This window comes from Bacillus sp. CIS52 (assembly GCF_053545315.1).
Genome location: NZ_JBIUFR010000001.1, coordinates 1734769 through 1792081, shown reverse-complemented (window position 1 = coordinate 1792081; position 57313 = coordinate 1734769). Strand labels below are relative to the sequence as shown.

The window sequence follows — 57313 nt, the reverse complement described above, 5'->3', positions numbered from 1 at the left end:
CTCGGTTTCATCAGGCGCGCCAATGAACGTAAAAGCGTCGATTTTCCGCAGCCGTTGCTTCCGATCAATACAGTGATTTCGCCTTTTGGAATTGCTACATCCAACTCGTCAATGATAACAGTCTCTCCGTACCCTAAGCTCAGCGTCTCTGTAGAAATTGCACTCATACCGCAAACCGCTCCTTTTTTGTATTTCCCAACACTATGTATATAAACAAATTGCCTGAACATTCAACGTGAGATCATGATTATATTGTAACAGAAATTAATGACTCTGAATATCATTATCAATTAGTTTTGGGCAAAAAAACAGCGGACAGCGGTTATTTCTTGATTTCCGTCATTTCTCCGTCGCTTTTTTTCAGTTTCAAATAAAAATGGTCATAATGGCTGTCTAAATTAAAAGCAGAGAGCACCTGCCTGACAACTTCGCCTTCTTGCATCCCGCTGTTTACGGCAAGTTCTCCGAGGATCATCTTCATTTCATCAAGCGCTTCCTCGCCCTCTCTGTGAACTCCTGAAAGCTTGTCCTGGATGTCCGCCTTTTCACGACCGCCTTTTCTTTCATACAAACCTTCATAGCGGTTATGCTCTCCGGCTCCGTAGTTGACGCGAAGGGAAAAGCTGCTGTAAGGAACCGGCTTCGCGGATGATACGGGCGTGCTGTCTTGTTCCGCATCCCGTTTTTCTTCATTCAATCGGCAGCCGGCAATCAGCATCAGCGCCAGACATAAAACACCCGCCGTCCTGATCCATTTCATGCGATTCACTCCCATTCCATTCCGATCGTTTTTAGGTATTTCCAAGGGAGGCGGCTGTCATTCATCGAACAAAAAAGAACCGGAGCTGTTTATCGCTCCGGCCGGTTCCTCTCTATATCATCATTCAGTCAGCTCTAAAAATTCCTGTACATCCCGTACCGCAAGGCGGACCGCGTCCTCCCAAAACGATCGTTCCGTCAGATCCGCTCCAAGGTGCTTCATCGCCAAATCCTCAACGGTCATCGAAGCCGTGTCACACAAAAGCGCGATATATTTTTCTTCAAAATCCGCGTTCTCCCGAAGAGCTCTTGCGTATATTCCAAGCGAAAATAAATAACCGAACGTATACGGAAAATTGTAGAACGGCACTCCCGTAATATGAAAATGAAGTTTTGACGCCCAGAAATGCGGGTGGTATTCCCCTAATGAATCGCAAAACGCTTCTTTCTGCGCCGCTTCCATCAGTTCATTCAATTTATCAGCCGGAACGACGCCATGCTTCCGCTCTTCATAAAACCGCGTTTCAAATAAAAATCTCGCATGAATATTCATAAACATGGCTACGCTTCTTTGAATTTTATCTTCAAGCAGGAACAGCTTTTCTTCTTTTGTCTCCGCTTGTTTCAAAGCGGCGTCGGCGACGATCATTTCCGCAAAAGTCGAGGCTGTTTCAGCGACATTCATGGCGTAGGCTCTGTTCAGCTGCCGCACTTGAAGCATGGCCTCCTGATGAAACGCGTGTCCAAGCTCATGCGCAAGCGTTGATACATTTGAAGCGCTTCCTGAAAACGTCATGAAAATACGGGATTCTCCGCTGTCGGGAAAGCTGGTGCAAAAACCGCCGACCCGTTTGCCGCTGCGGTCTTCCACTTCAATCCACCGATCGCGGAACGCTTTTTCCGTAAATGCGGACAGTTTTTTGCCAAATGTGGAAAATTGGGTGACGATCAGATTGGCCGCTTCATCATATGTGTATTTTTTCGGCGCCTCGCCGATCGGCGCATTCACATCATACCAATTCAGGCGCTCAAGCCCTAAAAGAGACGCCTTTCGATTCAGGTATTCGGCAAAGGGTTTTTTATGATCGGTGATGACCTGCCACATGACATCCAGTGTTTCTTTTTTCATCCGGTTGATCGCAAGCGGCTCTTCCAAGGCGCTTTCCCAGCCCCGCGCTTTATACATTTCCGTTCGGAAGCCGGCCAGATGATTCAGCGTGCTGCCAAACAGCTCCTCTTCTCCCTTCCAGGCTTCGTTAAGCTCTTTAAATACTTGCCGCCTGGTGCCGCGGTCCGGATGCGCCATCATGTTTTCCGCTTGGCCGACTGACAGCTCTTTATCCTCAAACGGAATCTTCATTCTTCCGACAGCCGCATTATACAGGTCGCCCCATGCATGATAGCCGTCAACGGCCAGACCTTCAATCAGTCTCTCTTCATGTGCGCTGAGCTTTTCTCTGATCCGGTCTCTTCTTTCATTTAAAACGTATGTGAGGTCCTGAAGTTCCGGTTTTTGCAGCAGTTCCGCCCACACCCGCTCGTCAATCCGGGCAAGTGTATCATCAAGCGTGATCAGAGCGGATTTAAAATCACTGCTCAGCTGATTGATCCGCGCCCTCCACTCATTCGCTTTCTGGTCATCAGTGTTCTGAGCCTGAAGACAGCCGACGAACGCTCCCGCCTGTCTGATCATGATCGCCGACCGTTCAAACCGATCAATCAGATTGACCAGCTCCCCGCCTTCATCAGCATGCGACGGAACTGTAAACGCCTCTGCCTCTTTTTGAAAAGCGCTGAGCTGCTGTTTAAGCTCTTGTATGTATTGCTTAAAATCTTCCGATCTGCTCCCGCCCTCAAAAATGGAGTTTAAATCCCATGTTTCCTTCAATCCCTCTAATGCCATCTTTTTCATTACCCCTTTCTGTCCGAAGCTGATTCCATTATAAAATAATTCTGACATATTTCCGAACGATTTCTCCTTCTCACCGCTAAATGTTATACACTAACATATAAGAACAAACGGGGAGGAATATGAGTTGAACAGAAGAATTGCCATTGTAACCGGCGCGACAAGCGGATTCGGTCTGCTGACAGCGCTGAAGCTCGCCCGGTCTTATCATGTCATCGCAACAGCGAGACAGCCGGAGAAAGCTGAAACATTGAAAGAGGCGGCCGCCCAAGCGGGTGTATCCGGTCATATTACGATCGCTTCTTTAGATGTTACAAATGAGCAGTCGGTGTCTGACTTCGGCAACACCATCAGCGGTTTCGGACCGGTTGATGTGCTTGTGAACAACGCCGGCACTGCGTATGGGGGATTTATTGCAGATGTACCGATGGAACATTACAGACAGCAGTTTGACACGAATGTATTCGGCCTGATTCATGTCACAAAAACCGTGCTCCCTTATATGAGAAAACACGGCGGAGCGAAAATCATCAACATCAGCAGCATCAGCGGACTGACCGCCTTTCCTGCTCTTTCTCCGTACACTTCTTCCAAATTCGCGATTGAAGGGTTTACAGAGTGTCTGCGTCTTGAGCTTCTGCCTTTAGGAATCGATGCCGCTTTAATAGAACCGGGCTCCTATAAAACGTCTATTCGGGAGACGTCTCTCTCCAATCATCTTACGGCACCCGGCAAAGATTCGCCCTATTACCGCTATTATCAGCAAATTGAAGCTTACGTCAAAGCGAGCGCATCCAAAAGCGGCGATCCCAATGACGTGGCGGAGCTGATTTATCAATTGGCACAGACGAAACGCCTGAAGAAACTGCGGTATCCGATCGGCAGGGGCATTAAGCTGACATTGGCTTGCCGCTCCCTCTTCTCTTGGCCCGTCTGGGAATCGATCATAAAGAAAAAGCTGTTCAAAGAAACCTAAATTATAATTATTATAATTTAGTATTGATTTTTATTTGATACGTGATATAATTAAATTAACAGATCACAGGGAGGACGATAAATATGAATACACAAAACGCGAAAAAAACTGAAAATCTAGTTGAGAAATCAATGAACACCCAATTATCAAACTGGTTTATCCTTTACTCTAAACTGCACCGCTTCCATTGGTATGTAAAAGGCCCTCATTTCTTTACGCTGCATGAAAAGTTTGAAGAACTGTATAACGAAGCGGCGGAAACGGCTGATGCCATCGCAGAGCGTCTTCTGGCCATCGGCGGACAGCCCGCGGCGACTTTTCACAGCTACCTTGAACAAGCTTCCATTACGGATGAAGGACAGGAAAAGACGGCTTCTGAAATGGTAGAATCACTCGTTCAAGACTACAAACAGATCAGCCGCGAATCAAAATTTGTCATCGGCATCGCCGAGGAACAAAATGACCCGTCAACAGCCGATTTGTTTGTCGGATTAGTTGAAGAAGCGGACAAGCATGTGTGGATGCTGTCAGCCTACTTAGGAGAATGACGAAAAAAGCTGAACCTCAGGCGGAGGTTCAGCTTTTTTTATGCGTTCAGCTTGCGCTTTCAGTTTGTTTCGTTAATGTGATGTTCAGCGTCTTTTTGCTGCCGCCTCTGAGAACTTGAACAGTCGTTTTATCGCCGATTTTCAGCTGGTTATACAGAATCTGTCTGATATCGGCGCTGCTGCCGACATCTTTGCCGTTCAATTTTACGATGACGTCATTTGATTTGATGCCCGCTTTCGCAGCCGGTGAGCCGGACTGCACTTCTTTTACGTAAACGCCCTTAGACAGCTGGTCGCCGAACAATCCGAGTGTGTTTTCCTGATAGGTTTCCGGCACTTGCGACATATCAATCATCTGCACGCCTAAAAACGGACGCTCGACTTTTCCTTTTGCAAGCAGCTGGTCGACAATCGGTTCCACATCGTTGCTCGGAATGGCGAAGCCGAGTGATTCCACGCCGTTTTCACTGACTTTCATGCTGTTGATTCCGATGACCTGGCCGCTGGAGTTGATTAACGGCCCTCCGCTGTTACCGGGATTAATCGCCGCATCCGTCTGAATCACGTTCATTTCCACCGTGCCTTGGGAAGTGTCGGCGTCTACCGTTCTGTTCAATCCGCTGATCACACCTTGTGTGACGGTGCCGGAAAACTGCTGGCCGAGCGGGTTGCCGATGGCGATTACCTTATCGGCAATGCGCAGCTGTGAAGAATCGCCGAAGCTGGCCGCTTTTTTGACATTGGACGAGCTGATTTCCAGTACGGCCAGGTCACTGATGGCATCCTTTCCGACAAGCTTTGCCGTTTCGGTTTTCCCGTTATAAAGAGTGACCGACAGCTTGTTTGCTCCTTCTACGACATGGTTGTTTGTGATGATGTACGCTTTTTGGCCGTCTTTTTTAAAAATGACGCCTGACCCCGTGCCGCTCTCCGTTTCAGAGCTTGAACCGCCGTCAAGTCCGAATTGGCCGCTTTGCGACGCTTGATAGTTGGACACTCCGACAATCGCAGGCTCCAAATCTTCTACCATATCCGCCACACTTGAGGTATTTTTCAAAGGCGTTGACGTAAAATTCGCAGACTGAACTTGTTTCGCCGTATCAGAAACAGATTCTGCCTTATGCTGCTCACCCGGCAGATTCGGCACAATGCCAAGCACGAGGCCGCCGCCGATAATGCCGCCTAAAATCGGGCTCAGCCAAGCGGCTCTCCGTTTTTTTTCTTTTTTCACGGCAGCCGTTTTTTCAAATTCCGTACCGGCGGCCGCCTCTTTTTCCGCTTCTTTCGAGACGGGGCCGTCAAGCAGCTCAGGTTCCTGATGGCTGATCCGCTGCTGTTCATTGCCGTTTTGCTCCGTATGTGAAAGATCTGACTGATCGCGGCTGATGCCGTCATCTCGCTGATCGTTCATATTCACGCACACTCCTTCAGTATGTTCTCATTCTATTCATTACATATTCATCGCATGTACAAGTTCTATTGTCCCAATAATAAGGAGAAAAGCAAAGCTCCAAAACAAAATGTGTTTGAACATGTTATCTTCCCCGCTTTTTTTCTTCCTTTCTTCCCTTATACACATCATAAACAAACATTGTGGGATAAAAATGAAAAGAATATGTGAAATTATGAAAATGCGGCCTGAGTGTGTTAAAACTAGTATAATGACGTTGAAAGGATGTGAAATGCCTTGTCATACACCATTTACCTAGTTGAAGATGAGGATAATCTGAATGAACTGCTCACAAAATATTTAGAGAATGAAGGCTGGAACATTACATCTTTCACAAAAGGCGAAGAAGCCAGAAAGCAGATGCAGCCGTCTCCACACCTGTGGATTCTTGACATCATGCTGCCGGATACGGACGGCTATACATTAATAAAAGAAATAAAAGAAAAAGATCCCGATGTGCCGGTCATTTTCATTTCCGCCCGGGATGCCGATATTGACAGAGTTCTCGGGTTAGAGCTTGGAAGCAATGATTATATCGCCAAGCCTTTTTTGCCGAGAGAGCTCATTATACGGGTTCAAAAACTGCTGGAGCTTGTGTATAAAGAACAGCCCGCTCCCAAAAAAACCGGCCTCACCGTTTCCTCCTACAATGTGATCGAAGATGCCAGAGAGGTTTATGATGAAACCGGCAGCCTGGTCAATTTGACGTCTAAGGAATTTGATCTGCTGCTTTTATTTCTTCACCATAAAGGACACCCCTTTTCCAGGGAAGATATTCTGCTGAAAATATGGGGCCATGACTATTTCGGCACTGACCGGGTGGTCGATGATCTTGTGCGGAGGCTGCGGAAAAAAATGCCCGGCTTAAAGGTTGAAACCATTTACGGATTCGGCTACAGGATGATGACGTCATGAAAAATAAGCCGCTTGCTTTTCAAATATGGGTGGTCATCTCAGGCATCCTTTTAGCCATCTCGATTCTGCTGCTTGTGCTGTTCTCAAATACGCTGCGGGATTTTTTCACGGATGAAACGTACACGACCATTGAAAATGAACAGCATGTGCTGACAGAGTACCGGCTGCCCGGGTCGATCGAGCGGGGATATTACAGTGAGGACGCGACCGCTCCGACGACTTTCCGATCCGTTCAGCACGTTCTTTTACCGGAGCGCGAAGAATCGGCGAGCGACAAAGATTTAAACTACTTTTCTTCTTCCTTTATCCATAAGGTGTACAAGCTCGCGGGCCGCCAGCACAGCGTCACGAAACGATACAGCGCGGACATCGGCGGGGAAAAAGTGTTTTTCGTCATTAAAAAAGGCCTCACCATTAACGGTCAGGATGCGATGATGCTGTCATATGCGCTTGATTCTTACCGTGATGATCTGTCATACACCCTGTTTAAGCAGCTGCTCTTTATCATTGCCGGCGTCATTTTGTTAAGCTGGATTCCGGCGATTTGGCTTGCCAAATATCTCTCGCGTCCGCTCGTCTCCTTAGAGAAGCATGTCAAACGGATTTCCGAACAGGACTGGGATGATCCGGTCATCGTCGACAGAAAAGATGAAATCGGAAAATTAGGCCACACCATTGAAGACATGCGGAGCAAGCTGGTGCAAAAGGATGAAACGGAAAGAACGCTCCTGCAAAATATCTCTCATGATTTAAAAACGCCTGTCATGGTGATAAGGGGCTATACTCAATCAATAAAGGACGGGATTTTTCCTAAGGGGGACCTGAAAAACACAATTGATGTCATTGAAGGCGAAGCAGAAAAGCTTGAGAAGAAAATTAAGGATTTATTATATTTAACGAAGCTTGATTATTTAATGAAGCAGCGGGTGCACCATGAGACATTTGACCTTGTGAAGGTCACGGAAGAAGTCATTGAGCGGCTCAAATGGGCCCGGAAGGAATTATCGTGGACCGTTGAAACAGAAGATGTATTGATGATGCCCGGTGATCCGGAACAATGGGGCAAGCTCCTCGAAAACATTCTTGAAAATCAAATCCGCTATGCAGAAACGGCGATTCACATTCGGATCAGCCAAAATCAGCAGCAGATTGTCATGACGGTTAAAAATGACGGGCCTCCGATTGAGGATGAGATGCTATCCAGCTTGTACGAGCCTTTTAATAAAGGGAAGAAAGGCGAGTTCGGCATAGGACTCAGCATCGTAAAACGGATTTTAACCCTGCATAAAGCATCAATTTCAATTGAAAATGACCAATCGGGTGTAATCTATCGGATTATCATACCAAAGTAGACTGTAGTGTTTCATTGCAGTCTTTTTTTATGTGAAGGAGTAGCCGTTAAAATCTCTGTAGTTTGTTTTCAGCGGTTTTTGGCATTGATGAACCCATTTCTTTTCACAAATCGTCTTTTTCGGGTATTTCACCTTTTCGACTTTAATTCCTCTGTTTCGCAAGCGGCTGATCATTTCATCTAATTCTTTCATTTTCAGATTCACCCTTTCGCCAGAACTTTGACCATTCGGTCAGCTCACTTTATAATATAAATAAAACAAAACAAAAAAACAAGTTACAATCAGGTTAAATTTACAGAATATCAATATGACCATATAGTCACACACGTGAAGCACAAGCCAGCCTCCTGGCTCCGAAAGGGTGGAACCATTGAAGGAAAAAGAAAAGCTGATTATTGAAGCAGCAATTAAACTGTTTGCCCGAAAAGGGTACAAATCAACATCGGTTCAGGAAATCGCCGATGAATGCAAAATCTCAAAAGGCGCTTTTTATCTTCACTTTCCTTCCAAAGAAGCACTGCTTCTGTCCATGCTGAATTACTACTATGATAAAACGTTTACCCGAATCACGACGATCCAAACGGAGGGTGACAGCCCGAGAGCCGCTTATCAAAAACAGCTTGCGGTGTTTTATGAATCGATTCTCGCCCATAAAGATTTTATTACCGTGCAGATGAAAGACGGTTCACTTCCTTATACCGAAGAAGTGGCCCAGTGCGGAAAGAGAATCCGCCGGTCGATCCTGCAGTTTCATATCGACAGTCTTCTTGCTATTTACGGAGAAAAAGCCGAACCATACACCGCCGAGCTTTGTTTTTTAATAGAAGGAATCAGTCAGATGTATCTTGAATATCTCATTCTGACCGGCCGGTCTGTACAGCCTGCGCTTCTCGCAAATACCGTGATTCACAGAATTGATGACATCGTAAACGGAATGGCGGACAGACATGATGAAGCGTTTATTTCTCTTGATGAGGCAAGCTCACTGTTTGGGCCCCTTCATAACGGGAAGCCCGATCCTTTAAGCCAATCAATCTTGCAGACCCTCCGTGCGCACATCAGCACGATGGACAAGCCGCAAGCATCTGAATACACCGAGAGCTTGGATATTCTTGAAGCGGAAATGAAGAAAAAGTCGCCGAAACCGGCAATCATCAAAGGAATGATTCTGAATTTGAAGGAGTCCGACCTGCTGGCTGAAGATGCAGAACAGCTCAGATTTTTACTGAAACAGCAGTTTATTTAGAAGAACGGCCGCAATGACTGCAGCCGTTCTTTCTGTTTATGCTTTCGGGTGCACCATATCTTCCGGACGCACCATTTCATTAAATTGTTCTTCCGTCAGAAGGTTCAGCTGTAATGCCGCTTCTTTCAGCGTCAGGCCTTCTTTATGGGCAAGCTTGGCGATTTTTGCGGCGTTTTCATAACCGATGTGCGGGTTAAGCGCCGTAACAAGCATTAATGAGTTAGAAAGGTTTTCCTGAATGGTTTCCTGGTTCGGCTCAATACCGACAGCGCATTTGTCATGGAAGGAATTCATTCCGTCACTGAGAAGCTGCACTGTCTGCAGGAAGTTATAAATGATAACCGGCTTGAAGACGTTCAGCTCGAAGTTTCCTTGGCTGGCCGCAAATCCGATTGTCGCGTCATTTCCCATCACTTGCGCGGCGATCATTGCCAGCGCCTCACTTTGCGTCGGATTGACTTTGCCCGGCATGATAGAGCTTCCCGGCTCATTTTCAGGAATGACGATTTCGCCGATTCCGCAGCGCGGGCCGCTTGCCAGCCATCTGACATCGTTGGCAATCTTCATCAGGTCGGCAGCCAATGCTTTTAAGGCGCCGTGAACGTGAGTGATTTCATCATGGCTTGTCAGCGCATGGAATTTGTTAGGCGAGCTTTTGAACGTCTGCCCCGTTACTTTTGTGATTTCTTCCGCGACGAATTCACCGAACTGCGGGTGGGCGTTGATTCCCGTACCGACTGCCGTGCCGCCGATAGCAAGCGCGCGGATTTTTTCCGTTGACTCAAGAATCATTTCTTTAGAACGGTCAAGCATGTATACCCAGCCGCTGATTTCCTGTCCGAGTGTCAGCGGAGTCGCGTCCTGCAAATGCGTGCGTCCGATTTTCACAATGTCTTGATACGCTTTCGCTTTTTCGTCAAGTGTCTCGCGCAGCTGATCAAGGGCCGGAACGAGCTGCTCATATACGGCAAGGACCGCCGCAACGTGCATCGCCGTCGGGAATGTATCGTTTGAGCTTTGGCTGCGGTTGACGTCATCATTCGGATGAATCTTCAGATCAGAATTTTTTTCTTTCAATAAAGCAGTCGCGCGGTTGGCCACCACTTCGTTCATATTCATGTTGCTTTGTGTGCCGCTTCCCGTCTGCCAGACAACGAGCGGAAAGTTATCGTCGTATTTGCCGTTTAATACGTCATCACATACAGCGGCAATCGCCTGTGCTTTTTCAGACTCTAAATTGCCGAGGCGTTCGTTAGCGATCGCCGTGCTTCTTTTTAAAATTGCAAACGCCTTCACAACACGCTGAGGCATTTTTTCTGAACCGATTTTGAAGTTCTCTTTGCTGCGCTGTGTCTGAGCGCCCCAAAATTTATCTGCCGGAACTTTAACTTCTCCCATGGTGTCTTTTTCAATTCTGTAGTCCATTTATGTATCCCTCCATAACAGTTGCTTCACCCTGAGTATTATTCGCCAGTAACCGATGAAACCCTTTTTATTTTTCGGTCTTGGCCGTTTTTAATTTCAGCTCAAGATAGACGCGCGAATCCTTAGAGTATTTGTACTTCGGATTTGTTTTTCGGTATTCCTTCGACGTGTAAGCCACTTCGTAATGCGCTTCAAATGATTTGATGAGCTGTTCTATTTCTTCGGCATTTCCTGCCAGTCTGACTTGTGCCACATCTCTCCTCCGCTTTCATAAAAAAACTTGTACCACTAATTACTTTATCATAGTATATCATTTTTTTAACAGGAAAAGATAACCTCAATTAAGGAATGGAAGGCGGGTGACAGTTGATGGCGCAATCGGAATTCAAGGAATACATACACATAAACCTGGCTATGGTGCTGCCCCACCTAGAGCCGAACGATGACCTGGTTCAAAATAAAAAGATGCTTCCGAACGGGCTTGTTTTTTATTATATGTATCTGAGTGAAATGAACGATGAAGACAAAATAAAAGAAGCGATTGAAACGCTGCTGCAGGGAGAAGACACCCTGACGCTGGAGGCAGTGACGAAGCGTCTTGATCAGATTGACGCCCGTCCCGTCACTGCGGCGAAAGAAGCCGTCACTTCCATTCTGCGGGGGAAATGCGCCGTATTTATTAACGGCCTTGATAACGTATACATTCTTTCCACGGGAAAAAGAGAAAAAAGAAGCGTGACAGAGCCTACCTCCGAAAAGGTTGTAAGAGGGCCTAAGGTCGCTTTCATCGAGGATTCTGATACAAACGTCGCCATGATCAGGCAGCGGACGAACCATCCGAAGCTGAAAACGAAAAAGGTTCCGCTCGGAGAAAGCAAGTTAAAATACGCCACTGTCATGTACATAGATGATGAGGCTGACCCGTCTGTTGTCAGCGATGTTTTAAAACGCCTCAGCGAAGTGAAGCTGGACGACATTCAGGATTCCGGGACGCTTGAAGAGCTTATTGAGGATAATAAGTATTCGCCGTTTCCGCAAATACAAAATACGGAACGGCCTGATAAAGTCTCCTCCGCCTTGTTTAACGGCCGCGTCGCCATCCTTGTCGACAACTCACCGTTTGCGCTGGTGGTTCCGGCTTCTTTAGGAATGTTAATGCAGTCTCCCGACGATTATTATGAACGGTGGATTTCCGCCTCGCTCATTCGGGCGCTGCGGTTTACGTCTATTTTTATCACACTGTTTTTTTCAGCCATTTATATCGCCCTCGTCTCGTTTCACCAAGGGCTTCTGCCGACGCCGCTTGCAGTCACTATCTCGGCGAACAGAGAAAACGTTCCCTTTCCGCCCATCATTGAAGCAATGGTGATGGAAATTACGATAGAACTGCTGAGAGAAGCGGGTTTGAGGCTCCCTAACCCGCTCGGCCAGACGATCGGATTGGTGGGCGGAGTCGTCATCGGCCAGGCGGCCGTTGAAGCGAATATTGTCAGCTCCATCATGGTCATCGTGGTCAGCATTGTCGCGCTCGCTTCATTCACGGTGCCGCAGTACGGAATGGGGCTTTCATTCCGTGTGCTCCGTTTCATTTCAATGTTTGCTGCGGCAGCATTCGGGCTGTACGGCATGATTTTATTTATGCTGGCAATATACACCCATTTATCGAGACAGCGAAGCTTCGGTTCTCCATATTTCTCGCCGAATGGGTTTTTCAGCTTAAAAAACGCAAGCGATTCCATTCTCCGTCTCCCTATTAAAAATCAACCAAAAGAGGCGAAAAACGTAAATGAGCCAGAAAACAACTCACAATAAACTTACAAGCTATCAAGGGACGGCATTGATTGCCAACACGATGCTCGGGGCGGGGCTCCTCACCATGCCGCGGTCGCTGTCAGCGAGGGCAAATTCGCCGGACGGCTGGATCGCATTATGTCTGGAAGGCGTCATCTTTATCTTTTTGATTTATCTCAATACGCTCATTATGAAAAAGCATCAATACGGATCGTTTTTCGATTATATGAATGAAGGTCTCGGCAAATGGGCGGGCAATATCGTCAACCTGGTGATCTGTCTCTATTTTATAGGAGTCGCCAGCTTCGAAGCCCGTGCGATGGCGGAAATGGTCAAGTTCTTTTTATTGGAAAAAACCCCCGTGCCGGTCATGCTGATTATCTTTATCGCCTGTTCCGTTTATTTGATTATCGGCGGCATGAGTGATATCGGCAGGCTCTTTCCTTTCTATTTAATGATTACGATTATTATTTTGCTGACGGTGTTTTCCTTCAGCTTTAAAATATTTGATATAGACAACCTGCGGCCGGTGCTCGGCCAGGGATTTTCTCCCGTTATGGCCTCTTTGACCGTCGTTTCTGTTTCCTTCTTGGGCATTGAAATTATGCTGTTTCTCCCAGAGTACCTTAAAAATAAACAGCACACGTTCCGCATGTCGGCCATTGGCTTTGGCATCCCGATTATTTTATACATCATTACCTACGTGCTCGTCGTCGGCGCCTTAACCACCCAGGATGTCAAAACAATGATCTGGCCTACGATCGCGCTCTTTCAATCATTTGAAATCAAAGGGCTTTTTATCGAACGGTTCGAGTCCTTTTTACTTGTTGTCTGGATTATCCAATTTTTCGCCACCTATGTATCGTACGGATATTTCGCGACATCTGGCCTTCATAAAATTTTCGGGCTGAAGCAGAAAAAAGGCATCATCTTCGTAGGGATTGCGACATTCTTGGGGGCATTGATGCCAAAGGACGCGAACAAGCTGATGATGTTCAGTGATATTCTCGGCTATATCTTCTTAGGTTTCTTTTTGCTGCCTTTACTGATGTTTGCAGTCGTCGCTGTGAAAAGGAAGGTGAAAAAAGCGCAATGAAGAAATACATCGTAATCTTTCTTTGCTCATTGCTTTTGACGGGGTGCTGGGACAGCCGTAATATAGAAGACTTGAGCCTCGTTATCGGCGTCGGGCTCGATAAACCTGAGGAAGAAAACGTGGAAGTGACGCAACAGATTCTGATACCGCAAAAAGCAAGTTCCCAGCAGTCGACATCAAGTAATCCGACAAAGGTGACTTCCACTTCCGGGGAAACTGTTCACCAAGCCTTAAGGACGGCATCGTTAAAAAATCACCCCGCTTTCTCCCAGCACTTGCGCATCATGCTGTTTTCCGAAGCGCTGTTAAAGGACAACATCCCGTTTGACGCATTAATGAACCAGTTTGTCAGGGACAATGGAACAAGAAGAAGCTGCAATGTGATGACGGTGCCGGATAAAACGAAAGATATTTTCAATGTCAGCGACCAGGGGGAGCCTGCGTCAAATACCATCTATGACTTAACGGAAAATAATGCCGTCACCATCCGGATGATGGAGCCTGTGACATTGGGGGAAATATCCGAGAGAATCGCCAAGGGCGAAACCTTTGCCCTTCCTCAAGTGCGCAAAGTGGGCAGCAGACTGGAAATCTGGGGCGCTACCATTATAAAAAATAAATTCTGGTATGCGAATTTAACGCCTTTACAAGTCCAGAATATGAACCTGTTCACAGGGACGGTAAAAGGGGGCGTCACGTTTGCAAAGCATGACAATTATTATTTATCCTTCGAGGTATTTTCAAGCAAATATGATGTAAAAACACAATATAAAAACGGAAAATTCAAGTTTATCGTTACCCGATTTGTTGAAGGCCGCCTGTCTGAGGATTGGAACCCGAAAGAAGATTCCTTCAAGGAGTCCTATATAAATGAAATCAAAAACGCGGTAAAACGAAGCATCCATTCGGATGTCATGACATTCATCGATTATCTGCAGCATGATTTAAAAGTGGATATTACCGGGTTAGGCGACCAGGTCCGCATTCATTACCCCGATAAGTGGCAAAAGGTGGCCTCTGACTGGGACCGTCATTTCAGTGAATCAGATATTGAATACAAAGTCAAAGTCGCCGTCAGAGATTTCGGAACAAAAGGAATGTCCCAATGACCTGTCCTGCGGGGAGAGTGTGCATAGCGCCGCTCTCCTTTTTTCATTTCACGAGATGATTGCGGTGGGCATATACGGCGGCCTGCGTGCGGTCACTGACATCAAGCTTTGACAATATATTAGTGATGTGGGTTTTCACCGTTTTAATCGTTATGAACAGCTCTTCCCCAATCTCTTTATTCGTCTTGCCTTCCGCGACGAGACAGAGGATTTCCAGTTCTCTCTTCGTCAGCGTTTCATGCGGAAGCTGATTCTCTGAATGGCGCAGCCTTGACAGCACTTTTCCCGCCACCTTCGATTCAAGCTTCGGTTCGCCCTTGGCAGCCGCTCTGATGGCTTCGGCTATTTCCGCCGCCTTGGACGTTTTCAGCAAATAGCTGAGCGCTCCCGCTTCGATTACCGGGTACACTTTATCGTCATCAATAAAGCTCGTCAGCACGATGATTTTCGGGTCATCGAGTTTGGCGCAGATCTGTCTCGTCGCTTCGATGCCGTCCATGCCGTCCATGACAAGATCCATTAAAATCACATCCGGCAAAAGCGCGGCGGCCAGATCGACGCCCTGCTGCCCGTCTGATGCTTCACCGGCGACTTCAATGTCCGGCTGTGCTTCTAAAAACGCGGCCAGACCCATCCTGACCATTTCATGATCATCAATCAGTAACACTCGAATCACTGTCGTTCTCTCCTTTTGTTTTCTCGTAAATCGGGACTTTCACGTCAATCTGCGTGCCTTTTCCCTTCACTGAGATAATTTCCGCTATGCCGCCGATTTCGCTCGCTCTTTCCTTGATGGAATGCAGACCGTAAGAGGAGGCTTTGACTTGATCCATTGTAAAACCCGCCCCGTTATCAATGACTTTAAGCTGAAGTTTTTGATGTTTCGCGCCGAGTCTGACGGTGACCTTGGTCGCCTTTGAATGCCTGAAAACGTTGGAAAGCGCCTCTTGTACGATTCGGAACAGATGGTCTTCAACGCCTTTTGACACACCCGTGTCGCTGATGTCCCACTCAATATCAAGCGGCTGCTTCGCTTTGAACTCTTTTAACAGCTCAATCAGCCCTTCTTTCAAACCTTTTCCTTCTAACGTGACGGGCCGCAGATGCAATAGCAGCGCCCTCATTTCGTTTTGCGCTTCCCCCGCCATATGTTCAACCATGCGAATCCGTTTGACGATTTTGTCATCCGCATCTTTCACCTGCTCTAAGACGGCGGATGTCATCATAGAGATGGCAAAGAGCTGCTGGCTGACGGCATCATGCAGATCGCGCGCCAGCCGCTGGCGTTCTTCAGTGATGACCGATTTTTTCATTTGGTCCTGCCATTCCGCCCGCTCGTTGGAAAGCTTTTGCAGCGATGTGACCTGCAGCTCGACCCGCTTGGCCATTTCGTTGAGCTGGTCTGCCGCCAGACCGATTTCATCATCACCGAGCGGCGGCACCCGATAAGCGAAATTGCCGTTTTCAAATTTCAAAACCGCTTCAATCAGTGTATCCATTCTCGTTTTCAGACGGCCGCCGTATACATAACCGGAAATCAGTCCGGCCGAAAGGGACGCCAAAAGCAGGATGACCACAAACGGAATACCGAACCAGCCGGAAGAAAACAAAAGCATCGGATCAAGCCCGTAATATAACAGCATCAGCGCAATAAACACCGCGCAAAGGAGCAGACTGAGCCCCGCGGTCATCCGCATGGCGCGCCACTGAATATTGGCGAGTAATTTTTTCCTCATAAATACTTCACATCCACATCGCCGATGAATAGAGAAATTGATATTTTAATCCGCCGCGGCGAGTCCCCGTACTCAGAAGACACTTTATACAGATTCGTGCTCATGCCGCTTTTCTTAGAACCGAGCAGGTTCATATCGCCGATAAAAGCTGATGAACTGACGGACACTTCGATATCGGACGGGACGTACACATCAACATTGCCGATGACGCCGCTGATTGTCATCGTGCTTTCTCCTTCAGGTATCATCGCCTTGGATAGATCAATTTTCACATCACCGATAAACCCGGAAACATTTAAATCATTCAGCTCAAACGGGTCCTTCATCATACGCAGCTCGCCGATAAAAAAGCTGCGGAGGTCCGGCTGTCTGCTTTCCGGCTGGACGGCCGGCTTTGGCTGTTCTTCTTTTTCAAGGCTGATTTTCTTTTCTTTATGCTCAAATACGCGCTTTCCTTTCAGGAGCCTGTAGCCCGCGTAAATGAGAAAGGCGGCGAAGGCATAGCCGAACAGGCTGAAGGTAGCGCTGAACAGGTTTCTCAAAAATAAAAAAGCGGCAAAGATATACAGGACGGAGCCGAGCCAGCCGCGGGAGTATTTATTAAAAATATAGCCTGTGATCAGAAAAAAGAGCGGCCAAAACAGGAAGTCGCCAATGCCGATAATACGTAAAAACATGCTGACGCCTAATAAGGCGATGATAAGTCCGAGAATCTGTTTTTTTGCCATGTCAGCTGCTTGCCCCTCCTTTCCTTGTCTATTGCAGTGCAATATTGCCGCTCGTCACTTTTATATCTATCGGCCTGGCGCCGCTGCCTTTCATGCCGGTGAAGGTCCCGCCTTCCTTACTCGTTTTCTCAAAGGAATAGGACGGCTGAATCCTTCCGCTTGCCGTTTCGGCGTTTACTGTAAAATTCCCGTCTTTCGGCAGGCTGATGGCTGCGCTGCCGCTCGCAAGCCTGACGGATACGGGAGCGTTCGCCGTCTCAAGCGAGGCGTCGACACTGCCGGAAGCAACCCTCACGTCAAGGGCTCCCGTCACATGATGAAGCCCGGTATGCCCTGAGGATGAGCGGACTTCCGCCGTTTCAGCCGCAAGATCGGCTGCTTCGAGATCGCCCGACAGCCCTTTCGCTTTAAACACATCCATCTTCACATGCTTCAGCGATATGTTCCCGCTTACAGAACGGACGCCGAGATGTGCAAGAGACAGCCCCTTGTTTCCGTCAACGGAAATGCTTCCGCCTGATGTTTGGACAGTGATGTCCTGATGATACTCATACGGGATGCGGACAATCAGCAGAGGACGCTGGAAGAGATTCAAAAATTGGAATCGTTTCTCCTTCGCTTTGAGATTGAGGGTTTTCCCCCTGCTTTGGACAAACATTTTCCCCGCTGGTCCGGTCATGTTTGCCGCGATATCATTCCGCTCTTCCGCAATGATTTTCACATCCGTCTGTTCCGACGAAACGGACAGAATTTTGACGGCATGAGGCGGTACGCTTGCCGATACCGATTCTGTTTCGTACAGCGGAAACAAACGCCCGGCAAACACTTCTTTCACCAAAAACAGACAGCAGATCAAAACGGACGCCGCCATCAGCCCTTTGGCAATCTTACGCTTCATTACGTTCCATCCTTTTTCATTCATTTTATTATAAAGGAAAAGCCGGATAATTGATACGTGCGTATAGGGAAGAGGCGTAAAAGCGCCGACCTTCCCTTGTGCACATTATTCATGAGCCGCTTTTTGATGCTCTGCTTTTTCCAGAGAAAGCGAGCGCATTTTTTCAAGCTCAGCTTCGACCTCGTCCGAATATTGCGAGCGGCTGTGTTCTGTATTCGCCTCAGCCGAAGTGCCGTATTTGACGCGGACTTCCATTTCTTCAATGCGGTTTTCCATTCGAAGAAACTCTCTGTAGGCGCTTTCGCTGTCAATCTTGTCAAAAGAAGCGTTCATATGTTCCTTCGCTTTTGCTGCGTTGGCGCGGGCGATGAGCGCCTGTTTTTTATCCTTTACGTCGCGAAGACGCGTTTCCAGGGTTTCCAGCTGTTCTTTCAGCTCGGCCAGCTGTGTTTTCGCCTGCTCGTACGCTTTTTCATGTTCGGCCGCTTTTCCCTCAAGGTATTTCATTTCAGTCAGAGCCTTTTTCGCAAGCTCCTCTTCCCCGGCGTCAAAGGCAAGCTGAGCCTGATTTTTCCGCTTTGCCGCCGTTTCGGAAGCGTCCTCCTGTTTTTTCTTAAACTGATGGACGATCGTGTGCTGTTTGACGATCGTTTGTTTCGCCTTGGCGATGTCACTTTCCATATCACGCACATATTGATTCAGCATGACTTTCGGATTTTCTAATTTATCAAGCCCTTCGTTAACAGATGCGACGAACATATCTCTTATTCTTTTTAAGACCATTTTGTCTTCCTCCTTATTTTTTCTTCAAAAATTCTTCCCATTCAGAGTCAAAGCCGGATTGGTATCCCGGTGATGCCGCTTCGGGTTCATACTGGCGGGAAGCGGTGTCTGAGCCGCCCTGCTTCATCATTTTCCATCCGCCATACACCATGGCGCCGGCCAGTCCGATGGCAACGATAAATGGAAGAGAGCCGACAAGAATCATAGCTCCGATGACGCCCGCGATGATGCCGGATACGGCGCGGCCGTTTGAGAAACGTTTGATTCCCCAGTAAAGCATCAGGCCTCCGATCGCCAGCGGTATGATAAACGCGAAGTGGCCTCCTCCGAAAAAGACAGAAAGTCCGAACACAATCAGCAGAAAGCCGCCTGCCGTTTTTACATTTATATTCATGCAGATCCTCCTTTCGTTTTCCTTGTCTTTACTATAAACAAATCCCGTGGCCGGCAAAACGAGTCAGAGGTTGATTTTCATATCAGACCGGAGTCGTATAAGCCCCCCGACCCTTACATCAAAAAACGCCGCTGCACCGGACGGCGCAGGGCGTTTTACAAGAATGCTATATTCTGATGCTCGCTTCTTTTTCCTTGATGAGATCAGTGCGTTCCGCTTTGGCAAGCTTCGTAAAGAACAATATCCCGAGACCTGACAGGACTTCAACAAGACCGCCGGCGGCAATGACTTTTCCGGGACCGAAGGCGTTAGCCGCATATCCGCAAAGAACCGCACCGAGCGGAATGGATATGTTGGAGATCATATGGATGACGGCATAGACCTGCGGCTGATCATCATGATCCACAGACGTTTGAATAATAGTATACTCCGGCACATTTATGGCGCTGACAGCTGATCCGAACGCAAACGCCGCAAGAAAGACGAGCGGCAGAAACGTGTTGATGCCGGTGATGAAAAATGCCGCCCCTTCTATGATTCCCGCTGACACAAACAGGAGACCGTATTTGTTCACCTTCACCTTAGCCAAAATAAAACCCATTAAAAAGGCTCCGCCCGTGCCTGTCGCTTTCAGAAGCGAGTAAATGATCGGCGGCATATGTAAATCTTCAGCGACGTAAACGGCGGAAAGCGCCTCCCACGGAGCGGCCGCAAAGTTCATGAAAATACAATAGATAGCGAGCGGGTATAAAATCTGGTGTTTTCGGACGAGCACAAAACCCCGTTTAAGCCTTCCGAAATACGTCCCGCGCTGTCTGACGGCGGCGGTATCCTGTTTGTCATGCTGAACTTGGTATGACATAAAGAGTACGAGAAAACCTGATAGAAGATAGAATATAAGTGCGATAAACAAAGAATAGGCGGGACTGATAAATGTTAAAAACACTCCGCTCAGCGTAATGGCGGCAAGCCTGACGATCTGGCCTGATGACTGGATGACCGCATTCGCTTTCTGCAGGCTGTTTTCTCCGACAATATTGGGGATTAAAGAGATAGATGCAGGGTTATAAGCGGCTCCGGTGGCTGAATGCACAATCATGAGAAGCATCACAAACCATAAAGGAGAAAAACCGTTAAAATAACAGACCGGAATGATTAACACGACCGCCGCGCGCGTGAGGTCTGAAAAATACATCCAGAATTTCAGCGTATGCTGCTTCATAAAAGGCCCGGTAATCGGCGCCAGCATCGCCTCCGGAAGGAACGTAACCGCAATTAACAGCGCCGTGCCGATCGCCCCTTCACCGTCAAAAATCAAAAACCAGAGAATGGAATTAAAGGCAAAACCGTCTCCCGACAATTTAACAAGCCTTGAGATAAACAGAAAGGTGAAATTTTTATTCCAGATGCTCTCGCTCTTATGATTTGTATCCATCTATCAAATCCCCCATTTTTTTACAATGTTTCTTATAATATCTCATTTTTTAATTTTTCAGTCAATAATGCATAAGATACATTTTCCTTCTGGCAATAAGGGTTCAATTGATGGATATCGCCGTTAAAAACAGCCGGCTTCCTCTCGCCGGCTGAATCAAAACGTTATTCATCTTCACGGAATACTGGGGCGCTTCTTTCATACTCTATATCTTTCACGCCATGTCTTGCGTTGACTGCTCTTGCCGCCGCGAAAAAATAATCAGACAGGCGGTTCAAGTAACGCATCACCGTGTCATTTATCTCTTCTGTTCTGCCAAGTTTCACGATGAGACGCTCCGCCCGTCTTGTGACGGTCCTGGCAATGTGAAGCTGAGCAGCCGCCTTATGCCCGCCCGGAAGAATAAATTTTTCAAGCGGAGGCGCTTCAGCGGTATAACGGTCTATGCAGTCTTCCAGCACGGTAATAGATTTCTCTCTTAATGTATAGCTCTTATTCTCCGTGACAGTCGCCAAGTCGGCGCCGCAGTCAAACAGCTCATGCTGAATGTTTCTGAGTTCGGCTTTCAGATCACCGCAATTCTCACAATCATCAAGCTCCGCAAGCGCAAGCCCGATAAAGCTGTTCAGCTCATCGATCGTCCCGTAGCTCTCAACCCGCAGACTGTCTTTATCCGTTCTGCCGCCGATCAGGCTTGTCTGCCCTTTATCGCCGGTTTTCGTATACAGCTTCATCGTTCTGTTCCTCCTTCTTCCGCCGCTTTTACACATGCCGCGGTTCCTCTTCTCACAGCTTTTTCCGCATGGCGGACGTCCATTACCTTTCCTGTCTGCCAGGCACAAATGACAATGTCGCCGTTTGCCTGTCTGCCGGAAAGAGCCTGCATTCTCGCTTCCGTTGCTGCCGTTAACAGCCGTACAAATCCTTGTTCAGATAAGCGGCCGCTGATGAGCGCCCAAACGGTGTGCTTGGCGGTCACGGCAATCGTTATCGAATCAAACGTCCGGCAGACAAAACCAGCCGCCGCTGATCCGGTAAGCCGGCGGCTCCACGAAAAGCCTGAGCCGTCAGATGCGGTTGACAACATTCTGAACGGACGGTCTGTTTGAAGCGTTACGGTATTTCCGCTTTTGTTTATCAAAGAGGCGAACTGAACGCTGGCGGACTCTCTTTCCTCCCGCACTTCCGGCATGAAGGCGATCAGCGGTTTCGGTGACGCTTTTTGGCCGACAGCACTGACGGTGATGCCGTAAATGTCTTCAATCGTTTCTTTTTTCAAAGCCTGATCCGGCGTCTGCTTCGAAAAAGCGCGTCCGTCTTTCATCATCAGGAGCTGATCACAGTATTGTCCTGCGGCGTTGAGGTCGTGAAAAATACTGATGACCGTCAGGCCGCTTTCTCTCGTCAGCCGCTTCACCGTATCAAGCAGGTCTTTTTGATATTTGAGATCAAGAAATGTCGTCGGCTCATCCAGACACAGCACCTCAGGCTGCTGAGCCAGCGCCTGCGCCAGAAAGACGCGCTGCCGCTCCCCGCCGCTCAGATTGCGGACGGATTGCTGCGCATATCGGTCGATGCCGGTCATTTCCATCGCTTCCCGGACAATGTCTTCGTCATGTTGATCCATCTGTCTGAAGAGTCCTTTTTGATACGGGTATCTGCCGAAAGACACCGTTTCCTTCACGGTAAATGAAAAGGCTTGCTCCGTATGCTGCGGCAAAACGGCCATGATTTTCGCAAGCTCCCGCGGCTTGTATCTGCCCGCGGGCCTGCCTGCGACAAGCACCTCGCCTTTTGACGGAGAAAGCATCCCCGTCAGCAATTTCATCAGCGTTGTTTTTCCTGAACCGTTCGGACCGAGTATGCCGACAAATTCACCCTTTCCGGCGGTAAAGCTGACATCCTCTACAATCATCCGGCCTCCGTACCCGCCGGACAGGCCGCTCACCCTGATCATAAGCGTTTCCCTCCATGATGCTGGCGAAGCAGAATCACGGCAAATACAGGCGCTCCCGCCAAAGCCGTCATAATGCCGATCGGCAATTCGACAGGTTCAATGACGGTGCGGGAAAACAAATCCGCCAAAATGAGAAAACCGGCGCCCGTCAATGCTGACAGCGGGAGTAAATGGCGATGATCCGTTCCCCATAAAAGCCGTGTCACATGGGGAATGACAAGGCCGACAAATCCGATTGTCCCCGATACGGCAACCGCTCCTCCCGTCAGCAGAGATCCGGCAGCGATCATCAGCAGTTTTCTTTTTCCTGTACTGACGCCTAACAGCCTTGCCTTTTCTTCTCCATAAGTCATAATGTTTAATTCTCTGCCATTGATAAGCAGAAGCGCCGTCCCGGCCAGAAAAAAAGGCAGAAACAGCGCGACATAGCCCCAGCCCCTCATTGACACGCTTCCTAACAGCCAGCGCACAATCGGGAGCAGGTCATTTCCCGTTAAAGCGATCACAAGCGAAATGAGAGCTCCGAGAAAAGAATTCATGATAATGCCTGTCAAAATGAGCGTCGAAACAGACATCGACGCATGAACGAGACGGCTGAAAAACAGAACCGCCGCCATGACCGCAATGGCTGCGGCGATGCTGACAACCGGAAGTGTGAACCGGCCGATGACGGGAATCTGGAGACCGAAAAACAAGGTGATCACGGCTCCCGCCGAAGCTCCCGAAGACACCCCGAGTGTATAAGGGTCGGCGAGCGGATTTTTCAGAAGTCCCTGAAACGCCGCTCCCGCAATAGATAACGCGGCTCCGACAAGGGCGGCCAGAACGACTCTCGGCAGGCGGATATTCATCATAATATTGACATTCATAGGGTCAGCCGAGGATGTCCGGCCGACCCCTATCCAAAAAACGTCGGATAAAGGAATATGCAGACTGCCGATTGAAATGCCAAACGCCGCACAAACGGCTAAAAACAGCAGGCTGACCGCGTAAGCCAGCGGCCGGTTACTTTTTAAACGTTTCAGGATAAACGCTTTCCGCAAGCTTCTCGACCCCTTTTACAAGGCGCGGGCCTGAGCGTGTGACAAGGTCAGGATCAACAGAATAGACGTTGTGGTGTTTGACCGCATTGACGGCACCCCAGCCGGCGCGTTTTTCCACTTCAGCGGCCTTTACGCCGTCTGTCGTAATGATGACGTCCGGATTCATTTTGACAATCGCTTCATCCGTCAGCTGCACCCAGCCGGTCTGGCTGCCGGCGGCGTTTTTCGCATGTATATCTTCAAGCATTTCGTTCATAAACGTGCCCTTTCCCGTTGTATAGCCGTCAGGAGAAACCTCGACGAATACTTTCTTTTCATCTTTTTCAGAAATCGCCGCCGCTTTCTTTTCTATGCCGGAAAGGTCGGATTTCATCTTTTTGATCAGCTTGTCCGCCTGCTTTTCTTTGCCGGCTGCTTTTCCGATCATACTGATTGATTTGTACACGTCTTGGAACGATTGCGCATCATTGACCGTTAAGACGGTGATGCCCGCATCTTTTAACTGCTTCATCGCATCGGCGGAAGCAGACATTGAGGACGCGTGGGCCAGCACGAGATCCGGCTTCAGCGCGATGACTTTCTCAGCGTTTACATTCATATCTCCGACTTTCGGTTTTTTTGCAGCTTCTTTCGGATATGTATCATTTGTCGTGACGCCTGCGACCTTATCTCCCAGTCCGAGCGCGTATGTAATTTCCGTATTGCTCGGCATGAGGGAGACGATTTTTTCGGGCGCCTGCTTCATGGTTACTTTGTCATTTGCGGCATCCTTGATGGTTACCGGGAACGCCTCGGTTGAAACGGCTTTTTGTTTGGCCGCGCTTCCTTCTTCTTGCGCGCCGGAACAGCCGGCGGTCACAACGGCGGTGACAAAGAGCGCCGCCCAGACGGCAGTGATCTTCTTCATTCTTTTAACTCCCCCTGATTATGGTAAACGATTGTCTTCTTGACATTCGTATCCTTTTTTCGCAGTAATTATACTATAAGTCTTGAAGGCTTGTATATCCGGCCTTTTTTGCATGAAAGCAAATGATTCGTAAACACTAAAATTCATCATGTATACTGTTACACAATGGAGTAAAAAGGAGGATCATCATGGAATTACAGCTTGAACGAAAACTCGTGTTAATCACAGGATCAACTTCCGGCATCGGAAAAGCCGCGGCAAAAAGCTTTTTAACCGAAGGCGCCGAGGTGATTGTAAACGGAAGAAAAAAAGAAACCGTTGAACGGACGGTTGAGGAGCTTTCCGCTTACGGAACGGTTCACGGCATCGCCGCAGATTTATCGCGTCAGGAGGAGGCCGATGACCTGATTAAGCGCGCCGCCGGAATCGGGGAAGTCGATATTCTCGTTAATAACCTCGGTTTTTTCGAAGTAAAGGACTTCGCGGATGTATCTGATGACGAATGGACCCGGTATTTTGAAGTGAATGTCATGAGCGCCGTGCGCCTGTGCCGGCGTTTTCTGCCGCAAATGCTTGAAAGAAACAGCGGACGGATTTTGAACATCTCCAGTGAAGCCGGTGTCAAACCGCTTGCGCAAATGATTCCGTATTCAATGACGAAAACGGCGTTAATCAGCTTGTCACGGGGGATGGCGGAAATGACAAAAGGCACGAATGTCACGGTAAACTCTGTGCTGCCTGGACCGACATGGACCGAAGGCGTCGCTTCTTACATGGAAGGAGCCGCAAAGGCCGCTGGAGAAGATACGGACAGCTTCGTTCGGGATTATTTTAAAGTGAATGAACCGACATCTTTGATCCAGCGCTATGCGACCCCGGAAGAAGTCGCCAATACGATTGTATTTCTCGCTTCAGCTGCGGCATCTGCCATTAACGGCACCGCACAGCGGGTTGAAGGCGGCATCATCCGCTCCATTTAACAAAAAAAGCCCGGCACAATGGGACTGTTCCCATATGCCAGGGCTTTTTTACATGAGGCCTGCAAACGGAACCGGCTCCCAGCCGCCTGTCTCAAGCTCTGCGGAAAACAGGCCGCCCGCATGCGGCTGTTCAAGTCTTTCGGCTTCCGTCAATTTTTCCGTCGCGGTCGTAATGTATAATGTGTTGAGCTCCCTTCCTCCGAACGCACAGCAGGTGACGTATTTTGCGGGAACTTCAATAGATGCAATTTCCTTATGCGAAAACGGGTCAATCCGGACGGCACGGCCGCCTCCGAACAGAGCCACCCACAGCATTCCGTCACGGTCAATAGTCATCCCGTCGGGAGATCCTTGCGACTCCGGAAAGCGGTAGACCGTTTTCGGATCTGATACGGCTCCGGTTTCAGGATCGTATGCATAACAGACGATTTCCTGCGTCGGAGTATCAATATAGTACATCAGGTTTCGATCCCGATCCCAATCCAAACCGTTCGAAGTGGAGACCTGGTCTTTTATTTTGGCAAGACTGCCGTCCGTATTCAGACGGTACAGCGAAGCCTCCTCTTCTTTGCCTTCCATGCTCGTCGTCCCCGCCCATAATCTTCCGGACGGGTCGCATTTGGCGTCATTGAAACGGATATCTTCCCGCATGTCTTTCGGCTGCTTCATCTTCGTCAATGTGTCTTCCCGGAGATTGTACAGGTAAAATCCGTCTTTCATCGTCATCACCAGCTCTTCCTTTGAATACAAGGCCAGAGCCGTGACAAATGATTTGAATTTAACGGAACGGTTGATTCCGTCAGCCGGAGTGAAAATATGGAGCTGGCTGCCCAGTATATCCACCCAGTACAGGCATTGCTTGTCCTTATCCCATAAAGGGCCTTCTCCTATAACTGCTCTCGTATCTGCTCGTAATGCTGCTTCCATGTGTGAACACCTCTTCTTTTGCTTGTCAGTCTTCTATTGTTATTCCCGACAAAGCGGCGTCCAAACTCAATCTTTCTTAAAAAGAATCGTAATCACCGTTCCGGCGCTGATTCTGCTGTTGACATGAATGGTTCCGTTATGAAGGTGAACCAGCTCCTTGGCAATGGCGAGCCCGAGCCCAGTTCCTTCTGACGGCCCCTTCGTATTCGTTCCCCGGTAATAACGGTTAAACAGCTGGTGAATCGTTTCGTCGTCCATTCCTCTTCCGTTATCTTTCACCTTCAGAATGAGCTGTTCTGCTGATTCCTCAAGCACGACCCGAATGGCGGTCCCTTTTTTATTATGCTTTACCGCGTTTGCCAGCAGATTCTCCAGAATACGGCGGAACCATGCTTCATCAATGGCGAAAAGAATATCTTCCTTTTTGGTTTCAAAGGCGATGTCATAGCCTTCCGAGAACGTGTTTTTCGTGAAATCGTTCGTGACGTTTCTGATAAACGGAACGACGTTAATCAGGCGCCGTTCGATCGGGAGGGCGGCGTTTTTCAGACGGTATGTCAAGTTCAAGTCCTCAATCAGCTTCGACATATATTCTGATTTTTCCCGGACGATCTGCCCCATTTCTTTGACTTCTTCCGGGGTCCAGTCGTATTGCTTCGATTCAAGCATCATGCTGTAGCCGTAAATCGTGCTCAGCGGGGTTTTCAAGTCATGGCTCAGACCGGCGATCCACTCTTCCCTTGTCGCCTGGATTTTTTCTCTGTTTTTCTTATCCCGCTTCAGCGTGTCCGTCAGCTGATCCATTGATTCGAAAATCTCAGCGAAAAAGCGGAACGGCTGCTTTGTTTTGCCTTTTTTATTTTTGCTGACCGGCTGTCCTTTGCGGTTCTTCGGCTCTTCAAGCCGGCCCTTTGATAAATTGACGAGCCATTTGATGGTATGAAACAGCGGCCAGCCGAAACGGAAAGAGTACCAGATGGTCAGGATGCAGATCATCAATACTAAGACTCCGATCAAGAGGAAGAGGGTTTTCAACACATTTCTCAGAAATGACTTGTTAAACTCATGATCGGGAATGTACACAGGGTTCGGCACAGAAGCGACCATCCATTTCGTTTTATCGAGCCTTTTAAAAGAAATCTCCCGCTTGTAATTCCACGGTTTGGAATTGTATTTCAGCAATTCAAGCTCATTGACGGTGTTCCGCTCTTTTTTTGTGCTGTTGATATCCCCGAGCAGTCTGCCGCTGTCTTCGAGAAGGTAGACCGCCCCTTTTTCCCGTTTAATATAATCAACCGTGCTTTTTTTATATTGAGAAAGAGAAGCGAGGGATGGCTCCTGGGACTCGATGTAAGTGAGAAGCTGCTCACTGGCGGATTTCCAGCCGAACAGAATCAGATAGGTCTCATCATTAATCGTGACCGTCCAGTAGTTCAGCTTATAGCTGTCGAAATTCCGATACTGATAAATGGATAAGAGATCTTTTCTGCTGTAATGGCTCGGGACGTCTTTCGGCACTCTGTACGCGTAGTCCGTTTTTTCTTTGTCATTAATGATCTGCAGCCAGCCCTTCTGCTTTCTGACCGACATCTTTAAAAATTCATCGACATCCCATGTGCCGTCTTCGTTTTTATCAAGCCACGCTTCAAACGAGTCTGCCGTCGCTTTAGTAAGTCCTGCATTGGCTTCCGCTTCGCTGAAACGCCAATCCAAATAGAAGAAAGAAGCGACGGCCAAAACGGACATCAGCAGGATGACAAGCAGCAGCTGACCGAAAAAGTGAAGCAGAAATTTTCCGCGCATTCTCATGAGCGGGTTCCTTTTTCTCCTTGATCGGGAATAAACCGATAACCGAGGCCGCGCACCGTCACAATATAGGACGGATTGCTGGGGTCTTTTTCAATCTTTTCTCTGAGCTTGCGGATGTGAACCATGACGGTGTTGTTGTCGCCGTAAGACGGGTAGCCCCATACTTTTTCATAGATCTGGTCTTTAGAGAGCACCACATCAGGATGTTCACAGAAATATTGAAGCAATTGCAGAAGCTGTGCGGAGCAGCTGACGGGCTCGCCCCCGACAATCAGCTCGGCGTTTTGCGGCGAATAGGAAAAATGGCTGTATGAGTACGTTTTCTCTTCGCGCTTATAGGTTCTCTTCAACGTCGCCCTGATCCGCGCCGCCAATTCAAGCGGATTAAACGGCTTTGTTATATAATCGTCAGCTCCCAATGCAAATCCTGACAGCTTATCCGCATCAGACGACCGGGCAGTCAGAAAAAAGATCGGAGCGTCGGTATAGTTCCGGATTTCGGCGCATGCCTCAAAACCGGACATGCCTTCCATCATCACATCCAGCACGAGCAGATCCGCTGTCTCATGTTTAACAAACTCAATCGCTTCCTCTGCGCTGCCTGCTGTCTTAATGTTGTGATAGCCTTCTTTGACGAGAACGCGCTTGACCATATCAACGATCGCCTTCTCATCGTCTACAATTAAAATTGACGCATTTTCCACCTTGGACGTTCCTTTCTCTTTGTTTTTTTCATCATATCATTATATGGATAAGATTTGGTACTTTTTTAGTGCGGAGGTCTTGCGGGGAAACAGAAAAGAAAAACGAGACCGGACATCTCCTCTCGTTTTTCTCGCGGTGTCAGAGCGGAATCCCAATCATCCCGCCGCTTTGTCAGGAGCTTTCATTTATAAGATGAAGAATAAATTCCCAAAATCCCGGCACTTCCTGGCATAACAGCATGTCCGCTTTCTCAACGATTTTAATCTTCAATTCCTGTTCCAGATCTTCTCTTTCCTGGTAAGACGTATTGCTCAGTTTTTTTTTTATCATTGGCGAAAAACGCGAAATTAAAAGTTCCATTTCGTCGATATCTGTTTTCCCCTTATTGAAGTCAAATGGCCCGTTCACTGCTTATTTTCCCCCTTTTTTCTGCTTGTCCAGCTGCTTTCTGAGATTGTCGAGACCCTTTTTATGAATATTGGAAATGTTCTGCCGTGATTCCCCCAGAGACTCGGCAATCTCCTTCATTGTCGCTCCGTGAAGATAAATATTCGTCAGCACGCTTTTTTGTTTATCGGTTAACGTCTGGAGCGCTTCGTATAAATCCCTGTTTTGGACATGCTGGCTCAAATCCCCCTGCTGCCGCAGAAACTCTTCATACGCGTCTTTTCCCATTTCATAGGGAAGCGCTTCACCTCCTTCCGGCTGATCCACCGTAAGCGGATAGCGCTTCTGATTTTTGCGGATGCGCTTGTCAAAGTCGATGGAGAAAATCCGGATCATAGAATTCATATATTTGATGATCCGGATTTCCTTATAAAACTGCTTAAAATGTTCGTCCAGTGATTTTGCATCCTTCTCGTCTGAATGTTCGAGCACATTTTTAAATTTCTCGTAATGCTTAGGGTCACTCAAGAAATGTTTGACGATCGGATGTTTCATGATTTCCTTGCATTTTGACCGTAAAAGAACTTGATAGTCCATAAAACCGCCTCCTATTTAAATTAAATGAAAGAAAGCAAAAAAAAGTAAACTACTCCTTTCCGACTAAGGTTTCACACTCCTTATGTCCCGGTTTTGCCGGAACAAAAAAAGACTCTCGCCCGGATATCAGGTTTACAAGAGCAGCACGTTCTTTCACTTATATACATGACTGCAGGTCAAGTCAGGAGGTGGCTGGTGATGGATCAGGTTTTTATAGAAGAAGTTGTCAGACAGATCGGCAATCTCGGCTTTCCGGCTCTGATTGCCATGTATCTTCTCACACGGTTTGAGAAGAAGTTTGACGCCCTGATCGAGCTGATGGCGGAGCTGAAAGACCAGAAAATGAAAAATTAATTTTCACACGAAGTTGACTTTTCATCAGGACGCATCACTTAACAAAGCAGAAGGGAAAACGAAAGGCCTTTCACATTCTCTTTCTGAAAACCAAAGCTTGAGAGGAGACGATTTACATGTCAAAAGAAAACAACTGCAATATCCCGCAGCCGATCAGAGGAGACAAAGGAGCGACCGTCACGATACCGCGCAACCTGGAAAGAGACCGCCAAAATCCGGATATGCTGACGCCGCCGGAAACGGATCACGGCACGGTGGATAATATGAAATTCTCTTTCTCAGATGTGCATAACCGGCTGGAAAAGGGCGGATACGCACGTGAGGTAACCGTCCGCGAGCTGCCGATTTCTAAAAATCTCGCATCTGTCAACATGCGTTTAAAACCGGGCGCCATCCGTGAGCTGCATTGGCATAAAGAAGCGGAATGGGCATATATGCTGACGGGCAAAGCGCGGGTCACAATTGTTGATGAACAGGGACGCAGTTTTATTGATGACGTGAAAGAAGGAGATCTGTGGTATTTCCCATCAGGCCTGCCGCACTCCATTCAGGCGCTGAAAGAAGGCTGTGAATTCCTTTTAGTCTTTGATGACGGTTCATTCTCAGAAAACAGCACGTTCCAAGTAACTGACTGGCTTGCCCACACACCGCTTGATGTCATCGCCAGCAACTTCGGGGTTTCAGAAAAAGACCTTGCCGGACTGCCGGGGAAAGAAAAATATATCTTTGAAGAACCTGTTCCCGGCAAGCTGAAAGATGACATTGTGGAAGGACCGAACGGCGAGGTGCCTTACCCGTTCACCTACCGTCTGCTGGATGAAGGTCCGACTGCTGAAACGGACGGCGGCAAAGTATATATTGCGGATTCCACAAATTTCAAAGTGTCCAAAACGATCGCTTCAGCGCTTGTCGTGGTCGAACCGGGCGCAATGAGAGAGCTGCATTGGCATCCGAATACGCATGAATGGCAGTATTATATTTCCGGTAAAGGACGAATGACGGTGTTTGCTTCGGACGGCCATGCGAGAACTTTCAACTATCAGGCCGGAGATGTCGGCTACGTTCCGTTCGCCATGGGCCATTATGTAGAGAATCTGGGGGATGAGCCGCTCGTCTTCTTGGAAATCTTCAAGGATGACCACTACGCCGACGTGTCTCTGAACCAATGGCTCGCCATGCTTCCTGAGAAATTCGTCCAGCAGCATCTGGATCTGGGCAAAGACTTTACGGATATTCTTTCGAAAGAGAAACACCCTGTCGTCAAAAAGAAATGCTGAAGACACACACCGACTTGCAGAGTCCGTCTCTGCAAGTCTCCTCTGTGTAAAAAGGAGCTGAGCAGATGATCAATCAAAACGGGCCGAAATTGTTTTTTCTCCAGGTGCTCAGGTATGCCCTGGCAGCGGCCGCCGTATTATTCGGGTATTTCATCGTGATGATGACCGTTTTTTCATTAGCCGGGACGAGCTACGGATCAATAGCGTACGTCCTGCTTTTTTCCGTGCTTTTTATTCTTCTCGGTTTATGTTTTGAACCGCTTGAGCGGCTGATGATACATAGCTTTACTTTTTTTAGGACGGGCAGGCTGCCTTTTCTTCTTTTAGCCAGCACCGTTCAGCTGCTGTTCCTCTGGATGACTGCGTATACGACGGATAAAATGATTGAAAAGATTTGGCTGTCAACGACCGAGGAGCTGATTGTGGCGGGGGTTTTTTTCGTTTTGGATAAATGCGTCTCCGGGCAAAAGCAGCCCCGGGCGCAATAAAAAAACGCAGACCGAAATGGTTCTGCGTTTTTACCGTCATACCGTGGCACTTTCATGCCGGATTAAATCGTATGTCAAGCAGACGGGTTTGTTCGTGCGCGGATCTTTAACGATCTGTGCGTCAATCTGAAACACGTCTTCCAATATGCCGGGCGTCATGACTTCCTCCGCCGTCCCTTCCTTGATGACGCGCCCTTTTTTCAGCGCAATCATATAATGGGAAAAACGGGCGGCATGGTTCAGATCATGAATAACCATTAAAATCGTGCGCCCCTGCTCTTTGTTTAATTTGTCCAACAGCTGCAGAATTTCAAGCTGATGGGCGAGATCTAAATAAGTGGTCGGTTCATCAAGAAGCAGCAGCTCCGTTTCCTGAGCGAGCGCCATGGCGATCCACACACGCTGCCGCTGTCCTCCGGAAAGCGCTTCGATCGGCCGGTCGTAAAATTCGGCCATCCCCGTCTCTTCAAGCGCCCATTTGATCATATCACGGTCTTTATCACTCAAGCGGCCCATTCCGGACTGATGCGGAAACCTGCCGTAAGAAACAAGTTCGTATACCGTCAGCCCGCTCGGCGCTTCAGGCGTCTGCGGAAGGATGGCCATTTCCTTGGCGATGTCCTTCGTGGATTTTTGCATGATCGCCTGTCCGTTTAAATAAACGGCGCCGGATTTCGGTTTCATGATTCTTGACATCGTCTTAAGAACCGTCGATTTTCCGCATCCGTTTGGGCCGATCAGCGTTGTTATTTTCCCTTTCGGTATGGCGATGTCCAATTCTTTCGCTATCAGACGGTCTCCATAACCGACAGTAAGCTGTTCCGCCGATAATGAGTTCATCGCGGCAGTCTCCTTCCTCTATTTCGTTTTCATCAGCAAATATACAAAATACGGCGCTCCGAGCACGGAAATCACCAAGCCGACCGGAACCTCGGACGGCGCAAGCACATTTCTCGCCAGCGTATCAGCGAGCAGAAATAAAAATGCGCCGATTAAAGCCGAAACCGGGATAAGCGTCTGGTGGCGCGGCCCGGTAAGCCTTCTGGCCAAATGCGGGGCAATCAATCCGAGAAAAGCGATTCCGCCGGCTGCCGCAACACATGACGCGGCCAAGGCGGCAGCTGAAAACAGCAGAATGCGCCGTTCCTTTTCGACCCGGGTGCCGAGTCCCGCCGCCAGCTGGTCACCGAGCTGGAGCACGTTTAAATATCTCGCTTTATAGAGGCTGAACGGCAAAAGAACCAGCAGCCACGGCAAAATGGACAGCACCATTTTCCAATTGGCATTCCAAATCGAACCGGAAATCCATACAAGCGCCTGCATGAAGTCCCGCGGGTCCATTTTCAGCTGAAAAATCAAGAGAAGCGCATTAAACCCCGCATTAACGCCGATCCCGACCAAAATGAGCCGGACAGGCGAAACACCTTTTTTCCAAGCGAGCACATAGATGAGCAGTACAGCCAGAAAAGCCCCCGCCAAAGCGCTCACCGGAAGCAGCCATGTACTGAACATGCTTAAATCAGCAGCAGACCCTTGGAAAAAGAAGATAAACAGAACGACCGCCAAAGACGCTCCGGCGTTGATACCGAGAATGCCCGGCTCCGCCAAGTCATTTTGAGACACGCTTTGAAAAATCGCGCCTGAAACCGCGATTCCGGCCCCGACCAGCAATGACAGCACCATGCGCGGCAGTCTGAATTCAAATAAAACGAGCTGATCCCGGGCATCCCCCTGTCCGAAAAAGACACGTAACGCATCGAAAGGCGCAATCCGGATTACACCCATATTTAAGCTGATAAAAAAGACGATGCATATGAGCAAAAACGTAACGGCTATAACCGCCAGCGGTTTTTTCGATTTCACATTCATTACAGCCCTCTCCTTTCCCTGCGCGCCAAATAAAAGAAAAAGGGAACGCCGATAAGGGCCGTTAAAGCGCCGACCGGTGTTTCAAACGGCGCATTGACGAGTCTGGCCGCAATGTCACTGAAGACTAACAAAACGGCGCCGAATACCGCCGAACAAGGAATAATCCATCTGTAATCTACACCGACTAAAAAACGGGTGATGTGCGGAATCACCAAGCCGATAAAAGAAATGGCTCCGGCGACTGAGACTGAAGCCCCCGTCAAGAGGACAACGACAACCATTCCGATGACTTTCACAAGCGCCGTGTACTGCCCGAGCCCTTTCGCAAGCTCCTCACCCAAGCTCAGCACCGTCACTGAGCGCGCAATCAGAAATGCGAGCAAAAGCCCGATGGCGCCGACTGCCAAAAGCAGCTGGACGCCCTCCCATTTCACGGACGCGACTCCTCCGGCATACCAGAACTTCACATCCTGAGCGACATCAAAACGGATCGCAATCGCGCTTGAAAGCCCCGTTAAGAAATAGCCGACCGCCGTACCGGCCAGCGCGAGCTTCACCGGTGTCAGCCCGCCTTTTGAAAATAGGCCGATGCCAAACACAATGAGCGCCCCGATTCCCGCTCCCATAAAGGACCACAAAACAAGCCCTGCGGCAGAGAGCCCCGGAAAAAAAGCAAATGCCAAAGCGATCGCAAAACCCGACCCCGACGTCACGCCCATAATGGAAGGCTCAGCAAGCGGGTTCCGCGTCAGCCCCTGCATGATCGCCCCGGACACAGCTAAAAAAGCCCCGACGAGCGCGGCGGCGGCAGTTCTCGGCAGCCTCAGATCGCGTATGATTTGATGAGATGTATTTTGCGGCTGAAAGTGAAAGAGAGCATCCCACACCGTCCGCAGATGAATATCGGCAGCTCCGATGGAAACAGACAAGGCCGCGCCGATCAATAAAACCGCAATACCGGCACACAACAGCACAGCCGCCCGGAATGAACGCGCCGTCCACTGGATTTCGCTCCCTGATGCCCCTTGAGCCGTCATTGTCTGCTTCTTTTTTAATAGACCCAACACTCGTTCTTCCTTTCTCAAAACAAGAATGGTAATGATAATGATTATCAATGACTTGTTTCAGTATAGCACTTTTATCTTCTCTTTTAATAGACCTAATTTCATATCATAAAAGAAAGCTTTTCTTTAAAAAGAGCGTGCTTCTCTATAAAAGCAGTGATATAATCACACTGATAATGATTCTCTTTATCACTATTTTTTTATGAAAGAAGGAATGTCAGATGTTCCATACATACAAGAAAATCGGCGCTGCGCTGATTGCCGTGCTGCTCATCGCCGCTTTGGCCGCATGCGGAAATTCTTCAGACACGAAAGGCTCTTCTGAAAAAGGAGAAACCGTCACTTATAAAGCCGAAAACGGCAATATTAAAATTCCGAAGCACCCGAAACGTGTCGTCGTCATGGCTGACGGCTACTACGGCGACTTCAAACAGCTCGGCATCAATGTTGTCGGCGCGCCGCAAAACGTATTTAAAAACCCTTATTACAAAGGGAAAACAAACGGTGTGACAAACATCGGCAACGGCATGTCCGTTGAGAAAATCATTGACTTAAAGCCTGATTTAATCGTTGTCTGGACGACACAAGGCGCCGATATTGAAAAACTGGAAAAAATCGCGCCGACCATCGCCATTAAATATGACAAGCTCAGCAACATTGATCAATTCAAAGAGTTTGCGAAAATGACAGGCACTGAAGATAAAGCAGATAAATGGCTGGCTGAATGGGATAAGAAAACCGCTGCCGCTAAAACAAAAGTTCAAAAAGCGGTCGGCTCAAAAACCATCTCCATCATGCAGACAAACGGAAAAGACATCTATGTATTCGGTAAAGACTTCGGCCGCGGCGGAAGCATCATTTATGACAAACTCGGGCTGAAAGCCACAAAACTGACGAAGGAAAAAGCCATTAATCAAGGGCCGGGCTACGCCAGCATTTCACTTGAAAAACTGCCTGACTTCGCGGGAGACTATATCTTTATGGGGCCATGGCAGGCCGGCGGTGACGACAAAGGCGTGCTTGACAGTTCAATCTGGAAGAATCTCGATGCCGTCAAGCAACACCATGTCTATCACATTGATCCGATCGGCTTCTATTTCTCAGACCCGATCTCACTCGAAGGCCAGCTCGACTACATCACAAAAAGCTTAACAAAGTAACCCGGGAGCCGCTGTCACAGCGGCTTTTTATGACGCCAAAAACTTGACAAAAAAATTTATTTATTCTATAATTTACATTTTTGGATTAACTTGTATAATGAGATTCTCCCGGCCGAAGATTGATGTAAATAACGGAGGATCTTTAATATGAGAGAAAATAAAGCGAGTATGACTTCCCTGCTGTCGGCTTTCGTAAGGGCGTACCACAGTAAATACGACACACCGGTGATATTTGATGATTTCTTGGCACAAGATCTTTTATCTGAAAAAGAGCTGTCGGACATCAGCGATCATTTGATTCAAGGTATATCATTTTTCAGCAAAGACATGGCCCGGAAGCTTCAAGGCAAACCGGATGACATCTTAAAATGGGTGACTCAAGTTCAGCTGTCTCCTACACCGTTAGCCCGTGCGGCATATTGTGAAGAAGTGCTTTTGAATGAAGTGAAGCTCGGGGCCAAACAATATGTCATCCTCGGCGCAGGGCTGGATACTTTCTGTTTCAGGCATCCCGAGGTGACAAACAGCACAGACATCTTTGAAGTGGATCTCCGCGCTTCACAGGAAGACAAATTAAGCAGATTAAAACGTCTGGAGCGCGATATCCCGAGCCGTCTTCATTTTGCGCCGATGGACTTTACGGCTCCGCTTTCTTTCAGCCGTCTGAATCAGGAAGGTTTTTCCCGCCGAAAAACCTTTTTCAGCCTGCTCGGTGTGTCATATTATCTTACGAAAAAGCATCTGGCCCGCCTGCTTACACAATTATTTGCCGAAGTCCCGCCCGGCAGCTCTGTCGTGTTTGATTATGCGGATGAATCGCTCTTTGAAGAAAAAGGACTGTCAAACAGAGTGGAGAACATGGTGAAAATGGCTGCGGCAGGCGGAGAACCGATGCTGTCGTGTTTCAGCTATAAAGAAATTGAAAAGCTGTTAGAATCATCAGGCCTGCTTATTTATGAACATTTATCTCCAACGGTAATCAATGACCGTTTTTTCAGCGGGCGCACTGACCATTTAACCGCATTCGAGACCATTCATTATATACACGCCGTCAAAAAGTAATCCGCTGACGCAAAAAAAGACATCCCACAGACGTGAGATGTCTTTTTTTTATACGGATTGTCTGTTGTTTGCAAATTTCTTTGAAACGAAAGGATATAACAGCAAACCGACGAAAAACAGCCCGATCCCGAGAATAAAGGTCGTTAAATCGGCCGTTCCCGTAATAATGACGTAAAAAGAATAGATGCAGGCAAGGATAGCAATGAAACCGTCCTTCACTCTTGAACCCTTGATTTCGTCATACGTTTCACCCGTCAGCACGAGCTTCAGGCTGTAAAACGCAGATACGAGATACGGAATCAGATAAGCGAGTGTCGCCGCCGTTGTTAAAAACGTAAACGCGTCACTGATTGTCCGGGAAATAACCGAAAAGATAAAGATCTGTGACATCACGTTCGTGACGATTAATGACACAACCGGGCTGCCCTGTTTATTCGTTTTTGCAAAAGCGGCGGGAAAGTCTCCTGATTTCGCGGCTTGATACGGAACTTCAGAGCCGAGAAGAATCCAGCCGAGCATCGTCCCGAACAGACAGAGGATCGCCAAAATTGCCATAATGATGCTTCCCGCATTGCCGACGATCGCGTATAATACGTCAACAAACGGTTTTTCCGAGCCGACAAGCTTACCATGCGGAAGCACGCCCATCGTAATCAATGTCACGATGATATAGATGCTGAGCGCAATCAATAAGCCGGTAATGGTGGCGCGTTTCACGTCGCGCTGCGAACGGGCGCGCCCGGATAAGATGACTGCCGATTCAATTCCGACGAACGCCCATAATGTTGAAATCGCCGCATTGTGGACCTGACCGCCGATTCCCTCAACCGTGTGAGGACCTGTTTGAACCGGAAAATAAAAATGATCGAAAAACGACGTTTGAAACACAAACAAACCTGCAATGATAAAGAAGATAAATCCTAATACTTTTGAAAACGTCGTAACGAAATTTAATTTACTCGCACCGTTCATGCTGGAGACGAGAATCGTGTGAGTGCCCCATAATAAAACCGTACATACGGCAAACGTCAGCAGCTGGCCAAGTGTAACCGCCTGACCGCCGATTGAAAACATTTCACGCTTATCCGTTAAAATCGGGAAAAAAGAAGTTAAATATCCGGCAAGGCTGGTGATGATCGCCACGTTGCTGATCCAGCTCGCAACCCAATAGCCCCACACCATCGTGAATCCGGCTGCGTTCCCTTTTTTCCGATCGCTGAACAGCGCTCTCGCATAGCTTTGCGGCCCCGCCGTCAGCTCAGGCTTGCGGATGGATAAGTGACCAAAGACAAGCGCGATCATTAACACACCGGCTCCCGTTAAAAGCCATGCCGATGTAGCGCCGAACGGGCTCGCGATTTTTGCGAGCGTGCTCGGAAGGGAAAAGATGCCCGAGCCTACCATATTTCCTACGACAAATGCCGTTAATAACCAAAAACCCCATTTTTTCGTCTGTTCCATTCCTGTACCTCCTGGTTGTTCATTCGTACGGACCAGACCCCGAGACCATATTTACACACAAAAAAAGCCTGAACAAAAGTCCATGCTTAAAGAAACACACACCCTTGATCTCCGGATAGCCCTCCGCGAAAAAGCACGCGGCAGTCCTGCACTTATTCAGATACAGTCCCAGCATAAAGAAGGATCGGCTTTCTTTACACTTCGGCGCTGATGCCTTTAACACATGTTTTGCGGCCCCTTATCAGCCTGGCATGTGCGACTCATCATCAAGCGCAACCTCTACCTCACCGAGAAAGAGTGAGGATTTTTATCATTCAATTCTACTCAGAGGTTATCAGAGATAAAAAGATCTGTCAAAGGGAAAAATTAGACGGAAAACGGATAGAGCATTCGCCCTACCCGTTTTATATGGTCAGCGGTTGTTTTTTTTCTTTTGAACAGCTTCTTGAAGCGGATCGTCTTTCAGAGCTGCACCGGCGTCCTCAAGCGCACCTTGAATGACGTTTTTGTTTTTATCGCTGTTTTTGCCTTTTTCTTTGTTAAAGAAAGCCATCTGTATCACCTCTTTATCAAATATAGGTACACCTATAATGTGTCTTTTTCCGCGGCAGAATATGCGGAATCCGATCCTCCTTCCTTTTGGCGGAACAGGTAAAGTTTGTTGATCAAACATGCATTCTCTTGATATATTTGTAATTCAGGGGATTTTGGCAAAAATAAAAAGGAGAAGCGAAAAATGACAGGAAAAACACACATCATGGGAGGCATCGCTTCTTGTTCCGCAATTGCGTATTATTACGGGTATGATCCGGTCCTTATGACCTCCGCGGGTGCCCTCGGGGCGCTGATTCCCGATATATGCCATACGAAAAGCAAAATCGGCAGAACGCTGCCCGTTCTGTCCAAAATCGTAAGCACGGTGTTCGGCCACAGAACGTTTACACACAGTCTGCTGTTTATGCTAATTATGTTTTTCATCACGGCAGCCTATATCCCGAATCCAAGCATCTCCGCCGGACTGATGATCGGAATGGCAAGCCACCTTGTGCTTGACGCATGGACCGTCAACGGCATTAAACTGCTGTTTCCGTCAACCATCCGCTTCCGTCTTCCCCTTTATATGAGGACGGGGAGCTTTTCGGAGCAGCTTGTGCTGGCCGGGTTAACGATTGTATCCTGCTATTATTTATACGAATTGGTTCACGGCCGCATCTCTTAAACAAAAAGCGTCTTTCGCTTTTAGGGTGAGGAGTCATACATATGAAGAAATCCTTTTTCAGCAATCATCGGTTTTTATGCCTGTCCATCCTGTTCATGTGGATAAAAACATACGTCGTTTACAAGCTCGGTTTTGATCTGCAGAACAATTCTGTTCTTGAGGAATGTCTGCTTCTCATTAACCCGCTGAGCTTTATTGTGCCGCTGTTCGGCATCGGCCTGCTGCTGACGGAAAAAAAGCAGCGGATCTTTCTGCTTTCGGCGAATGTGATGCTGACGGGGATTTTAATTGCGAATACGGTGTTTTACGGGTTTTATATTGATTTTATCACCATACCGGTTTTGTTTCAGGCAAGCAATATGGGCGATATGGGAAGCAGCGTCCAAGAGCTGTTTCACCCGCTGTATATCGCTTTATTCGCGGATATTGCGGTTCTGTTTTACCTAGCAGGAAAGCATAAAGCCGGTAAGGGAAAAGCGGGCTCCCGGACTGTTAAAGCGTATGCGTGGGCATCAGCCGGCCTCATGCTGTGCAACCTTGCGCTGTCTGAGGCCGAGCAGCCGAAGCTGTTCAGGCATCCTTTTGATCGTGAAGCGCTCGTAAAAGGAATCGGCCTGTTCCACTTTCATTTGTATGACACCATTTCGCAGACGCTGAATGCAGGGGCTAAAGCGTTTGCCGACGAAGACAGTCTTGCGGCGGTCGCGAACTACACCCAAGCCGACTACAGCCGCCCGTCCGATTCGAAATTCGGGCTTGCTAAAGGGCGTAATGTGATTTTTGTCACGCTTGAATCAACACAGCGTTTTGTGATGGATGAACGGGTCAACGGGCGGGAGATTACCCCGTTTATGAATAAGCTGCGGAAAAAAAGCTATGACTTCACTCATTTTTATCAGCAGACCGAACAGGGAAAAACCTCAGATTCAGAATTCATTACTGCGAATTCGCTGTATCCGTCTTCAAGCGGCGCCGTTTTTTTCACAAAAAGCGGCCACCGGTTCAATACGCTGTACCATACGTTAAAAGACCATCAGTACTATTCGGCCGTTCTGCATGCCAATCATAAGGCCTTTTGGAACCGGGATGAGATGTACGGAGCATTCGGCATCGACCGTTTTTTCGACGCGGATGAATTTAAAGTGACACCGGAAAATTCAACGGGCTGGGGCCTGAAGGACAAGGAGTTTCTCGAACAGTCAGCGGAAAAATTAAAGAAGCTTCCGCAGCCGTTTTACGCAAGCCTGCTGACTTTGACCAACCATTTTCCTTTTGAAATTGAAACACAGGATCAGCTCATTGAGGAACCGGACACAAGCAGTGATTTGTTAAACCGTTATGTGACGACGGTCCGCTATGAAGATGAGGCGCTAAAACACTTTTTCAACAAGCTGAAAAAAGAAGGGCTGTATGACAACGCGATGATCGTACTGATGGGAGACCATTACGGCATATCCGAAGCCCACAATAAAGGACTTGCCGAATTCTTGGGAAAAGAAGAAATCACGCCGTTTGATACGGTACAGCTTCAGCGCGTGCCGTTTATCATTCATATTCCCGGGGTGACCGACCGTGAGCCGGAAACGATCGCTTCCGCCGCGGGACAGGTTGATGTAAGACCGACGCTGCTTCACCTGCTCGGCATTGAAACGAAAGGCAGCATTCAGTTCGGCAATGACCTGTTTTCCAAAGAGCGGACTCCGTTTGCTGTGCTGAGAAACGGCAGCTTTATCACGAATGATCATATTTATACGAAAAATACGTGTTACAGCCGCAAAACGTGCGAACCGCTTTCTGACATGGGCGCGTGCAGCGATGAGAAAGAAAAAGCGGAACAAGAGCTGATGCTCTCCGATAAAATATTAAACGGCGACCTGCTGCGGTTTTACAAACAATAAAAAATCCCTCCGTCATTGGAGGGGTTTTTTATGTTTCATATATGAGCCGACCGGTCATTTTCGTATCATATCCGGATAATTGAGAAAGCTGAGACTTGAATTCCTCAGAATTAAGAACGTCCCGCACGCTTTGAACAAGCTCCCGGTTTTGTTTTAAGACGACCACATCGTACTGCTCACTGATTACCGGGATAAAGTCCGTGCCTGCCATATACGCCGCATGCTGCGACCCGACTCCGATATCCGCCTTGCCGCTTGATACTTGTGAAGCCGCTGACAGATGATCCGTGACAATGTCATGGTAGCCGGCAACCTCAGACGGCGTGATGCCGAATGATCTGAGCTGTTCATCCAGCAGCACCCTCACGCCTGATCCTTTTTCGCGATTGACGATACGGATATCCTTTCGGCTCAAGTCCTGAAGGCCCTGAATGTTCAGCGGATTGCCCTTTTTCACGTATAATCCGGCCTGCCGAAGCACGACATGAAAGAGCGCAAACGGCTCTCCTGAAAGAATGCGCTTCACATACGGGATGTTATACTCCCCCGTCTCCCCATCATACAGATGCAGACTGACGATGTCGCAGGCCCCGCGGTACATTTCGATCAGGCTGTTTAAGCTGCCGCTGTACTTACGGAGCGGTGACGCCTGTATCTTTTGTTCCAGCTGTTTGCTGAGGAGATCCATCGACACATCCTGGCCGCTGATGATAACAGACCGCCTTTTTTCCGGCTCCGGCCTGAGGGGCGGATCAGCCTCCTTGACTGCTGATGGCTCTTTAGACATCCTCATGTTTGCTTTATATTGTTTCAAGTCCTCTTCATCGACCCTCATCTGTCTTCCGACCCTGTACGCCGAAATGAGTCCTTTTTTTATCAAATCATATACTGTCAGTTTTGAGACCTTCAAAAGGCCCGCAACTTCTTCTATTGTATAGGAAGTGGCTTCTGTCATATTATCACGCTCCGTTTTTATTATAACGGTTCACATATTGAAAAAAAACCGCACCCTCACGTACAATTACGTTATAATTAGTTTTATCTAATGATATTTAGTTATAAGGGGTGCACAATGTTGAAAAAGAAAGCGACACTATTCACAACTGCGGTTATGGCCGTTTTTCTCGCAACTGCGGGCTGCTCATCCGGACAATCGGCCAAAGGCGGACAAAACGAGAAAGTAACGCTGACCGTTTCCGCAGCGGCCAGCGCTCAGGACGCGCTTAAAGAAATCCAAACCAACTACGAAAAATCACATTCAAACGTTGCCATCCAAGACAACTTCGGATCATCAGGCACACTGCAAAAACAAATTTCCCAAGGCGCGGGAGCAGATTTATTCTTCTCGGCAGCCGAAGATAAATTCGAAAAGCTTGTTCATGACGGCGATATCGACAAAAAGGACAGCACGGACCTTTTGAAAAACGAACTGGTCATGATCGTGCCTGAGAAAAACAGCGCACACCTTACACATCTGAATGACCTGAAAAAAGACAGCACGGAAAAAATCGCGCTCGGCACGCCTGAATCCGTTCCGGCCGGACAATACGCCAAACAGTCATTGACTAAATTATCCCTGTGGGACAAGGTAAAAGATAAAGTCGTCTATGCCAAAGACGTCCGCCAGGTGCTTTCTTATGTTGAAACCGGAAATGTCGATGCCGGGCTTGTCTATAAAACAGACGCTCTCATTTCGAAAAAGGTGAAAATCACCGATGAAGCACCGGCGAAAACACACGATCCGATCGTGTACCCGCTAGGCATCGTCAAAGATACAAAGCACCGTAAAGAAGCAGAAGCGTTTTATCAGTATCTGCAGTCAGATGCAGCTATGAAAGTGTTTAAGAAATATGGATTTACTGCCAAGTAACATTACGGCTTCGGAATTTTTCACCCCAGTCGTATTGTCTTTTGAGGTGGCTTTGGCTTCGGGCATCGCCGTCATCCTTCTCGGAACACTTGCAGGCGCCTGGATGGCGAAAGCGCGATTTCCCGGAAAAACGGCTGTGGAGACGCTGTTTATGCTCCCGCTCGTTCTTCCGCCTACCGTTGTCGGCTTCATCCTCATTATCATTTTCGGGAAACACAGCTTTATCGGCCGGGCGATCGAGCGGATTTTTCACCAGCCCGTCATTTTCACGTGGTGGGCCGCGGTGATCGCTTCGGCCATTGTCGCCTTCCCGCTTATGTATCAGTCTGCCAAAACAGGTTTCGCCGCGGTTGATTCTGACATCGAAGGTGCGGCGAAAGTAGACGGAGCCGGCAGATGGCAGGTATTCACCCGCATTTCCGTCCCGCTTGCCTTTCCGTCCCTTTTGACCGGAAGCATTCTCAGTATCGCAAGGGCGCTCGGTGAATTCGGGGCGACTTTAATGTTTGCGGGGAATATCCCGGGCGTCACCCAAACGCTGCCGACAGCGATTTACGTCGCGATGGATTCCGGCAATGAAACACTCGCCTGGGTGTGGGTGATCTGTATTATGATTATTTCTTTTCTGATGCTGTTTTTCATCCAACTGAAAAAACCGGCTTGACCGATCCGCCTTCCGCACACATTTCGCCGGGAGGCTTTTTGATTTAAAATCGGATGGTATATAATGAAACAAAAACACACAAAGGGTGCGGCTATGAAAATTAATGTCATTATCGCGGATGATAATTCTTTCATCAGAGAAGGAATGAAAATCATTCTGCATACATATGAGGAATTTACAGTATCGGCAACGCTGGAAAACGGATTAGAGGCGGCAGAGTATTGTAAACACAATCCCGTCGATATCGCCTTATTGGACGTTCGCATGCCGGTGATGAACGGCGTCGAAGCCGCAAAACGGATCGCGGAGGAAACGGATACGAAGCCGATGATCCTGACGACATTTGACGACGACGAGTATATTTTAGAAGCGATTAAAAACGGCGCAAAAGGATATTTATTAAAAAACACCGAACCGGAACGGATCCGCGATGCGATCAAAAGCGTCTTCAACGGGCACAGCATCCTTCAGGACACCGTGCTGGATAAAATAAAAGACAGCCTTTTCCGTCCGGCGGAAGCCGCACATCAAATTGATGAAAGCCAGTTTACTGAAAGAGAGCTCAGCATCATGTCGCTTATTGCGAAAGGACTGTCGAACAGAGAAATTTCAAAACAGCTTTTCATTTCTGAAGGGACGACGGCCAATTATATTTCATCTATTTTAGGGAAAACGGGTCTTGAGCACAGAACGCAGATCGCGATTTATTATATCACCGGGAAGGTGGATAACGGGCGTTGAACGGTATGGATTTTTGGATGCTGATGAGCAGACTGATCGTCATTTTTTATACGGCCTTTTTGTTCGTATCGGCCGACCGCCATTACATGCCGTACGCCGTCTTGTTTCTGCTGCTTTATCTGTGTCTGGGCATTGCGGTCTGCATGATCAGGCCGACCGCTTGGAGGCGCGGGATCACCCTCATGACGCTGGCATTGACCGCCTTGCTTTCCGCCGGAGGCCATCCGGCGTTTCTGTTTCTTCTGCCGCCCGCCATTTTTGCCGTTCTTGCCGAATATCCGGTTCACCGCTATGTGTGCTGCCTGCTCGTGTTTTTGCCGTTTTTATTTATCCCGTACGGCGATCTTCCGACGTATACCGTCATGACCTTGTTCTGTCTGGCGATTTTCGTTTTGGCCGCCCGGTCAAACGATCGGCTGAAGACATATGAGGGGCAGTCAGACAGCATGCGGGCAAGCATTGAAAAGCTGACGAAACAGCTGCACAGCAGCACAGAATATATCAAACAATCGGAGTATACCGGCAAACTCGAGGAAAGAAACAGATTGTCCCAAGCCATCCATGACAAAATCGGCCACTCCATGACCGGCGCGCTCATTCAAATGGAAGCGGCGAAGCGGATGCTCGGCTCCCGTCCGGACAAAGCGGCTGAACTGCTTCAAAACGCCATTACGATTTCCAAAGAGGGCATAGAGGATATCCGCATTACGCTGAAAAATATGAAACCGCCCGCTGAACAAATGGGCATTCACCGATTAAGAATATTTATTGATGAATTTTCGGCTAAAAACGGCATGCCGGTTCCGTTTACGCATCAAGGCGATTTGGACAGGCTGACGCAGATGCATTGGAAAGTCATTCAGGAAAACGTAACCGAAGCTTTGACCAATGCGATGAAATACGCCGATGCCGCGCAGATTTCCATTGATATTCAAGTGCTGAATAAAGCCGTGAAAGCGGAAGTGAAAGATAACGGAAACGGCGCCGTCCGCTTTAAAAAAGGCCTCGGCATGCTCGGTATGGAAGAACGGGCCGCCGCCCTGCACGGAACTGTCATTTTTGACGGCACGGCGGGTTTTTCCGTCACGACATTACTGCCTATTGAATAAGTGAATGTTTTCATGTGAAAAATATGAGGATTCTCATGTCAAAAGAATGAACAGCTGCACTAACGGCCGTTCATTCTTTTTTTTATAATTAGAGCATCATAAGACATAGAGGTGGAAACATGAACATTTTGGAGCTCAAACAGCTGAGTAAGAAATTCGGCGATTATGCCGCCGTTGACCAAATGTCGCTTGCTGTAAAAGAAGGTGAGATTTTCGGGTTTCTCGGCGCAAACGGAGCCGGAAAAAGCACGGCCATCAACATGATCTCAGGCCTTTTAAAACCTACTGACGGAGACATTCTGTTTCTCGGAAAAGATATTTTCAAACACAGCAAAGCCGTGAAAATGAATATCGGCATCGTCCCCCAGGACCTCGCCATTTACGAAGAATTAAACGCCTATGAAAATGTGAAGTTCTTCGCCGGACTGTACGGACTGAGAGGGTCGGCTCTGAAAGAACGGGTCGAGGAAGCCCTGACATTCGTCGGCTTGAGCGATAAACATAAATATCTGCCGAAGCATTTTTCCGGCGGAATGAAACGCCGGCTCAATATCGCCTGCGCCCTTGCCCACCGGCCGAAACTGATCATCATGGATGAACCGACGGTCGGCATTGACCCGCAATCAAGAAATTATATTCTGCAATCAGTGAAAAAGCTGAATGAAATGGGCTGCACGATCATCTACACGAGCCACTACATGGAGGAAGTTGAAGAAATATGCACGCGCATCGCCATCATTGACCACGGGAAAGTCATCGCAGAAGGCACAAAGGAACAGCTTACCTCCATCATTACCGACACAAAGGACGTCGTCATTGAGCTGTCATCCGGAAACGGCATCAGCCTCGGCGATATTCAGGATCTTCCCGGCGTCAGAGCCGCCGCACTGGAAGAAAACAGCGTGAAAATCAGCTCTGACACAGGGGTCAACAATTTAAACCGCCTGATCCGGTACTTCATGGACAAAGGAATTGAAATCCGCTCTTTACAGGAACAGGCCCCTGACTTAGAAACGGTGTTTCTCACTCTGACAGGCAGAAGCCTGCGCGACTGACCCAACTGAAAGGAGGATTGCAAATGAATATTCTGCACATCGCCGGGAAAGAAATCAAAATCAGTTTCCGTGACAGACGGACCTTTATTTTCATGCTTGCTTTTCCGATCGTCTTTATGATGATTCTCTCTGCGGCATTATCAAACGCCTTTGATTCAGAGGTGACGGTCGGACACATCAAGGTCGAATATACGGACCAGTCAAACGGACCGCTTTCTCATCATTTTACTGAGTTTATGAAAGCCGCAAAAAAAGAGCATGTCTATTTTCACAAAGCGGATACGGCGGCAAAAGGCAAAAACGACGTTCGTGAAAATCAGGCGGATGCTTTCGTCACTGTCAAAAACAGCGGTTTTCAAGTTTATACAAATGACCGGAGCGGTATGAACGGCACGATCGTCCAAGGCATGCTGACCGCTTTCACCAACCAATACAAAGCAGGCGCCGCCGCATACAAGGCGCATAAGGCACCTTCCGCCGGACAAATAAAAAGCGATTATATGAAGCAGACGTCTTTAAACAAAGCGAACGAACCGAAAGCGAAAGATTTTTACGCGGTGTCCATGACGACGATGATCGGGCTGTACGCCTCGATTTTTGCAAGCACCTTGTTCCGCGGGGAAAGAATACGGCACACAGCCGATCGCCTGATTGCCGCTCCGCTCCGGAAAAGCGATATCTTTCTCGGAAAGATGCTCGGCATTATGGCTGTGAACGTACTGACAATCCTTGCCGTTGTCGCCTTCAGCAAATTTATTTTAAAAGCCGATTGGGGCAGCCACATGGGACTTGTGCTTTTGATTCTCGCCTCTGAAATTCTTTTGGCCGTCAGCTTCGGGCTCAGCCTGAGCTATTTGACCAAAAAACCAGAAAGCGCCAGATTAATCACCGTCATCATCGTTCAAGTGATGGCCATTATCGGCGGCGCCTATTATAAATATGAAGGCGGAGGAATTTCCGCCCTGTCGCCCTTATCCTGGATCAATAAGGCGATTAACAACATCATATACGCAAATGACGTATCGGCCGCCTGGCCCGCAATTGGTTTAAACACAGCATTAGCGGCGCTCTTTTTGCTGATTGCCGCGGTTACGTTTCAAAGACGGGAGGGACTGTAAAATGAAAAACTTCTGGTGGCTGTTTATACACACGCTCAAAGGAATCACAAAAAGCAAAAAACAGCTCATTCTTTATATCGGGGCTCCGCTGATCGGCGTCTTTCTCTCCTTCATGTCCAATGCCAACGGCGGAGCCGAAACGCTCAATATCGGCATTCTCAATCAAGACGGCGGAGAAGTGGCACAGGATACGGTCACGTTTTTAAAAGGACTGGATCATGTGAAAATTTCGGAGGAAACGGCTGCGTCCGCCTCATCCAAGATCGCATCGGGAAAAATGGAAGCGCTGGTTACGTTTGAAAAAGGCTTTTCCCAAAGCGTAAAAAACGGGAAACCGGCTCACATCGGCATGACCTCGCTGAAAGGCGCCCAGGTCACCGGATATGTCAGCTCTTATCTGTACAATTATATAAACAGCGCCGCCTCAATCGGCAAATCTTCCGGCGGAAATGAGAAAGCCTTTCAGGCGATGTACGCCGATTTCAAGCATTCTCCGATTCAAACGGAGTCCGCTGTTTTACAAGATACTTCGAATCATAAAGAGATGACTTACTCAGTCATCGGGTATCTCATTATCATTATGCTCTATTCCGCCGGCAACCTGACGGAACTGATGATTAAAGAAAGAGAAAACAGAACGTATTACAGACTTCTGTCAACGCCGATCACGTCAAAGCAGTATGTATTGGCAAACGCGGCAGTGAATATCATTATCATGGCCGTCCAAATTCTATTCGCCGTTCTCTTTATGGGCGCCGCTTTTCATATTCATCCGTCATTCCCGCTGTGGCAGCTGTTCGTCCTGATGATGCTGTTTGCATTAAGCGCAATCGGGATCGCCTTTATTGCCGTCGGTTTTTCCAACAGCAGCGCTTCGGCATCGGCGCTTTTGAATTTGATCGTCGTGCCGACATGCTTGCTCGCCGGCTGCTTTTTTCCGGGCAATATTATGCCGAAAACAGTGCAGACAATAGCCGAATTTCTGCCTCAGCGCTGGGTGCTTGATACGGTAGATCAATTGCAGCACGGCCGCACGCTCCAAAGCCTGACGCTGAACATCATCATTTTAGGAGCCTTCGCCGCCGCCCTTTTATTAATAGCCGCATACAGATTCAGCGTAAAACGGCAGACACAGACATTTATGTAAAGAAAAACAGCCCCGCAAAGGGCTGTTTTTTTTCTTAGAACAGAAGCTCGTCCGGGTTCGGGCCGACACGCTCATCTTTGTTCAATGCGCTGATCTTTTCCATTTCTTCCTGTGACAGTTCGAAATCAAAAATATCGGCATTTTCTATGATGCGGTGCTCTTTAATGGATTTCGGAATGGTAACGACTTCGTTTTGAAGATCCCAGCGCAAAATCACTTGAGCGACCGATTTGTTATGTTTTTCCGCAATTTGTGACAGCACTTCGTTATCCAAGAGCTGTCCCTGCATCAATGGAGACCATGCTTCCACTTGAATGCCCTGCGCTTTGCAGAAATCTCTTACTTCTTTTTGAGTCAGGCGCGGGTGGAATTCTATCTGGTTGACCATCGGCTTGATCTCAGCATCTTTCAGCAGTTCTTCTAAGTGATGCACTTGGAAGTTGCTGACGCCGATCGCGCGGATTTTGCCGTCTTTGTACAGCTTTTCAAGAGCGCGCCATGTGTCTTTATATTTATCCTTGCCCGGCCAATGAATCAGGTATAGGTCGAGGTAATCGAGGCCGAGGCGCTCAAGGCTTTTCTCAAACGCGTCAAGTGTCGTTTCGTATCCTTGATCTTCATTCCACACTTTTGACGTGATGAACAGCTCTTCTCTGGCAACGCCCGCAGCTCTGATGCCTTCGCCGACGCCCTCTTCATTTTTATAAATTGCCGCCGTATCAATGCTGCGGTAGCCATTTCTGATTGCCGCTTCGACAGAGTCCGCCGCTACGCTTCCGTTTTCCACCTTAAATACGCCAAGTCCAAACCACGGCATTTCAACGCCATTATGAAGCTTTACAGTATCTTTTAAGCTTTTTGCCACGTTGAACCATCCTTTCTAGTCATTATGTAAACGGTTATTATTATCTCACATTTCCGCCGTAAGAAACCAATTATACGCTCATCGTTATAACAGAAACCATCTTTAGTACTCCGGCACCACTAACGTTATTATTTTCCTATTTTTCAAAAAATCCGGTTAGCCCGGTAACTGACCGGGTAAATCGCTAATGTAGCCACCAAACAATTGAAGGAGGAAATACGATGAAACGTATACGCATCCCAATGTCCGTTGCCCTTGGCGCCGCTTTGTCCCTGACTCCTCTGTCCTTTGTATCCGCAAAAGAAAAGCCAGTCCCTCAAAACATGGCACAGCAAAAGTCAGATGTCTCCGCAAAAGATGTCGGTTTAAACATTGATGTTGACCTGCTCGGCATCGGCAATTCGATTGCTGACGCGATTAAGTCGGCGCAAAACCGAGACGGCTTCGTCAAAAACTTAATGGAATCTTCATTCTACGCTTCAGGACAAAAATATAATGTCATGGTGTTTAATTTAAGCCAGGAATATGAAGATCATTTTAACGGCGTTCAGTTTTACGGTTCCGCCGTTTATGACGGCATCACATACGGCATTTGGGTGTTTGAAGACGGAAGCTTCACCAACAAAGGCGATGGCGGCTGGATCAACTGGGCCTTCAGAGGCTGGTTTGACCGCGACGGCGATCACGTCGAATTCCATCGTCCGTAATCAAAGAAAAAGTCCGGCACACAGATGCCGGACTTTTTTCATTTATTCATCTCCGTCAAGCATCGCCGCTTCCACATCATTGATGTATTGGCGAAGCTCATGTGACATGTCGCGGGAGATTTCCCGCTCTTCGAATAATGTTTGGATTTCGTTGCGGATGGCCTGCACGGCCCGCAGTTTGATCTCGAGTTTTTGATTTTCAAAACGGCGGCTCGGATTCTGTTCGTGATACGAGTGCCCCAGCCTGAAAATCAAGTGATTGTAAAAGGAAATGACGGCAAGCGTCACATCTTTATTTTCTTCGGTCATGTGTTTTTTCAGGCTTTCAATCGCCGCTTTTGCCGTTTTAACCCTTGTAGCGCGGATGAGGCCTTCTTCATTTAATATCGACATTTCCGGCTTTTTTTGTTCACCGAAAAAGATCCAGTACATCAGGCGTTTCAGCTTTTTCTTAGATAGGCCGACTTTAAACGGATTCGTATAAAGCACTTCCAGCTCATCGAACCGTTCCTGGAGGCTGTCAGCCGTTTCTTCCGGGATGTCGCCCCGCTCAATCAGCCGGAGCAGTTCTTCCTGTTCAGCCTGTATCCCTTGGGCGCGGACTTTCCGCTCATCTTTTTTCGTGCGGTTTTTTACGGTGAACTGCTGAAACCTGAGATTTTTCATTTTCTCATTGTATTCGGCAATGACCGCAAAAGAAGCCGTTTTGTTTGTCTCATTCATATTTTCTTTGATGGCCGATAAAGCAGCCTTTATCAGCTTCCGTCTCGCTGTCAGCAATTTGACTTTCTTTTCTTTCGCATTGTCTTCCGGCTTATCAGTCAGAATCGGCAGTACGATTGTCGCCAGCACCAATGTGCACAAAATAACGCCTGCGGCTAAAAAGAGAATCAAATTCCGTTCAGGAAACGGTGAGCCGTCGGAGAGCACGTACGGAATGGAAAAGGAACCCGCAAGCGTGACCGCTCCCCTGACGCCTGATACTGAAATCAGCAGCGTTGAGCGCAGGCCGGGCTTATAAATGCTCTGATCCTTGTTAAAAAACCACTTGCCGTTCCAAAAAAACAGCACCCACAAAAATCTGAGAATCATTAACGTCAGCGTAATGACGATAATGTACCCGATGACCATCATATTGTTAAACGCGGTATCATTAAAAATAACAGAAACCACATCCGGTATTTGCGTTCCTAATATGACGAAAACAAGACCGTTAAGAATGAACAAAATAATATTCCACGTACTTGCAGAGACGATTTGCAGTTTTACCATCGTTGATTCAAGACGATCCTGCTCCACCGCATGCGTGATGCCGCCGGCCACAACCGCTAAAATGCCGGAAACGCCGATTTCTTCAGCCGCCAGATAAATGACAAACGGCGTCAGAATTTGAATCAGCATATGCATCGTGACATCCTGCATGCCGAGGCGGCGCAAAAACAGCCGGAAACGGATAATCAAAAAAGAAATGACGACACCGCTGAGTAAACCGCCGGCTGAAATCAAAACAAAGCTGAACGCGGCTTGCGCCAGCGAAAATGCGCCCGTCACGGCAGCCGCAATCGCAAATTTAAAAGCGACCAGGCCGGATGCGTCATTCATCAGCCCTTCTCCTTCAAGGAGACGCAGAATGCCTTTTGGCATCTTCACACGCCCTGACAGCGCGCTGACCGCAACAACATCAGTCGGTGACAGGATCGCCGCCAGCCCGAACGCGGCGGCCAGCGGAATGCTCGGAATCATCCAATGAATGGTGTAACCGCCGACAATGACTGTGGCAAACACGAGCCCGAGTGCGAGAAGCAGAATCGGCGCTCTTAAATTCCAAAGTTCCGCACGCGGCGTCCGTTTTCCATCGTTAAAAAGCAGCGGAGCGATAAACAAAACAAAAAACAATTCGGTATTCAGTTCAAAATGAAGCCCCTGCGGAAATGACGCCGCAATGATACCGAGCGCCACCTGAATCAGAGGCACCGGGATAAAGGGGACAAACCGATTTATAATATTGGAGATCGCAATGATGGTTAAAAGTACGAGTACGACTAAAAATATGTCCAAAGCATGACCTCCTTCATCTGCTGCATTGAATCATCATTGCCTGTTCTCATGGCCCCTGTCAAAGGCCGGAGCCAATTACCGGGCTGGCCCGGTATATTTTCCGCACACAACCATTCTTCTCTTATATTACCCGTTTTTATTTAAAATTTCTCATAACGTGCTCAGGGGGAACTTTTTTTGCCTTCGGCTACTTTTTTTTCGAAAAAAGAAAAAGCCTGTTTTCTATGAAAACAGGCTTTTCGCACGGCTGCGTTCTTACTGTTCAGTAAATTGTTTCAGCAGCTCATCTTATTCGTGAAAATTCGTTCCGTCTGTTGTCGCTTTAATAATGCCCGCACGGATGACGAAATCTCCAAAGTGTTCGCCTTCCTCGCGCTCTTTCGCATAACGCGGCAGAATGGTGCGGAGCTCACTGAGAATCTCCTCTTCACCGATATTTTCCCGGTACATTTTGCTTAAACGGCTGCCGTCAAATGCAGCTCCTAAATACATATTATATTTTCCCGGCGCTTTTCCGATAAATCCGATTTCGCCGAGCGCATGGCGGGCGCAGCCATTCGGGCAGCCAGTCATACGGATGGTGATTTCTTCATCCCGCAGACCGTTTTCGTCAACAATGGCTTCAATTTTATCAATCAGCTTCGGCAGATACCGCTCCGCTTCGGCCATGGCGAGCCCGCATGTCGGAAGAGCGACGCAAGCCATTGAACTGCGGCGCAGGGCGGAATGCTGCCGGCCGTCTGTCAGACCGTATTGTTCGATTAATGCGCTGATTTGTTTCTTTTTCTCGCTCGTCACATTGCCGATAATCAGGTTTTGATTAGAGGTGAGACGGAAATCTCCCGTATGGACTTTGGCGATTTCACGTAATCCCGTCATCAGCTTATAATCCTCATAGTCCGTGACACGGCCGCCTTCGATGAACATCGTAAAATGCCATTTTCCTTTTACGCCTTTCACCCATCCGTAACGGTCGCCGTTATGGTCAAAATGATAAGGTTTCGCCTCATCCAGCTGCCAGCCGAGGCGGTTTTCCAGCTCGGCTTTTACATTTTCCAGACCGAGACGGTCAACAGTATATTTAAATCTGGCATTCTTTCTGACGGAACGATTTCCGTAATCACGCTGAATCGTAATGGTTTTTTCCGCTACATCATACAGCTGCTCCGGTTTGCAGAAGCCGATGACTTTTGAAAGCTGCGGATAAGTGGCCGTATCACCGTGCGACATTCCCATACCGCCGCCGATTGCCACGTTGAATCCAATCAGTCTGCCTTCTTCTACAATGGCAATGAAGCCGAGATCTTGAGAAAAGACATCGATATCATTGGACGGAGGCACGGCGATTCCGATTTTAAATTTCCGCGGCAAATACAGCGGCCCGTACATCGGTTCCGTTTCCGTATCAGGAGTGCCCGCCACCCGTTCCTCATCAAGCCAGATTTCATGATAGGCTCTCGTGCGCGGAAGAAGGTCGTCACTCAGTTTTTTCGACCATTCGTACACTTCCGCATGGATTTCAGACTGATACGGATTTGATGCGCACATGACGTTTCGGTTGACATCTCCGCAGGCCGCAATGGTATCAAGCAGCGCCTCATTGATTTTCTGAATCGTTTTTTTCATGTTCCATTTTAAAATTCCGTGCATTTGGAACGTTTCGCGCGTTGTCAGCTTTAATGTATTGTTTCCGTATTTTTGCGCCAGTTCATCCATGACAAGCCATTGTTCCGGAGTTGACACGCCGCCTGGCATCCGGACGCGCAGCATGAATTGATAAGCCGGTTCAAGCTTTTGTTTCTGACGTTCATTGCGGAGATCGCGGTCATCCTGCAGGTAGCTGCCGTGATGCTTCATCAGCCGGTTGTCATCGTCCGGGATGCCGGCTGAAATCCGGTCAAGCATGACTTCTTTCAATGTGCCGCGCAAATAATCACTTTTTTCTTTAATTTCCTCAACATCACTTGGAGGGCCTTCCGGCGCTTTTAAAATGTTGTTCACCATGCTGAATAAGCTCCTTTCAAACCAAAATCAATATACGTCACGCTGATAGCGTTTTTTCTGCTGCATGTCTGCCAGGAAGCTTTCCGCTTTTTCACGGCTCATGCCGCCTTCTTCCTGAATGATATCGAGAAGCGCCTGGTGCACGTCATGCGCCATATGCTGTTCATCACCGCAGATGTATACGGCGGCTCCCTGCTGCAGCCATTCATACAGCTCTTTGCTTTGTTCTTTCATACGGTGCTGCACATATACTTTTTCCTCCGAATCCCGGGAAAAAGCGACGTCCATTTTTGTAAGTACACCGTTTTGCAGCCATTTTTGCCATTCCGTCTGATACAGAAAATCAGTGACAAAGTGCTGATCTCCGAAAAACAGCCATGTTTTCCCTTCAGCACCGGTTTCTTCACGTTCCTGCATAAAGGAACGGAACGGCGCGATGCCTGTCCCCGGCCCGACCATAATAATCGGTGTATCCGGGTTTTCCGGCAGCTTGAAGTTTTGGTTGTGCTGAATGTAAACCGGAAGCGTATCTCCCGGCTGGAGTCTTTCCGCACACAGAATGCTGCAGACGCCCTTTCGTTCTCTGCCGTGCGCATCATATCTGACCGCTCCGATGGTCAGATGCACTTCATCCGGATTCGCTTCTAAACTGCTTGCGATCGAATAGAGCCGCGCCGGCATTTTACGCAGGATGGAAAGAAAGTCTTCCGCGGACGCTTCCCACGGACCGAAATCCCGGACGAGATCAAGCAGATCACGGCCGTTGATGTATGCTTTCACCTGCTCTTCATTTCCTTCAGCCAGAAGTTCACCCAGCTTTTTGTCAGTCGTAAACTGTGCGGCCTTTTGCAAGAGCGGTTTTGTTAACACTGTAATTTCAAAATGAGAAGTGAGCGCGTCTTTCAGCGGACGGGTCTCTCCTTGCTTATTCGCCGCCACTTCCTGTTTCGGGTCCCATTTCAGCTCATTGATCAGCTCATCCACGAGCGCCGGATCATTTTCCGGATAGATGCCGAGGCTGTCCCCGGGCTGATACGCGAGACCGGAACCTTCAAGCGAAAGCTCCAGATGGCGTGTTTCTTTATTCGAACCGCGCCCGTTCAGATTGATGTTCTCAAGAACCTCCGCCCGAAACGGGTTCGTTCTGGAATAAACGGATTCACCGAGAGCAGGCGTCTCGGCAGGCGCTTCGGCTGTTTGGTTTCCCGCACCTTCGTTCAGGCCGCCGATAACCGCATCAAGCCATTCTGAAAACGGTTCATCATAATCAAGATCGCAATCAACCCGGGGCGCAAGCTGCGTGCCGCCGAGCTCTTTAAGACGCTCGTCGAACTCTTTGCCGGTCTGGCAGAAAAATTCATACGAGCTGTCCCCGAGCGCCAAAACGGAAAAACGGAGCGCTTCAAGCTTCGGCGCGCGTCTGCCGTGAAGAAATTCATGAAAAGCCAGCGCGTTATCCGGCGGATCGCCTTCTCCGTGCGTGCTCACCACGATCAGTAAATTGTTTATTTTTTTCAGATTATTCGGCTTAAAATCGTTCATAGACGCGACGGTGACTTGGAATCCCCGTTCCTCAAGCGTCTTTACCGTCTGTTTCGCAAGACCTTCCGCATTTCCCGTTTGCGATCCGTATAATACGGTCACTTCTTTCGAGACTGCCGGGCTTTCTGCCGCAGCCTGGGGAGCGGGTGCGGCTGCTTCACCGGACTCGGACCGGACCGCAGCCAAATAACCGCTCAGCCAGATTTTCTGTGATTCTGTCAAGGTCGGCAGAAGGCGGTTAAGGAGCTCTGCCTGCTCCTGATTAAACGGACTGTTCATGACCTGAAGTTGCAACGATATCCACCTCACAAGGAATTAAACGTAACGTACGTTATTTCTATAGGAATTGTCAAAATAATATTCTAATTGAAACTTTACCGAAAGTTTGTGTGTAAGTAAAATATATAATCATGATGATAATGATTAAGATTACTAATGATAAAGAGCCCTTTGCACTTGGGCAAAGGGCTTACACGAATAAGCCGGCGGGCACTTCGTTTATAAAAGGAGAGAGTTCTCCCGGAGACAGCACGGTCAGATGATGCATCGCCCGCGTGCAGGCCGTATATAAAAGCTTGCGGTCATGCCCGCTTTTATACTGAGCAGCAGAGGCGTCAGCGACAATGACGGCGTCAAACTCAATGCCTTTTGCCAAATACACGGGAATGACGCATACCCCTTTTTGAAAAGGCTGGTTTTCTTTATTGATCAAACGGACA

At 48.2% G+C, this 57313-nt stretch carries 58 protein-coding genes and 1 riboswitch (2 of these 59 running past the window's edge); of the genes, 24 read left to right on the top strand and 34 right to left on the bottom strand.

Annotated features, from left to right (window positions below; all coding sequences use genetic code 11):
- From ACH32G_RS08715 to ACH32G_RS08705, 3 genes are all read right to left on the bottom strand, one after another.
- Nucleotides 1-167, bottom strand: the start of a protein-coding gene (locus ACH32G_RS08715) for an ABC transporter ATP-binding protein (RefSeq protein WP_016937987.1). Its footprint begins 658 nt before the window's first position; only the first 167 of its 825 coding nucleotides appear in the window; it begins with the start codon at nucleotides 165-167; its stop codon lies off the left edge, out of view.
- 155 nt (nucleotides 168-322) lie between these two features.
- Entirely contained in the window at nucleotides 323-760 is a 438-nt protein-coding gene (locus tag ACH32G_RS08710) for a YusW family protein (protein ID WP_415273026.1), read from the bottom strand.
- 120 nt (nucleotides 761-880) lie between these two features.
- Nucleotides 881-2662 carry a M3 family oligoendopeptidase gene (locus tag ACH32G_RS08705; RefSeq protein WP_448814289.1) on the bottom strand — a complete coding sequence of 594 codons (1782 nt, stop codon included), beginning with the start codon at nucleotides 2660-2662 and terminating at the stop codon, nucleotides 881-883.
- 133 nt (nucleotides 2663-2795) lie between these two features.
- On the opposite strand from ACH32G_RS08705, the gene ACH32G_RS08700 reads away from it, so the two are divergent.
- Nucleotides 2796-3644 (top strand): SDR family oxidoreductase, encoded by an 849-nt coding sequence (locus ACH32G_RS08700; protein WP_448814217.1) that lies wholly within the window; start codon nucleotides 2796-2798, stop codon nucleotides 3642-3644.
- An 83-nt stretch (nucleotides 3645-3727) separates the two neighbouring features.
- Nucleotides 3728-4192 carry a Dps family protein gene (locus ACH32G_RS08695; RefSeq protein WP_016937983.1) on the top strand — a complete coding sequence of 155 codons (465 nt, stop codon included), beginning with the start codon at nucleotides 3728-3730 and terminating at the stop codon, nucleotides 4190-4192.
- A 46-nt stretch (nucleotides 4193-4238) separates the two neighbouring features.
- Here the strand turns inward: ACH32G_RS08695 and ACH32G_RS08690 are convergent, their stop codons facing one another.
- Nucleotides 4239-5603, bottom strand: a complete 1365-nt coding sequence (locus ACH32G_RS08690; RefSeq protein WP_047477598.1) for a S1C family serine protease — start codon at nucleotides 5601-5603, stop codon at nucleotides 4239-4241.
- Between the two features lie 276 nt (nucleotides 5604-5879).
- On the opposite strand from ACH32G_RS08690, the gene ACH32G_RS08685 reads away from it, so the two are divergent.
- Nucleotides 5880-6557, top strand: a complete 678-nt coding sequence (locus ACH32G_RS08685; RefSeq protein WP_045925993.1) for a response regulator transcription factor — start codon at nucleotides 5880-5882, stop codon at nucleotides 6555-6557.
- Nucleotides 6554-7909, top strand: a complete 1356-nt coding sequence (locus ACH32G_RS08680; protein ID WP_064778637.1) for a sensor histidine kinase — start codon at nucleotides 6554-6556, stop codon at nucleotides 7907-7909. The genes ACH32G_RS08685 and ACH32G_RS08680 overlap by 4 nt, the downstream gene beginning before the upstream one ends.
- Nucleotides 7910-7936: 27 nt before the next feature.
- Here the strand turns inward: ACH32G_RS08680 and spxO are convergent, their stop codons facing one another.
- A complete protein-coding gene (gene spxO, locus ACH32G_RS08675) occupies nucleotides 7937-8101 on the bottom strand; it encodes an anti-adapter protein SpxO (RefSeq protein WP_007410067.1) in 165 nt (54 codons plus the stop codon).
- A gap of 178 nt (nucleotides 8102-8279) precedes the next feature.
- Here spxO and ACH32G_RS08670 point away from each other — a divergent pair, with 178 nt between their 5' ends.
- Nucleotides 8280-9155 (top strand): TetR/AcrR family transcriptional regulator, encoded by an 876-nt coding sequence (locus ACH32G_RS08670; RefSeq protein ID WP_047477593.1) that lies wholly within the window; start codon nucleotides 8280-8282, stop codon nucleotides 9153-9155.
- 36 nt (nucleotides 9156-9191) lie between these two features.
- Here ACH32G_RS08670 and fumC read toward each other — a convergent pair whose 3' ends face one another.
- Nucleotides 9192-10580: a class II fumarate hydratase gene (gene fumC, locus ACH32G_RS08665; protein WP_448814216.1), complete on the bottom strand. Its 1389-nt coding sequence runs from the start codon at nucleotides 10578-10580 to the stop codon at nucleotides 9192-9194.
- Nucleotides 10581-10647: 67 nt separating this feature from the next.
- A complete protein-coding gene (locus ACH32G_RS08660) occupies nucleotides 10648-10833 on the bottom strand; it encodes a YvzF family protein (RefSeq protein ID WP_016937977.1) in 186 nt (61 codons plus the stop codon).
- A 116-nt stretch (nucleotides 10834-10949) separates the two neighbouring features.
- On the opposite strand from ACH32G_RS08660, the gene ACH32G_RS08655 reads away from it, so the two are divergent.
- Genes ACH32G_RS08655 through ACH32G_RS08645 form a run of 3 tightly spaced genes read left to right on the top strand, consistent with a single transcriptional unit; the run spans nucleotide 10950 to nucleotide 14576 of the window.
- On the top strand, nucleotides 10950-12392 hold the full coding sequence (locus tag ACH32G_RS08655; RefSeq protein WP_045925989.1) for a spore germination protein: 1443 nt from the start codon (nucleotides 10950-10952) through the stop codon (nucleotides 12390-12392).
- On the top strand, nucleotides 12367-13467 hold the full coding sequence (locus ACH32G_RS08650; RefSeq protein ID WP_095241361.1) for a spore germination protein: 1101 nt from the start codon (nucleotides 12367-12369) through the stop codon (nucleotides 13465-13467). The genes ACH32G_RS08655 and ACH32G_RS08650 overlap by 26 nt, the downstream gene beginning before the upstream one ends.
- Nucleotides 13464-14576, top strand: a complete 1113-nt coding sequence (locus tag ACH32G_RS08645; RefSeq protein ID WP_016937974.1) for a Ger(x)C family spore germination protein — start codon at nucleotides 13464-13466, stop codon at nucleotides 14574-14576. The genes ACH32G_RS08650 and ACH32G_RS08645 overlap by 4 nt, the downstream gene beginning before the upstream one ends.
- A gap of 43 nt (nucleotides 14577-14619) precedes the next feature.
- Here the strand turns inward: ACH32G_RS08645 and ACH32G_RS08640 are convergent, their stop codons facing one another.
- The 11 genes from ACH32G_RS08640 to ACH32G_RS08590 form a co-directional block, all read right to left on the bottom strand.
- Nucleotides 14620-15252 (bottom strand): response regulator transcription factor, encoded by a 633-nt coding sequence (locus ACH32G_RS08640; RefSeq protein WP_016937973.1) that lies wholly within the window; start codon nucleotides 15250-15252, stop codon nucleotides 14620-14622.
- A complete protein-coding gene (gene liaS / locus ACH32G_RS08635) occupies nucleotides 15230-16312 on the bottom strand; it encodes a two-component system sensor histidine kinase LiaS (protein WP_045925986.1) in 1083 nt (360 codons plus the stop codon). The genes ACH32G_RS08640 and liaS overlap by 23 nt, the downstream gene beginning before the upstream one ends.
- Nucleotides 16309-17040: a cell wall-active antibiotics response protein LiaF gene (gene liaF / locus ACH32G_RS08630; RefSeq protein WP_016937971.1), complete on the bottom strand. Its 732-nt coding sequence runs from the start codon at nucleotides 17038-17040 to the stop codon at nucleotides 16309-16311. Before liaF ends, liaS begins: the two co-directional genes overlap by 4 nt.
- A 28-nt stretch (nucleotides 17041-17068) precedes the next feature.
- Entirely contained in the window at nucleotides 17069-17938 is an 870-nt protein-coding gene (gene liaG / locus ACH32G_RS08625; RefSeq protein ID WP_415273023.1) for a LiaG family protein, read from the bottom strand.
- A 105-nt stretch (nucleotides 17939-18043) separates the two neighbouring features.
- Nucleotides 18044-18721: a stress responsive protein LiaH gene (gene liaH, locus ACH32G_RS08620; protein WP_047477575.1), complete on the bottom strand. Its 678-nt coding sequence runs from the start codon at nucleotides 18719-18721 to the stop codon at nucleotides 18044-18046.
- Nucleotides 18722-18734: 13 nt separating this feature from the next.
- Nucleotides 18735-19115, bottom strand: coding sequence for a protein liaI (locus ACH32G_RS08615; protein ID WP_049627343.1), 381 nt, complete (start codon nucleotides 19113-19115; stop codon nucleotides 18735-18737).
- Nucleotides 19116-19281: 166 nt separating this feature from the next.
- On the bottom strand, nucleotides 19282-20550 hold the full coding sequence (locus tag ACH32G_RS08610; RefSeq protein ID WP_016937967.1) for an MFS transporter: 1269 nt from the start codon (nucleotides 20548-20550) through the stop codon (nucleotides 19282-19284).
- Between the two features lie 164 nt (nucleotides 20551-20714).
- Nucleotides 20715-21284: a cob(I)yrinic acid a,c-diamide adenosyltransferase gene (locus ACH32G_RS08605; protein ID WP_448814215.1), complete on the bottom strand. Its 570-nt coding sequence runs from the start codon at nucleotides 21282-21284 to the stop codon at nucleotides 20715-20717.
- Nucleotides 21281-22507: an ABC transporter ATP-binding protein gene (locus tag ACH32G_RS08600; RefSeq protein ID WP_448814214.1), complete on the bottom strand. Its 1227-nt coding sequence runs from the start codon at nucleotides 22505-22507 to the stop codon at nucleotides 21281-21283. The genes ACH32G_RS08605 and ACH32G_RS08600 overlap by 4 nt, the downstream gene beginning before the upstream one ends.
- Nucleotides 22504-23550, bottom strand: a complete 1047-nt coding sequence (locus ACH32G_RS08595; protein ID WP_448814213.1) for a FecCD family ABC transporter permease — start codon at nucleotides 23548-23550, stop codon at nucleotides 22504-22506. The genes ACH32G_RS08600 and ACH32G_RS08595 overlap by 4 nt, the downstream gene beginning before the upstream one ends.
- Nucleotides 23513-24457 carry an ABC transporter substrate-binding protein gene (locus ACH32G_RS08590; RefSeq protein ID WP_049627348.1) on the bottom strand — a complete coding sequence of 315 codons (945 nt, stop codon included), beginning with the start codon at nucleotides 24455-24457 and terminating at the stop codon, nucleotides 23513-23515. Before ACH32G_RS08590 ends, ACH32G_RS08595 begins: the two co-directional genes overlap by 38 nt.
- A gap of 188 nt (nucleotides 24458-24645) precedes the next feature.
- On the opposite strand from ACH32G_RS08590, the gene ACH32G_RS08585 reads away from it, so the two are divergent.
- Nucleotides 24646-25437 carry an SDR family NAD(P)-dependent oxidoreductase gene (locus ACH32G_RS08585; protein ID WP_016937962.1) on the top strand — a complete coding sequence of 264 codons (792 nt, stop codon included), beginning with the start codon at nucleotides 24646-24648 and terminating at the stop codon, nucleotides 25435-25437.
- Nucleotides 25438-25485: 48 nt separating this feature from the next.
- On the opposite strand, the gene ACH32G_RS08580 is transcribed toward ACH32G_RS08585, so the two are convergent.
- From ACH32G_RS08580 to ACH32G_RS08560, 5 genes are all read right to left on the bottom strand, one after another.
- Nucleotides 25486-26364, bottom strand: a complete 879-nt coding sequence (locus tag ACH32G_RS08580; RefSeq protein WP_045925977.1) for an SMP-30/gluconolactonase/LRE family protein — start codon at nucleotides 26362-26364, stop codon at nucleotides 25486-25488.
- Between the two features lie 66 nt (nucleotides 26365-26430).
- Nucleotides 26431-28173, bottom strand: a complete 1743-nt coding sequence (locus tag ACH32G_RS08575) for a sensor histidine kinase (protein ID WP_448814212.1) — start codon at nucleotides 28171-28173, stop codon at nucleotides 26431-26433.
- Complete coding sequence (locus ACH32G_RS08570; protein ID WP_016937959.1) at nucleotides 28170-28877, bottom strand: response regulator transcription factor; 708 nt, start codon at nucleotides 28875-28877, stop codon at nucleotides 28170-28172. Before ACH32G_RS08570 ends, ACH32G_RS08575 begins: the two co-directional genes overlap by 4 nt.
- A 172-nt stretch (nucleotides 28878-29049) precedes the next feature.
- Nucleotides 29050-29286, bottom strand: a complete 237-nt coding sequence (gene rsoA / locus ACH32G_RS08565) for a sigma-O factor regulator RsoA (RefSeq protein WP_016937958.1) — start codon at nucleotides 29284-29286, stop codon at nucleotides 29050-29052.
- A gap of 3 nt (nucleotides 29287-29289) precedes the next feature.
- On the bottom strand, nucleotides 29290-29820 hold the full coding sequence (locus ACH32G_RS08560) for a sigma-70 family RNA polymerase sigma factor (protein WP_095241447.1): 531 nt from the start codon (nucleotides 29818-29820) through the stop codon (nucleotides 29290-29292).
- A gap of 240 nt (nucleotides 29821-30060) precedes the next feature.
- On the opposite strand from ACH32G_RS08560, the gene ACH32G_RS08555 reads away from it, so the two are divergent.
- The 3 genes from ACH32G_RS08555 to ACH32G_RS08545 all read left to right on the top strand — a co-directional run bounded on the left by ACH32G_RS08555 (nucleotide 30061) and on the right by ACH32G_RS08545 (nucleotide 31981).
- Nucleotides 30061-30216 carry a YvrJ family protein gene (locus ACH32G_RS08555; RefSeq protein ID WP_016937956.1) on the top strand — a complete coding sequence of 52 codons (156 nt, stop codon included), beginning with the start codon at nucleotides 30061-30063 and terminating at the stop codon, nucleotides 30214-30216.
- A 116-nt stretch (nucleotides 30217-30332) separates the two neighbouring features.
- The gene (locus ACH32G_RS08550) at nucleotides 30333-31493 is read left to right on the top strand and encodes an oxalate decarboxylase family bicupin (protein WP_016937955.1); all 1161 of its coding nucleotides are present in this window, start codon (nucleotides 30333-30335) and stop codon (nucleotides 31491-31493) included.
- A gap of 65 nt (nucleotides 31494-31558) precedes the next feature.
- Nucleotides 31559-31981 (top strand): regulatory YrvL family protein, encoded by a 423-nt coding sequence (locus tag ACH32G_RS08545; protein WP_415273020.1) that lies wholly within the window; start codon nucleotides 31559-31561, stop codon nucleotides 31979-31981.
- Nucleotides 31982-32017: 36 nt separating this feature from the next.
- Here ACH32G_RS08545 and ACH32G_RS08540 read toward each other — a convergent pair whose 3' ends face one another.
- From ACH32G_RS08540 to ACH32G_RS08530, 3 genes are read right to left on the bottom strand one after another with little or no spacing between them, the layout of a single operon-like run.
- Nucleotides 32018-32821: an ABC transporter ATP-binding protein gene (locus ACH32G_RS08540; RefSeq protein WP_063094432.1), complete on the bottom strand. Its 804-nt coding sequence runs from the start codon at nucleotides 32819-32821 to the stop codon at nucleotides 32018-32020.
- Nucleotides 32822-32839: 18 nt separating this feature from the next.
- Nucleotides 32840-33850, bottom strand: coding sequence for a FecCD family ABC transporter permease (locus tag ACH32G_RS08535; RefSeq protein WP_016937953.1), 1011 nt, complete (start codon nucleotides 33848-33850; stop codon nucleotides 32840-32842).
- Nucleotides 33850-34887, bottom strand: a complete 1038-nt coding sequence (locus ACH32G_RS08530; RefSeq protein ID WP_415273089.1) for a FecCD family ABC transporter permease — start codon at nucleotides 34885-34887, stop codon at nucleotides 33850-33852. Before ACH32G_RS08530 ends, ACH32G_RS08535 begins: the two co-directional genes overlap by 1 nt.
- 248 nt (nucleotides 34888-35135) lie before the next feature.
- Between ACH32G_RS08530 and ACH32G_RS08525 the strand changes: the two genes are divergently transcribed.
- On the top strand, nucleotides 35136-36074 hold the full coding sequence (locus tag ACH32G_RS08525; protein WP_415273019.1) for an iron-hydroxamate ABC transporter substrate-binding protein: 939 nt from the start codon (nucleotides 35136-35138) through the stop codon (nucleotides 36072-36074).
- Nucleotides 36075-36221: 147 nt separating this feature from the next.
- Nucleotides 36222-37136: a class I SAM-dependent methyltransferase gene (locus tag ACH32G_RS08520; RefSeq protein WP_415273018.1), complete on the top strand. Its 915-nt coding sequence runs from the start codon at nucleotides 36222-36224 to the stop codon at nucleotides 37134-37136.
- 48 nt (nucleotides 37137-37184) lie between these two features.
- On the opposite strand, the gene ACH32G_RS08515 is transcribed toward ACH32G_RS08520, so the two are convergent.
- Together ACH32G_RS08515 and sspJ are read right to left on the bottom strand one after the other, a co-directional pair.
- Nucleotides 37185-38597: an amino acid permease gene (locus tag ACH32G_RS08515; protein ID WP_060964289.1), complete on the bottom strand. Its 1413-nt coding sequence runs from the start codon at nucleotides 38595-38597 to the stop codon at nucleotides 37185-37187.
- 108 nt (nucleotides 38598-38705) lie between these two features.
- Nucleotides 38706-38887: riboswitch (Lysine riboswitch) on the bottom strand.
- 122 nt (nucleotides 38888-39009) lie between these two features.
- Entirely contained in the window at nucleotides 39010-39150 is a 141-nt protein-coding gene (gene sspJ, locus ACH32G_RS08510) for a small acid-soluble spore protein SspJ (protein WP_007410034.1), read from the bottom strand.
- A 183-nt stretch (nucleotides 39151-39333) separates the two neighbouring features.
- On the opposite strand from sspJ, the gene ACH32G_RS08505 reads away from it, so the two are divergent.
- Entirely contained in the window at nucleotides 39334-39816 is a 483-nt protein-coding gene (locus ACH32G_RS08505) for a metal-dependent hydrolase (RefSeq protein ID WP_016937948.1), read from the top strand.
- A 41-nt stretch (nucleotides 39817-39857) separates the two neighbouring features.
- The gene (locus ACH32G_RS08500; protein WP_448814211.1) at nucleotides 39858-41714 is read left to right on the top strand and encodes an LTA synthase family protein; all 1857 of its coding nucleotides are present in this window, start codon (nucleotides 39858-39860) and stop codon (nucleotides 41712-41714) included.
- A gap of 28 nt (nucleotides 41715-41742) precedes the next feature.
- Here ACH32G_RS08500 and ACH32G_RS08495 read toward each other — a convergent pair whose 3' ends face one another.
- Nucleotides 41743-42669, bottom strand: a complete 927-nt coding sequence (locus ACH32G_RS08495) for a substrate-binding domain-containing protein (RefSeq protein WP_448814210.1) — start codon at nucleotides 42667-42669, stop codon at nucleotides 41743-41745.
- Between the two features lie 117 nt (nucleotides 42670-42786).
- Here ACH32G_RS08495 and modA point away from each other — a divergent pair, with 117 nt between their 5' ends.
- From modA to ACH32G_RS08460, 7 genes are all read left to right on the top strand, one after another.
- Entirely contained in the window at nucleotides 42787-43584 is a 798-nt protein-coding gene (gene modA, locus ACH32G_RS08490; RefSeq protein ID WP_448814209.1) for a molybdate ABC transporter substrate-binding protein, read from the top strand.
- Entirely contained in the window at nucleotides 43565-44248 is a 684-nt protein-coding gene (gene modB / locus ACH32G_RS08485; RefSeq protein ID WP_448814208.1) for a molybdate ABC transporter permease subunit, read from the top strand. Before modA ends, modB begins: the two co-directional genes overlap by 20 nt.
- Before the next feature lie 93 nt (nucleotides 44249-44341).
- Nucleotides 44342-44989 (top strand): response regulator transcription factor, encoded by a 648-nt coding sequence (locus tag ACH32G_RS08480; RefSeq protein ID WP_007410028.1) that lies wholly within the window; start codon nucleotides 44342-44344, stop codon nucleotides 44987-44989.
- Nucleotides 44990-44994: 5 nt separating this feature from the next.
- Nucleotides 44995-46098, top strand: coding sequence for a sensor histidine kinase (locus ACH32G_RS08475; protein ID WP_029575310.1), 1104 nt, complete (start codon nucleotides 44995-44997; stop codon nucleotides 46096-46098).
- A gap of 119 nt (nucleotides 46099-46217) precedes the next feature.
- On the top strand, nucleotides 46218-47153 hold the full coding sequence (locus ACH32G_RS08470) for an ABC transporter ATP-binding protein (protein WP_049627358.1): 936 nt from the start codon (nucleotides 46218-46220) through the stop codon (nucleotides 47151-47153).
- A gap of 23 nt (nucleotides 47154-47176) precedes the next feature.
- Nucleotides 47177-48271, top strand: coding sequence for an ABC transporter permease (locus ACH32G_RS08465; RefSeq protein ID WP_448814207.1), 1095 nt, complete (start codon nucleotides 47177-47179; stop codon nucleotides 48269-48271).
- A gap of 1 nt (nucleotide 48272) precedes the next feature.
- Nucleotides 48273-49418 carry an ABC transporter permease gene (locus ACH32G_RS08460; protein WP_448814206.1) on the top strand — a complete coding sequence of 382 codons (1146 nt, stop codon included), beginning with the start codon at nucleotides 48273-48275 and terminating at the stop codon, nucleotides 49416-49418.
- A gap of 34 nt (nucleotides 49419-49452) precedes the next feature.
- Here ACH32G_RS08460 and ACH32G_RS08455 read toward each other — a convergent pair whose 3' ends face one another.
- The gene (locus ACH32G_RS08455; RefSeq protein WP_007410023.1) at nucleotides 49453-50283 is read right to left on the bottom strand and encodes an aldo/keto reductase; all 831 of its coding nucleotides are present in this window, start codon (nucleotides 50281-50283) and stop codon (nucleotides 49453-49455) included.
- Nucleotides 50284-50504: 221 nt separating this feature from the next.
- Between ACH32G_RS08455 and ACH32G_RS08450 the strand changes: the two genes are divergently transcribed.
- Nucleotides 50505-50990 carry a hypothetical protein gene (locus tag ACH32G_RS08450; protein ID WP_049627362.1) on the top strand — a complete coding sequence of 162 codons (486 nt, stop codon included), beginning with the start codon at nucleotides 50505-50507 and terminating at the stop codon, nucleotides 50988-50990.
- A 42-nt stretch (nucleotides 50991-51032) separates the two neighbouring features.
- On the opposite strand, the gene ACH32G_RS08445 is transcribed toward ACH32G_RS08450, so the two are convergent.
- The 4 genes from ACH32G_RS08445 to helD all read right to left on the bottom strand — a co-directional run.
- The gene (locus ACH32G_RS08445) at nucleotides 51033-53048 is read right to left on the bottom strand and encodes a Na+/H+ antiporter (RefSeq protein WP_047477146.1); all 2016 of its coding nucleotides are present in this window, start codon (nucleotides 53046-53048) and stop codon (nucleotides 51033-51035) included.
- 288 nt (nucleotides 53049-53336) lie between these two features.
- Nucleotides 53337-55052, bottom strand: coding sequence for an assimilatory sulfite reductase (NADPH) hemoprotein subunit (gene cysI, locus ACH32G_RS08440; RefSeq protein WP_448814205.1), 1716 nt, complete (start codon nucleotides 55050-55052; stop codon nucleotides 53337-53339).
- Nucleotides 55053-55079: 27 nt separating this feature from the next.
- Nucleotides 55080-56888: an assimilatory sulfite reductase (NADPH) flavoprotein subunit gene (locus ACH32G_RS08435; RefSeq protein WP_448814204.1), complete on the bottom strand. Its 1809-nt coding sequence runs from the start codon at nucleotides 56886-56888 to the stop codon at nucleotides 55080-55082.
- A gap of 175 nt (nucleotides 56889-57063) precedes the next feature.
- Nucleotides 57064-57313: the 3' portion of an RNA polymerase recycling motor HelD gene (gene helD / locus ACH32G_RS08430; protein ID WP_448814203.1), read on the bottom strand. 2066 nt of this gene lie beyond the right edge of the window; 250 of the gene's 2316 nt are visible here — the last part of the coding sequence; its start codon lies beyond the right edge, outside the window; its stop codon occupies nucleotides 57064-57066.

Coding starts and splice junctions, on each gene's coding strand:
- ACH32G_RS08585 (WP_016937962.1), top strand. CDS start 24,646: ATGGAATTACAGCTTGAACGAAAACTCGTGTTAATCACAGGATCAACT.
- ACH32G_RS08450 (WP_049627362.1), top strand. CDS start 50,505: ATGAAACGTATACGCATCCCAATGTCCGTTGCCCTTGGCGCCGCTTTG.
- ACH32G_RS08560 (WP_095241447.1), bottom strand. CDS start 29,820: ATGAAACATCCGATCGTCAAACATTTCTTGAGTGACCCTAAGCATTAC.
- ACH32G_RS08590 (WP_049627348.1), bottom strand. CDS start 24,457: ATGAAGAAGATCACTGCCGTCTGGGCGGCGCTCTTTGTCACCGCCGTT.
- liaH (WP_047477575.1), bottom strand. CDS start 18,721: ATGGTCTTAAAAAGAATAAGAGATATGTTCGTCGCATCTGTTAACGAA.
- ACH32G_RS08600 (WP_448814214.1), bottom strand. CDS start 22,507: ATGATCAGGGTGAGCGGCCTGTCCGGCGGGTACGGAGGCCGGATGATT.
- spxO (WP_007410067.1), bottom strand. CDS start 8,101: ATGAAAGAATTAGATGAAATGATCAGCCGCTTGCGAAACAGAGGAATT.
- ACH32G_RS08520 (WP_415273018.1), top strand. CDS start 36,222: ATGAGAGAAAATAAAGCGAGTATGACTTCCCTGCTGTCGGCTTTCGTA.
- ACH32G_RS08610 (WP_016937967.1), bottom strand. CDS start 20,550: ATGGATACAAATCATAAGAGCGAGAGCATCTGGAATAAAAATTTCACC.
- ACH32G_RS08465 (WP_448814207.1), top strand. CDS start 47,177: ATGAATATTCTGCACATCGCCGGGAAAGAAATCAAAATCAGTTTCCGT.
- ACH32G_RS08525 (WP_415273019.1), top strand. CDS start 35,136: ATGTTCCATACATACAAGAAAATCGGCGCTGCGCTGATTGCCGTGCTG.
- liaF (WP_016937971.1), bottom strand. CDS start 17,040: ATGGCAAAAAAACAGATTCTCGGACTTATCATCGCCTTATTAGGCGTC.
- modA (WP_448814209.1), top strand. CDS start 42,787: ATGTTGAAAAAGAAAGCGACACTATTCACAACTGCGGTTATGGCCGTT.
- ACH32G_RS08650 (WP_095241361.1), top strand. CDS start 12,367: ATGAGCCAGAAAACAACTCACAATAAACTTACAAGCTATCAAGGGACG.
- cysI (WP_448814205.1), bottom strand. CDS start 55,052: ATGGTGAACAACATTTTAAAAGCGCCGGAAGGCCCTCCAAGTGATGTT.
- ACH32G_RS08535 (WP_016937953.1), bottom strand. CDS start 33,850: ATGAATGTGAAATCGAAAAAACCGCTGGCGGTTATAGCCGTTACGTTT.
- ACH32G_RS08645 (WP_016937974.1), top strand. CDS start 13,464: ATGAAGAAATACATCGTAATCTTTCTTTGCTCATTGCTTTTGACGGGG.
- ACH32G_RS08710 (WP_415273026.1), bottom strand. CDS start 760: ATGAAATGGATCAGGACGGCGGGTGTTTTATGTCTGGCGCTGATGCTG.
- ACH32G_RS08555 (WP_016937956.1), top strand. CDS start 30,061: ATGGATCAGGTTTTTATAGAAGAAGTTGTCAGACAGATCGGCAATCTC.
- modB (WP_448814208.1), top strand. CDS start 43,565: ATGGATTTACTGCCAAGTAACATTACGGCTTCGGAATTTTTCACCCCA.
- ACH32G_RS08545 (WP_415273020.1), top strand. CDS start 31,559: ATGATCAATCAAAACGGGCCGAAATTGTTTTTTCTCCAGGTGCTCAGG.
- liaS (WP_045925986.1), bottom strand. CDS start 16,312: ATGAGGAAAAAATTACTCGCCAATATTCAGTGGCGCGCCATGCGGATG.
- ACH32G_RS08500 (WP_448814211.1), top strand. CDS start 39,858: ATGAAGAAATCCTTTTTCAGCAATCATCGGTTTTTATGCCTGTCCATC.
- ACH32G_RS08515 (WP_060964289.1), bottom strand. CDS start 38,597: ATGGAACAGACGAAAAAATGGGGTTTTTGGTTATTAACGGCATTTGTC.
- ACH32G_RS08540 (WP_063094432.1), bottom strand. CDS start 32,821: ATGAACTCATTATCGGCGGAACAGCTTACTGTCGGTTATGGAGACCGT.
- ACH32G_RS08705 (WP_448814289.1), bottom strand. CDS start 2,662: ATGGCATTAGAGGGATTGAAGGAAACATGGGATTTAAACTCCATTTTT.
- ACH32G_RS08605 (WP_448814215.1), bottom strand. CDS start 21,284: ATGAAGCTGTATACGAAAACCGGCGATAAAGGGCAGACAAGCCTGATC.
- ACH32G_RS08695 (WP_016937983.1), top strand. CDS start 3,728: ATGAATACACAAAACGCGAAAAAAACTGAAAATCTAGTTGAGAAATCA.
- sspJ (WP_007410034.1), bottom strand. CDS start 39,150: ATGGCTTTCTTTAACAAAGAAAAAGGCAAAAACAGCGATAAAAACAAA.
- ACH32G_RS08475 (WP_029575310.1), top strand. CDS start 44,995: ATGGATTTTTGGATGCTGATGAGCAGACTGATCGTCATTTTTTATACG.
- ACH32G_RS08655 (WP_045925989.1), top strand. CDS start 10,950: ATGGCGCAATCGGAATTCAAGGAATACATACACATAAACCTGGCTATG.
- ACH32G_RS08690 (WP_047477598.1), bottom strand. CDS start 5,603: ATGAACGATCAGCGAGATGACGGCATCAGCCGCGATCAGTCAGATCTT.
- fumC (WP_448814216.1), bottom strand. CDS start 10,580: ATGGACTACAGAATTGAAAAAGACACCATGGGAGAAGTTAAAGTTCCG.
- ACH32G_RS08680 (WP_064778637.1), top strand. CDS start 6,554: ATGAAAAATAAGCCGCTTGCTTTTCAAATATGGGTGGTCATCTCAGGC.
- ACH32G_RS08575 (WP_448814212.1), bottom strand. CDS start 28,173: ATGAGAATGCGCGGAAAATTTCTGCTTCACTTTTTCGGTCAGCTGCTG.
- ACH32G_RS08480 (WP_007410028.1), top strand. CDS start 44,342: ATGAAAATTAATGTCATTATCGCGGATGATAATTCTTTCATCAGAGAA.
- ACH32G_RS08580 (WP_045925977.1), bottom strand. CDS start 26,364: ATGGAAGCAGCATTACGAGCAGATACGAGAGCAGTTATAGGAGAAGGC.
- ACH32G_RS08470 (WP_049627358.1), top strand. CDS start 46,218: ATGAACATTTTGGAGCTCAAACAGCTGAGTAAGAAATTCGGCGATTAT.
- ACH32G_RS08505 (WP_016937948.1), top strand. CDS start 39,334: ATGACAGGAAAAACACACATCATGGGAGGCATCGCTTCTTGTTCCGCA.
- liaG (WP_415273023.1), bottom strand. CDS start 17,938: ATGAAGCGTAAGATTGCCAAAGGGCTGATGGCGGCGTCCGTTTTGATC.
- ACH32G_RS08550 (WP_016937955.1), top strand. CDS start 30,333: ATGTCAAAAGAAAACAACTGCAATATCCCGCAGCCGATCAGAGGAGAC.
- ACH32G_RS08460 (WP_448814206.1), top strand. CDS start 48,273: ATGAAAAACTTCTGGTGGCTGTTTATACACACGCTCAAAGGAATCACA.
- ACH32G_RS08530 (WP_415273089.1), bottom strand. CDS start 34,887: ATGACGGCTCAAGGGGCATCAGGGAGCGAAATCCAGTGGACGGCGCGT.
- ACH32G_RS08615 (WP_049627343.1), bottom strand. CDS start 19,115: ATGAATATAAATGTAAAAACGGCAGGCGGCTTTCTGCTGATTGTGTTC.
- ACH32G_RS08495 (WP_448814210.1), bottom strand. CDS start 42,669: ATGACAGAAGCCACTTCCTATACAATAGAAGAAGTTGCGGGCCTTTTG.